This window comes from Kouleothrix sp. 19917 (assembly GCF_057073505.1).
On the sequence record NZ_CP097099.1, the window covers coordinates 4,151,104 to 4,208,774 of the forward strand.

A 57,671-nucleotide genomic window follows, 5' to 3' on the forward strand; every position below is an offset into this window, starting at 1 on the left:
AAATCAAGCTGGTCGGTTTCAATCGACAGCACCGGGCACAGCTCGAAGCGGCGCAGCCATTCTTCGTAGCGGCGGTTGAGCTGTTCGAGGTAGGCGGCGGGGATGGCCTGCTCGTAGGGCCGCGAGCGGCCGTTGATGCGCGCCAGCAGCGTTGGCACGCTGGCGTGAAGGTAGACCAGCAGCGTCGGCGGGGTGATGCTGCGCGTCAGCGATTGAAACAGCCGCCGGTAGGTGCGGAAATCGCGGTGCGAGAAGATGCCCTGCTCCAGCAGGCCCTTCACAAACACCTCGTAATCTTCGTAAATGCTGCGATCCTGGCACACCGCAATGGGAGTGTCGGCAATTTCGAGGTGCTGCTCGTAGCGCTGCGAAAGAAACCAGATCTGCGAGTGAAAGCCCCAGCGCTCGCGGTCGGCGTAGTAGTCGTCGAGGTAGGGGTGATCGGCCACCAGCTCGTAGCAGGGCTGCCAGCCAAATTCTTCTGCCAGAATGCCCACCAGGGTGCTTTTGCCAACGCCAATGTTGCCCGCGATTGTGACGTGCTGGCGGCGGGCCGGGCGCGAATGTTCCACGAAAATTTCTCCCTTCCGAATAGGCAGCGCGCCGCGCCGCCCGGTGATCTGCGCAGGAGACAGGGGTCAGGAGTCAGGAGTCAGGAGTCAGCATTCGCAGACGCATTCCTTTTCCCAACCCCTATCTCCCATTCCCATTATCCCGCAATGTGCTGCGCCTGGCCGGTTTCGGCGGCGGCGATGGTGGCGAACATGAGCCGCAGGCTGCCCAGGTTATCGCGGCCACTGGCGGGCGGCTCGGCTCCGTCGCGGATGGCGGCGGCAAAGGCCGCCAGCGAACCCGCGCGATCCCAGCACGGCATGGCCGGCAGCTTCAGGCCACGGGCGCGCTTGCCACGCCGCCGAATCGTCACCGCGTCGGCGTCGGTCGAGTCGTCGTTGCGGCCGGTCCAGGCAATCACGCCCTCGGCGCACTCGATCTCCCACGCGCCGCCCCAGATGGTGGGCGTGCCAGTGCTCACCCAGCTGCCCTGGTAATCCACCACCGCGCCGCCGTCGAACACAATTGTGGCCGAAGCGGCGGCCGGCTCGACGAAATGGCTCCACGATGGGTTCCAGGCGTGGCAGCTCACGGTGGCCGGCTCCTGGTTCAGCACAAAGCGCATCATGTCGAAGTGGTGGATCGACATGTCCATCAGCAGCGGGTGCGCCAGCGTGTAGTGGCGATGGTTGCCGGGCGGCTGCGTGTTCGCGTACTTGCGAAACTGGATGTGCACCGCGCCCACTGGCCCAAGCGCCTCCGCGCGAACCAGCGCGGCAACGGCCTGCACGGCAGGGTAGAAGCGGTAGTTCTGGCTGACCATCAGCACACGGCCCTGCGCCGCCGCAAAGTCTACCAATTCCTGCGCCTCGGCCACCGAAGGCGCGAAGGGTTTTTCGACCAGCACATGCTTGCCGGCTGCCAGCGCGGCGCGCGCCACCGGCACATGGCCCGGCAGCGCCGTCGTCACCAGCACGGCCTCGGCGTCGGTGGCGGCCAGCGCCGCGTCGAGCGTGGGGAAGCACAGCTTGGGCGCAACGCCGTTGTTCTGCTGAAGCGCCTCGAGCATGGCCGGCTGGACATCAACATACGCCACCGGCGTGGCCACATCGGGGTTGCGCGCCATCATACGCGCCCAATCGCGGCCCCAGCCGCCCATTCCCACCTGAATAAGTCGCACGGTGTTTCTCCTGCTCTTCGACGGTGCAGCGGCGGATGATAGCGCAACATGCGCCTGGCTGCAACGTCGGCAGTTTGCCAGAGAAACGCAAAAAAGCCTGCGGAATAGCGTTTATGTTAACCCATGCGATATTTTGCATGGCAAAATTCATGGGCGAGAGTCATCGTGCTGTCATCTACCATGGCTATTCGGATGTGACTTTTAGTGCTAGACTGCCTGTCCTTTTCTCTGGAATCTGGTGGCGCCCTGCCCGCTCAACGCAGCCGCCAGCGACCCGGAATGGCTATATTCAGGGGTGTGTGTATGAAGCATCGTCTTTGCCAGCGGCTGGCGCTCATGCCGCGCGTTCGGGCCGTCGCATGGCCTTTGTGGGCGATCCTGGCTCTCCTCGTCGGCGCGCTGGCGTGCGCACTTGTTCTGCCTGCTATGGCCACCCAGCTGCTTCTCGCCAATCTGGCGCTGGCAAGCCTGCTCATTCTGGCAAGTTTTACCCTGATGTCAGGCAAATTGTCGGCAGCACCCGCGCCGGCCTACGCCACAATGCATATGCGTGAACTGGGCGCACTCACATCGTCCACCGGGCAAGAGCCACCTGCCGCCGCGATCACACTCGATGCCCAGCGCATTGCCGAGCTGGTGGCGGTGAGCGGCGACCCCGCGCAGCTGCCCGAGCTGGCTGGGCGCGGCGGCGCGCTGCTGAACGCATCCCTGGTGCTGATCGCCAGCTACGACGCAGCCACCGCCGAGCTGCAGATTCGCGCGGCGCACGGCCCGCAGGCCAGCGAATGGGTTGGCCAGCGCCTGCTCTGGCCCGGCCTGGAAGCAATCGGCGCGCCGCTGCTCAGCGCAGACGCCCAATCCGAGCCGCAATTCGCGCCGGCCCACGCGCTGCTGGCAAGCACCGGGGCTTCTGCCGCCGCGCTTGTGCCACTGCGCACGCCCGAGGGCCTGGTTGGCGCGCTGCTGGTGGCCGGCCCGCCCAGCGTGGTAGACGCGGCGGCGCAGCCCGCCACCGAGGTGCTGGCCGGGCTGGCGCGCATCAGCCTGGTGCAAACCCTGCTGCACGACGAAGCCAGCCGCGCCGCCCGCACGCGCGCCGCCATCCTCGACACAATCAGCCACGAGTTTCGCACGCCAATCACGGTGATTCTGGGCTTCACCGAGCTGTATGAAGAAGGGGTGCTGGGGCCAGTTGCCAGCGAAGAGCAGCACGAAGCGTTGGGTGCCATCCACCGCAATACCTACCGGCTGCTGCGCCTGGTGGATGGCATGCTCGACCTGGCGCGAATCGAAACCGGCGAGATCGAATTGCACTGCGGCGCGGTACGATCCGCGCCCTGCCTGCAAGAAGCGCTGCTGCCCTTTGAAGAGCTCATCACCAGCGGGCAACTCCTGGCCGATGTGTCCAGCACCGCGCTGCCCGCCGTCTGGGCCGACCCGCAGTGGCTGCGGCGCGCTGTGGCCGGCATGCTGATCTTTGGCCTGGAAATGGCACCAGCGCAGGTGCTGCGCTTCGCCGCCTACCCCACCGCCGACACGCTGACCCTGACGCTGGATCTGCCAGGAGTTGCGCTTGGCGCAACCACGCAGGCCGGCCTGTTCACGCTCGCGCAGCCCGGCGACGAGATCTGGCGTGGCAGCGCGCTGGCGCGGCTCGGGCTGGAACTGAGCCGCCGCACGCTGGAGCTGCTGGGCGGCAGCCTGTGCATCGATCAGGTTGTGGGCGGCGCGCGCCTGGTGGCCGAGCTGCGCACCGCAGAATAATGACGCAGGGGTCAGAAGTCAGAAGTCAGGAGTCAGAAGTTTTAGCTTCCTGACTCCTGACTTCTGACTCTTGGCTTCTTTTCTCCCTACTGCGCCCACGAGGGCCAGCGGTCGTCGGCGCTGCCGCCCGTGAGCGGGGCCTGCCCGCTGCCGTCGGCATTCATGATGAAAATGTCGTAGTCGCCGTCGCGATTGCTGGCAAAAGCGATCTGGCTGCCATTGGCATTCCAGGTCGGCGCTTCATCCTCGGCAGCGTTGCTCGTTAGCCGCCGCACCGCCCCGCCATTCGTGTCCATGGTGTAAATTTCCGCATTGCCATCGCGATACGACGTGAAGGCTATCGCCCGCCCGCCCGGCGCAACGCGTGGGAAGCGATTATCTGCCGCAGGGTCGGTCAGCTCGCGCACGTTCACCAGAGCGGCGCGCAGGCTGGTGCTGCCGTCGTCGGCATAGCGCAGGTCGCCGCGCATCAGGGTGGCGTGGCTGCCGCTGCACTGCCGCTCCCAGAACAGCGTGCGACCGTCAGGGCTCCAGCCGGGGTGCGCGCTCACGCAGCGGTCGTCCGTCAGGCGCGTGGCGGCCGTGCCGCCAACCGGCGCAAGAAACAGCTCGGCCACGCTAAAACGGTCGGAGATGAACGCCAGCTTCGTGCCGTCGGGCGCAAGGCTTGGGCTGGTGTCGTTGCCCGGCTGGGCGGCAATATCCGGCGGCGCGTTGATCGACGGCTCGGGGTAGGCAAGCTCCATTGGCTGGCAGGTATTCAGCCCCTCCCCGTTCGAGCCCGAACTCAGTATCGGCAGCTGGTACATTTTGCGAACCTGCCCGCCAATCACCGGCGAGTCGTACAGCAGGCACTGGCGCGTCGGCTCGAAGCTGCGGCGGAACGAGTAGGCGGTGCTGTTCGTGCCGGGGATTGTCGCCGGGTGGATGGGGTTGCCGGTCAGCTGGATGTTGCCGCCCGGCTGGTAGGCGAACAGCTCGTAATACTGGCGGTTCGAGAAATTCGAGCTGAAGATCAGCGGCGGCTGCGGGTCGCTGGCGGCCCAGGGCTGGCCGAGGTTTGGGTAGCGCCACTGGAAGTAGTGCTGGCCGACATTGCCCATTTCCACCTGAAAGCCAGCCGGGTTGTCGGGCACGTAGGTCAGCACGCGCCGCTCGAACAGCTGCACCAGCACGTCTTTCTCAGCCCCGCCGATTTTGGCGCGCACCCAGTAGGCGTCGCTGATTGGCAGGCCCATGGCGAACAGCCAGTCGGCCAGCGGGCGCGTGCGCGCCACCCCGCCCTCCAGCACCGTCCCCGACTGATTCATGAAGTTCCAGAAGATCTGCGGAATGTTGTGCCCGGTGTTGCTGTTGTACTGCGCAATCGCCGTCTCGGGGTGCGCGCCGGCCAGGTCTTGCCGGAAGGCAATGTTTGCCGCGCTGTCGAGCGAGGCGCTGACGGGCTGGCCCAGGCGGCTGGCGTCGCGGTAGCCGTTGTTGTCGTAGGTGGCGATATTCGCGAAGGCGGCGTAGGTCGGGCCGTTCGGGTTGTCGGCAGCGGGGTTGCCAGCCACCGGCACGGCTGCGGGCGGGCGCGTTTCGAAATCGGCGGGGTCGTTGCCCTTCTTCAGGTGGCCCGACACCAGCTCGACCACCAGCAGGCCGTTGGTTGCGCCGCCCTGCACGCTGCGCTCGTTCGGGTTGTTGATCTCCATGCGCGCTTTGTCGAAATACTGCACGGTGCGCAGGCCGTTCACGCCCTCGCGGTAGAACTCGGCGTAGTCGAACCAGGGCTGCGGGCCCCAGTACCAGCTGCGCCCGCCGCGCACGCTCGCGTCGTCGGTGCGCGCCCACACGCTGCGAAACGCGGCATCGGCAAACTCGCCGCGCCGCCCGTCGAACGGCGCAGCATGGGCAGACTGCGCCGCCAGCGTGAGCGCGGCCAGGGCGGCGGCAGCGCGCGCCCCAAAGCCAGGTAGTCTCATAGCATCTCCTTTCAATCCCAATGCTACTGAGACGATTGTATGCCTGTGTTTGCTTCAGCAGAATGGCCGTATGCTGAACGTATGGTGAAGAAGCGCCTAACGTATTGCTGCGTACTATCAGCTTGCGCTCAGTTTAGGGTTCATAAAAGAATACGCTGGCCAGCCGCACCCTTCGATACAGCCTTACGGCTTACTCAGGATGCGGCGCTGAGGCAGTGATTTCTTTATGAACTCTTATAGTTCGGGAAAAAGCACCGCCATCACCGCGTCGGTGTCGGTCAGATCGGGCAGCACAGCGTCAGGCGCGTGCGTGCGCAGGTCGTCGACGCTGAACGGGCCGGTGGCGACGGCCAGCGTGCGCGCGCCGGCCACGCGCCCGCAATCGATGTCGTTGGGCGTGTCGCCAACCACTACGACATTGCCGCCCGTGAACGTGTGACCATAGCGCTGGGCGGCGCGCTGCACCGCAAACGGCACCAGCTCGGCGCGGCGGTGATGGTCGCTGCCATATGCGCCCACGCTCAGGTCGAGTTTGTCTGAGAGGCCCATCAGGTCAAGCTTGATCTTCGCGATTGGCTGCAAGTTGCCGGTGAGCACCGACTGCACCGCGCCGGTTGCGGCCACGCGCTCCAGCGCCTCGAGCACGCCCGGCAGCACCCGGCAGCGCGCCAGAAATTCGTCGCGGCGCGTGCTTAGCTCGTCGATATATGCCTCGGTGAAACGATCAACCGATGCATTTACCGCGTCGTCGCCCAGGTCGGCAAAGGTTTCGAGCAGGATCTGGCGGTCGGTTTTGCCGGCGTAGGAATGGCGCTGCTCGGTCGATTCGCGGCCATACACGCGGCCCATTGCGGCGCGCATGGCCTCGCCGGCCACGCCGCCGCTATACAGCAGCGTGCCGTCAATATCCCAGAGAATGAGTTTCTGCATGATCGTTTCTCCCTGTCATGGTGGCAAGGCCCGCATTATAGCGCAGGAGTCAGGGGCCAGGAGTCAGGAGTCAGCAGGTTTTTGCTCCCTAACGTTCCTCTCTCCCATCAATTCAGCATACACCGCGCAGGATAAAATGGTTGCACAGAAGCTTCGTCGTGAACTCAGCCGAACTGCCGCTGAGTATGGAACTCAAACTCAGTGTTCTCGGTGTACTCTGTGGCTAATCCTTCTGCACTTCGCTACAAAAAAAGTTCGGGGGCGGCAGTGCCACCCCCGAACGTTCGCGCATTTACGGCTCTGTCACGCCCTATTTTGGAACTTGCGGCGGCGCGGGCTTGTCAACATCAGGCAGGTCAACGACATCGCGCACTGGGTAGACCAACCGATCGACCACGTTGCCCAGGCGCTTGAACTGCGGGGCCAGCTCGGTGTCGGCCATCGCAATATCGACTGGCACATCCAGCCGAATGGGAATCGTGACATTATCGAGTGGAATATCCATCTTCAGCGCAATATTCAGCGGCGTGCCGGCCGGCAGCACCAGGCTGATATTCTGCGCGCGCAGGCGGTTGCCCGCCCCCAGGTCGATATCCGCACCGGCCAGGTTCAGCGGCACATCGCTCGTGAGCGTCACCTGCGTCTGCTGATCGACTGGCACGACCACGCCCTTGCCCTTCAGCGGCAATTGCTGGTCGAGCGGGATGGTGGTTTTGATATGCGCGGCCTGCAGCTGCTGCACCACATCACGCAGCTCGGCGACATTGCCGCGCGCAAAGCCCTGCGCGTTCAGCAGTGTATTGCCCAGCTCGGGCTGCCACTTCCACACAAAAAAGAGCCCGCCGACGATCACGCCGATCAGGATCAAATTGATCAGGAATGACGTCAGAATCATCGCCTTCCACAGGAGCGGCAGCTGCACAAACAGCGGCCTTGTGTCGCGCGGGCCGTCGGCGCTGCGCGAAAGCCAGCCAGTTGATACGCGGCGCGCTTCTGAGTTCGCCATGCCGGTCTCCTTTTTCTGCAATGCGCTTGTGTGGTACACCGAGATGCGTACGCGGGCAGTATATACCACGCCTGCTCGTAATGCAAGACACTCTTTATTGCGAAATGGCTTCAGAAAGACCGGCGCGGCTTTGGGTTGTCAGGCGAGTGCAGCTATGCGCCACCAAAATAGCGCAGCGCGAGCCGCAGGCGATCTTCCACGGCGGGCGGGGCGTCGGCGGGCAGGGCGGCGATGGCGGCATTCGCTTCGGCGGCGCTGAAGCCCAGGCTCACCAGCATTTCGGCCAGCTCGGCGTTGGCGGCCATGACCGCCGGGGTTGCGCCCACAATCGGCGCGCCGCCCTTGACTTCGAGCTTGCCGCGCAGCTCCAGCACCAGGCGCTCGGCGGTTTTCTTGCCAATGCCGGGCACGCGCGAAAGGCGGGCGGTGTCGCCGCCGGCAATCGCAGCACGCAGCTCGTCGGAAGAGGAGGAGGAAAGCAAGCTCAGCGCGACTTTTGGGCCAATGCCGCTGACGCCCAAAAGCGTCTCGAACAGGTGGCGCTGGTCGGTGGATGCGAAACCATAGAGGGCCAGCAGGTCTTCGCGGATGTGCAGGTATGTGTAGAAGCGCACCTCGCTGCCGATCTCGCCCAGGCTGCCCAGCACATTGCGCGGCGCAAAGATCTGAAAGCCCACGCCGCCCGTCTCAACGACGGCGTGATCCACGCTCACAAACAGCAGCGTGCCGCGAATTGATGCGATCATTGGGAAATCTCCGCTGGGCGGGCTGGAAGAATGCGGGGATTATAGCATAAAGGACAAGGGATTTACGATTGCCGATTTGCGATTGACGATTGCGGCAAATGACAAGTGGCAGGCATTCTATTCAACCACAAAGAACGCAAAGGGCGCAAAGGTTTTCGAGTTGCAGGTTGCCGGCTGCAAGATACAGCCAGCTGCCGACCGAATATTTCACCACGGAGGCACAGAGGGTTACGGGTCTGCAGGTTGAAAGTTGGAACGTTGCAGGTTCGCAGGTTGCAAGCCTAATCCCCAGCCCCAGACCCTCTTTTGAGCTGCAAGTTCAGCAAAACTCAACATTCAACATTCAGCACTCAAAACTACTTGCTCACCCTGTCACCCCGCGACGGGCGCGGCGTGCGGCGCGTCTTCGGCAATCACGCCGTCGCGCACGTGAATGACGCGGCGGGCGTGCGCGGCGATGTCGGGCTCGTGCGTCACCAGAATGATCGTCATGCCCTGCTCGCGGTTCAGGCGCTCGAAGATGCCCATAATTTCTTCGCCGGTCGTGGTGTCAAGCGCGCCGGTCGGCTCGTCGGCCATGATAATGCGCGGGTTGGTCACCAGCGCGCGGGCGATTGCGACGCGCTGCTGCTGGCCGCCAGAAAGCTCGTTGGGCTTGTGGTGCAGACGTTCGCCCATGCCCACCGCCTCCAGCGCGGCGCGCGCGCGTGCGGCGCGGTCGCGGCCATCGCCGTAGAGCAGCGGCATCTCAACATTGCGCAGGGCGTCGGTGCGCTGCAGCAGCATGTACTGCTGGAACACAAAGCCGACCTTGCGATTGCGAATCGCGGCGAGCTGGTCGTCGTTCAGGCTGCCAACATCCACATCGTCGAGCAGGTAGGTGCCGCTGGACGGCTGATCGAGGCAGCCCATGATATTCATCAGGGTGCTCTTGCCGCTGCCCGACGGCCCCATAATCGCCACCATCTCGCCTTCCTCAATCGTCAGCGACACGCCGCGCAGGGCGTGTACTTCGACATCGCCCATTTTGTAGACTTTCGCGACGTTTTGAATATCGATCAGCGGCATATTTTCTCCCATAGCACGACACCAGAGTAAAATAATCCACAGATTACGCAGATGCAGCAGATTGTGATTTAAGCGTTCTTCATCTGCGTAATCTGCGTAATCTGTGGATATCCTCGATTTTCGAGCTTCTCACATCATAGAAATGTGCTACCGCAGTGCGTTGAGCACCAGATACGCCACGACCGCTATCACGCCCAGCGTCAGCACCAGGCGGATAGTACCCTTGATGATGCGAAACACAAGCACAATCAGTAGAAGGCCGATAATTATTATAACCAGCGGCTGCTGGCTCAACCCAGCGAATGACATAGCGTCTCTCTCCTTGTTGTATGGCGCTGCCCAAGTATAGCATGGGCCTCACTCATAGCGCAGCGCCTCGATCGGGCGCAGACGCGCCGCCCGCCGCGCCGGGTAGATGCCAAAGAACAGGCCCACCGCCATCGAAAAGCCCAGCGCCAGCAGCATCGCTCCGGGCGTCACCACCGGCGTGATTAAGCCGGTGAGGCCCACCGCAAACGAGATACTGACGCCGATCAGCAGGCCAACGATGCCACCCATCAGGCTCACCACCAGCGCCTCGATTAGGAACTGCTGCAGAATATCGCGGCGGCGCGCGCCCACCGCCTTGCGCAGGCCAATTTCCTTGGTGCGCTCGGTGACGCTCACCAGCATAATATTCATCACGCCAATGCCGCCCACCAGCAGCGAGATGCCGGCAATCGAGCCAAGAAAGGCCGTCAGCACCGAGGTGATCTGGTTTAGCGACGACAGCACGTCGGCCTGATTGAAGACGGTGAAATCATCTTCCGTGCCGTCGGCTTTGAGCCGGTGGCGCTGACGCAGCACGCGCGCGATCTGGTCGGAAACTGCCGTCATCTGGTCGGCGGTATCGACTTGCAGGCTGATATTCGAGATGCGCGGGCTGGCGTTGTCGGCGCTGCGCGCGCCAAACAGCTTTTGCTGGGCCACGCCAATTGGCACAAACAGCTGGTCGTCGATCGAGCCGAAGCCGCCGCCGCCCTTGGATTCGAGCACGCCAATGATCTGGAAGGTTTGGCCCTTGATACGCAGTGTGCGCCCAACCGGGTTCGCCAGCCCAAACAGGTCTTCCGCGACATTGCTGCCGATCACCGTCACCGAGCGCTGGCCGCGCACCTGCGCGTCGCTAATAAAGTCGCCGCGCGTAAGCGTGAGGTTGCGCACCGTGAAGTAGCTGGGCGTAATGCCTACCACATTCGACTGGGTGTTGTTCGCGCCAGCCACAATCTGCGCCGAGCCCTGGAACGAGGGCGCAATTGCCACCACGCCGCGCAGCACACCGGGCTTCATCATTGCATCGGCGTCGGCCAGGGTCAGCGATTGGGCGGGCGCGCCCGGCCCGGGGCCGCGCTGCCGACCGGGAAAGACCGTCAGGATGTTGCTGCCAATGCTGGCGATCTGGCTGGTGATCGCGGCCTGCGCGCCATTACCAATTGCAAGCAGTGCCACGACTGAGGCCACGCCAATAATGATGCCAAGCATGGTCAGCACCGTGCGCAGCTTGTTGGCGCGCAGGCTGGTCAGCGCGATGCGCAGGCTTTCCCACAGGCTGCTGCCCGACACAAGCCGAAAGCCGCGCCGTGGGGCGGCCACTGCCGGAATATGTTCAGCTTTTTGCATGAAATTCTCCAACGTTTGCCGGGCGAACGATCACAGCGACAGCATCTAGCCGCCCGGCCCAAATCCGCCGGTACGCTGGCGCGGCCCGGGCAGAATGACCTCGTCGCCTTCATTCAAGCCCGAAATCACTTCGGTGTCGCTGTCGCCAATCAGGCCGATCTTCACCGGCACGAGCGCCGTGTCGTTGCCACGCTTGACCTGCACCTGCGGGCCGCTGTCGGTTTCGCGCACCGCGCCGCTCGGCACCAGAATGACGTTCGCACGCTTGTCGATGATGATCGACACGGCCGCGCTCAGGCCCACGCGCAGCAGCTGCTCGGTGGGCTTAAGCGTCACCCGCGTCAGGTAGGTCGTGACATTCTGCTCGGTGGTGCCGGTCGGCGCGATATAGTCGAGCGTGCCTTCCAGCCGCTGGCCGGGCAGCGCATCCAGCTCGACCTCGGCGGCCTGGCCGACTTTGAGCTTGCCCAGGTCGGCCTCGCTGATGCTCACATCCACATGAAAGGCCGAGTCATCCACCAGTGAAATTGCGGCGCTGGCACCACTGCCGGCCGTGTCGCCGGGCTTGATAGTCACCGTGGCGATTGTGCCGGCGAAGGGCGCGCTCAGCTCGGCGTGCTGGCGGCTCAGGCGCGCTTTGGCCAGGCTGGCAGCGGCTTGCGCCACGTTCGCTTCAGCCTGGGCGAGGTTCGCCTCAGTGGGCGGCGCTTTCAGCGCGTCGAGCGCGGCCTGGCGCTGCTCAAGCGTCGATTGCGCAATCGCGGCGTCGTTTTTGGTGCCGCCCAGCAGCTGCGTGAGCTGCGCGCGCGCCTGGGCCACTTTTGCCTCGGCGGCGGCGAGCTTTTGCGGCGTGGGGCTGGTCAGCGCGTCGAGCTGGCGCTGGGCATCGGCCACCTGCGCCTCGGCCAGCGGAATGTCGGCGACTTCTTTCTGGCGGGCATTGTCGAAAGCCACCTGCGCCTGGCGCACGGCTTCTTCCGCGCTATGAAGCGATGCCTCGGCCTGCACAAAGGTATCGTAATACTGGCGGCGCTGGGCGTCGTTCAGGGTGTTCGCCACGGCCTTGCCCTGCGCGTTGGTGCGCGTGGGTTGCACCGGGTCGTTGCCGGTGTCCTGCACATACTGCCAGTTTTGCAGCGCGCTGGAATAGCGCGATTGCGCTTGCGTCAGCGCATCGACGGCCTTGCTCAGGTCGCCCTCGGCGCGCGTTTTGGCGGCCGAGTCGTTGTCGCGCGTGCTTTGCAGGCTGGATTGCGCCTGCGTCAGCCGAAGCTGCGCCGCGCTCAGGTCGGCGGCGGTGGGGTTTTTCAGCGCGGCCAGATCGGCCTGGGCGGCTCGGAGCTGCGCCTGCGCGCTGGCAACGTCGGTACCACGCGCATTGCCTTTCAGCGCCTGATCGAGCTGCACCTGGGCGGCCGCAAGCTGTGCCTCAGCGCTGCGCAGGTCGGTATCTTTCGGGCCGTCGTTCAGGCTTTGCAGCGATGCCTGCGCGCTTTTCAGGTTAGCTTCGGCCTGCAGCACCTGCTGATCGAGGTCGCTGGTTTCCAGCACCGCCAGCCGCGCGCCCTGCTGCACGGTGTCGCCTTCTTTCACCAGCACCTGCGCAACCGTGCCGGCGGTGCCAAAGCTCAGGTCGATATCCTGCGCCGGTTTGATCTGGCCGCTGCCACTCACGCTCTGGGTCAAGTCGCCGCGCTGCACCGTCGCCGTAGTCGTGGTGGTGGTGGTCGTGCCACCGCACGCTGCGAGCGCCAGCGCAGCTACCAGCAGCGCCGCCCAAAATCGATGACGCATGGTGTCCTTCTTCTATATTCCTCGGCTGGCAGGCACCAGCCAAACGTGCATCACGGCTGAAGTTTCGCGGGTTGCATCTATTATACTCATGTAGCGAGGAAAAATGTTGCACAAACGTGTATGCGCAGCAGCTCTCGCATAACGCGCATGTCTCACTACAAAAGGGAATATCGCCATTCGCAGAGCCGCCGCCAAACTTGACAGAAGCGCGGCTTCCCGCTATGCTGTGGCCGCATCCAAATCCACAAAGGCGTGCTTCCGCCTTGCTGTTTTCCATCAATCATCGCTCGAGGTATGTGCCATGCACCAAGAAACCTGGTCACCATTAGCGGAACCCGCGCTTGGTTCCGACGAGCGCCTGAGCTTCACCACGGCCGGCGACGCAACCGCTCCTTTTGTTCACTGGTTTGCCACGCAGCTTCAGGCTGTGCTGGCCCAGCAGGGGCACCAGCTCCGCTCTGGCGAGGGCGAAGCCAGCGCGGCCGACAGCCCGGTGCGGCTGGTGCTTAATCTGTGCGACATCGACCGCCCGCGCCCGGTGCACCGGCGCGGGCAGGGCACCTTTGTCGCCACCATCGTCGAAGGGCCCAACAATGAGCGCCAGGTGATGAAGGCGGCCTACCCCGTACTGGTGCGCTCGCTGTCGAATATGGTGGTGTTCAACACGCGCATCGATGGCGTGCTCGAAAGCCATTTTATCACCATTGAGCAGGGCCACTATGTGGTGCGCGACACTGGCGACGAAGAAATGTTTTTTGAACAGATCTACGAGCGCATCCAGCCGCTGGCATGCAGCCACCTCGTGATCAACAACGATTATGTGCCCGATCTGCCCGAGTCGCTGTGGAACGGCGACGAGCAGACGCGCCAGATTAGCTGGGCCGGCACGCAGCTCGACGCAATGGGCCTGCTGCCCGCCGCCTTCCCGATCCACGAGTTCCTGAACGAGCGCGATCTGCGCCATGTCAAGCGGCTGTATGGCATCGGCGGCCTGAGCTACGGCAACCTGAGCGCGCGCGCCGCGCACGACGCGTCGAAATTCTGGATGTCGGCGTCGGGCGTGGATAAGAGCAAGCTCGAAACGATTGGGCGCGATATTCTGCTGGTGACGGGCTACGAGCCCGAGACGCTGACGATGCGCCTGAGCGTGCCGCCCGCGATCGAGCCGCGCCGCGTCTCGGTCGATGCGATCGAGCACTTTATGATCTATCGCGAGCACCCGAGCGTTGGCGCAATTGTGCACATCCACGCCTGGTGGCGCGACCCGATCCCTTCCACGCAGGTGAACTACCCGTGCGGCACCTACGAGCTGGCCAGCGAAGTGGCCGAGCTGGTGCGCCAGGCGCCCGATCCGTCGCGCGCGGTGATTGGCCTGAAAAATCATGGCCTGACGATCACCGGCCACTCGATCCGGGAAATTTTCGCGCGCATCGCGGGCATGATCGTCCCGCAGGTGCCGATGTCGTAGAAGCAGGAGACAGGAGTCAGAATTGTTGTTTCTGATGCCTGTCTTCTGATTCTTGAATACTATGGAGAATGCTATGGGCGCACTCGACGGCAAGGTCGCGATTGTGACGGGCGGAACCGGCGGGCTGGGTGCGGCTGTCGTTGCGGCGCTGATCGGGGCGGGCGCGGCAGTGTTCGTGCCGCATCGCAAAGCCGGCGACCTCGACGCGCTGCGCGGGTCGCTTGGCCTTGGCGCAGATGCGCCGCTCAGCGGGGATGTGCTCGACCTGGCCGACGAAGCGGCAGTGGCGCGGGCGTATGCTGGCGCGGCCGAGCAGCTTGGCGGCATCGACATTCTGGTGAACGTGGCGGGCGGCTTTGGCGGCGGCAAGCCCGTGCACGAAACCGCCTGGTCGCTGTGGCAGCAGCAGCTCGACACCAACCTCAAAACCGCGGTGCTTTCGTGCGCTGCCGCCGTGCCGCACATGCTGGCGCGTGGTGGCGGCGCGATCATCAACGTTGGCACGCGCACTGCCACGCAGCCGGGCAAGAACCTGGCCGCCTACGCTGCTTCCAAACGCGCCGTGGTGCAGCTCACCGAGGCGCTGGCCGCCGAGCTGCGCGACCAGAATATCACAGCCAACCTTGTGCTGCCCAGCACGATCGACACCCCGAGCAACCGCAAAAACGACCCAACCGCTGGCGACGGGCGCTGGGTCAAGCCCGAAGCAATTGCCGATGTGATCGTGTTTCTGGCCGGCCCGGCCGCGCGCATCATCAGCGGCGCGAGCATCCCGGTGTACGGGCGCGCCTAGCCACACGCAGCTCCACGCTTGAGCGGCGGCACCCGGGTTCGGGCTGCCGCCGCTCGGTTTCTTGGTACACATCTTGTACACAGCCCTGGAAGAACGCTCTTTCGCTGGGAAGAGCCATAGCGCAAAGACGCGGAGGTCGTATGATCATCTTCGGCATCGACATTGGCGGGTCGGGCATTAAAGGGGCGCCGGTTGACATCACGCAGGGCGAGCTGATCAGCCCCTACCATCGCATTCCCACGCCACAGCCCTCGTCGCCGGATGCGGTGGCGCAGGTGGTTGGCGAACTGGTGCGCCATTTCGACTGGCACGGGCCGGTTGGCTGCACCTTCCCGGCGATCATCAAGAATGGCGTGGCCTACAGCGCGGCCAATGTCGATCAAGCCTGGATCGGCACCAACGCCGACGAGCTGTTCGAGAAGGCGACCAATTGCCCGGCGGTGGTGCTGAACGACGCCGACGCGGCTGGCCTGGCCGAGGTGGAATATGGCGCGGGGCGCGGCGTGAAGGGCGTGGTGATGCTGCTGACCATTGGCACGGGCATTGGCAGCGCGCTATTTGTGGACGGCAAGCTGGTGCCCAACACCGAGCTCGGGCATATGGACATTCGCGGCAAGGAAGCCGAGCACCGCGCCTCGGATCGCACGCGCTCGAAGAAGAAACTCAACTGGAAACAGTGGGCCGGCCGCTTCGACGAAGTGTTGCAGCGCATGGACGCGCTCTTCTCGCCAAACCTGTTTATTATTGGCGGCGGCATCAGCAAGAAGCACGCGAAGTTCCTGCCCTTGCTCACCGTGCGCACGCCGGTTGTGCCCGCCCAGCTGCTGAACGAGGCTGGCATTATTGGCGCGGCGCTGGCGGCCCGCACGCTGGCCGACGAGCCGGTGGCAGTGTAAAGCCTTTTCCTTCGATCCGTCAGAGGGGCACGAATGAAGATCTGCATCGTCGGGGCGGGCGCGATTGGCGGCTACGTGGGCGCGCGGCTGGCCCTGGCCGGCGAGCACGTGACACTGATTGCGCGTGGCGCGCATCTCGCCGCCATTCAGGCGCACGGCCTGCGCCTCGACCATGCCGACGGCAGCAGTGAAATAGCCCACCCCGCGCTTGCCACCAGCGACATGGCCGCCGCCGGCCCGCACGACCTCGTGATCGCGGCGGTGAAGGCGCAAAGCCTGCCCGCGCTCGCGACCGCCATGCGCGCGCTTTACCACGACGGCACGGTTGTGCTGCCGATGCAGAATGGCATTCCGTGGTGGTATTTCCAGCGCCACGGCGGTCCCTACGACGGTCGGATGGTCGAGTCGGTCGATCCGGGCGGCGCGCTGCTGGCGAACATCGAAACCGAGCGCGTGATTGGCTGCGTGGTTTACCCCGCCGCCGAGCTGGCCGGGCCGGGCGTGGTGCGTCATATCGAGGGTAACCGCTTTTCGCTGGGCGAGCTCGATGGCGCAAAGACGGCGCGCTTGGAACAGATTGCGCAGATGTTCAACCGCGCCGGGCTGAAAGCGCCCATTCGCAATCGCATCCGCAACGAGATCTGGGTAAAGCTGTGGGGCAACTTGGCCTTCAACCCGATCAGCGCGCTCACTCGCGCCACGCTTGAGCAGATTGGCGCGCACCCGGCGGTGCGCGCGCTGGCGGCGGCGGCAATGGCCGAGGCGCAAACTGTAGCCGAGCGACTGGGCGTCGAGTTCGGCATCAGCATCGAGCAGCGCATTGCCGGGGCGGTGGACGTTGGCGCGCACCGAACCTCGATGCTGCAAGATATCGAGGCTGGCCGCCGCACCGAGATCGACGCGCTGGTGGGCGCAGTGGCCGAGCTGGGGCGGCTGGTGGGCGTGCCAACGCCGCATATCAACGCGCTCTACGCCTGCGTCACGCTGCTCGAGCAGCAGGCCGCCGCTACCACGGGTTAGCGTATCGCCACCAAGTTCGCCTTGCATGTCGCCCCGCAGCATAGTACAATGGCGGTGCATGAAACCATGAGCGGCTGGCGAGGGCAACCCGCAGCCGCCGCGAGAGAAAGGCGAACGTATGGCACACAGCGTTTGCATCAATCGTGGGTACTGCGTGCGGGTAATCGCTCCTTCTCGCTAGTCGCTTCAGGCCCTCGGTCGCATTTGCGCGGCTGGGGGCTTCGTGCATTCAGCAGGCAACGGCGCCGCTGCAACCTCACAGTATCGGCTGGCTCCCCGCCGGCCGGTTGGGAAGGAAAGCACCATGGAGTTGATCGTCAAGAGCCGCACTGGCAAAGTCTCGGATCGCCACCAGACCTACATCAAGGAGAAGCTGGGCAAGCTCGAACGCTACCTCGACACTATCAGCAAAGTGACGGTGGAGGTAGCTGAAGAGCAGCGCCGCACCGATAATAACACCCACCGCGCCCAGGTGACGCTGGTGGGCGATCACGGCATTCTGCTGCGCGCCGAGCAGCGCGCCTCCGACCTCACAACCGCCATCGACGTTGTTTCCGACAACCTCCAGCGCCAGATCCAGCGCTACAAGGACAAGCACTGGCGGCGCGGCAAGCTGCGCCGTCAGGGCGGCGAGATCATCGAGGCGCAGCCCGAAACCAATGGTGTGGCCGAAGACACCCGCAACCCGCGGATTGTGCGCACCAAGGAGTTTCAGGTCAAGCCCATGTTCAGCGACGAGGCGGTTGAGCAGATGGAGCTGCTGGGCCACGATTTCTTTGTGTTTCGCGATGCCAGCTCAAGCGAGATCAACGTGCTGTACCGCCGCGAGGACGGCAACTACGGCCTGATCGTGCCAAGCGAGTCGAATGGCTAAGTGCGCCTTCAGCGCAGGGGTTGGGGGTTAGGGGTTAGGGTTTGCGATGCGCACCGATGCCTTTCACTACCCTAAAACCTCAATAAACAGGCCGAAAGACGAAGGGCGAACACGTTCGTCCTTCGTCTTTCGTATTTCGCCAAAAAAACATTCTGCTTTTCGCAGTACAATACTGTGCCATTTTGCCTGCGGCAGCATTCATGTTGTGTGCATTTTCCGCGCTACGACATGGTTTCAGGCAGACCAAGCCAGCTTTACAGTCTTTCCCTGCCTGCTGACAGACAAACTCCCTAGTGGTATGGTTGAAGGGCCAACCACAACCAATCACTAGGGAGAACCCAATGGGTCGCACACATCCTAGCACGCCCGAGATGCGTGCACAATCCGCAGCGCTGCTGCTGGCACATCAAGGCGAGTATGGTATCGTGACACGCCTCAGCCGCATACATCACGTCTCGCGCCCGACCTTGTATGCTTGGCGCGAGCACGCCCGACGCGCCATCACGGCTGCCTTTTTCGCCGCCGTCTGCTCACGCGCCTGCCCGCTCCAGCGCTCGCCACATTCTGACGCTGTGGATCGCGCATGCCTCTCAGCGTGGCATTCAAGCCGCGACCCAGGAATTGCTCGGACAGGGCCTCAGTTTGCCCACCATCGTCGCAGTCCTGCACCAGGCTCAGCAGCGCGCTCTGACCTGGATGCACACGCACCTTCCTTCTTCCACTCGCGCCTTGGCGCTCGACGAAATCTTTCCCGCTCACGGTCGAGCCGCCTATCTGAACGTGGTCGATGTGCACAGCGGCGCAGTTTGGGCCTCTGAAGGACCGCTGGCGGTCGATACCGAGAGTTGGACCTTGCTGTTGTGGAGCTTGCAGGAGCGTGGCCTGCGATGGGAGCGGGTTGTGATGGACGATGGCGCACCCATGCACAGTGCCTGCCAGCACGTCACGCCCGATGTGCTGGTGCAACTCGACCACTGGCATCTGTTCCAAGCCTGCTCGCTGGTGCAGGCTCGCCTGCAGCGCCGCCTGAGCCAGATGCACGCGCGTACAGCGGCAGTTGAGCGCCAAGCTGCCTGCCTCGAGCTTGGGACACGTCAGCGCGGTCGGCCGACCAAGCGCACGCTTGAGAGCCACAGCCAGGAATTGGCGGCAGCGACCGATGGTGTCGCTGCGCTGGCCTATTTGACCGACGAGTTGCATCGATTGCTGGCGGTGGTGGTGGTCGGGCGCAAGCGGTTGCTGAGCTTGGCCGAGCGGCAAGACGAACTGGACGCGCTGCTGAGCTTGTTGGACGAATTGGCAGAAAGCAGCGCGGGAGAGCAGCAGGCCGAACTGGGGCGCCTGGCGCGCCGCATTCGGAGGCAAATGCCAAAGCTGCTGAGTTTTGGTGCCCAGGTGCAGCAGGTGCAGCAGGAGCTGAGTGGAGTGCTGGCAGCCGAGCGGCAAGCGCTGCTGGGATGGGCTTGGCTGAGGCGGAAGGAATTGGCGTGGACCGATGCGGAGGTGATAGCGGCGGTGCCAGTGGACTGGCGTGCGGCGGCGCGAGTGCTGCTGACAGCCTGGCAGGAGGCGGTGCAGGTTTCGAGCGCGGTGGAGCGGTGGCATAGCATCCTGCGCCCACATCTGGCGGTGCGGCGAAGGCTGACAAACGGTATGCTGGCGTTGCTGGCAGTTTGGCACAACCATCGTGTGTTTACTCGTGGGAAGCATAAAGGTCAGAGCCCGCTGCATCTGAGCGGGATGCGCGATGCGCCGACTGACTGGCTGGTGGCATTAGGCTATCCACCAGCCAGCACGGAGCATTCACCAGCGCATCTGATGCCTGAGTGGACGCTGGCCGCCTAATCACAAACTGTAAAGTACCTACAAACCATGTCTACGCGCGGAAAATGCACACAAAATAAAGTTTGAGCACTCTGTTCCGCACGCATTGCGGAACAGAGTGCTCAAAAAAGAAATTGTATGGCCCGCCCATTCACCCCAATCGAAATAGCCGAGGGCGCGCTGCTGGCCGACATGGCCGTGCTGGCGCAGCTTGTGGCGGTCTACCTGCCGATCTTCGATATTCTGGCGCGGCTGGGGATTGCGATTATTTTCGCGGTGCTGGTGCTGCGGCGCGGCTTGCGCGTGGGCATCCTGAGCGCAATAGTGGCGGGCTTTATCATTACCGCGCTCACCGGGCTGACCTACGCTGTGCCGCTGGTGCTGACATGCGGGGCCGGGCTGTTTCTTGGCACGACCATGCGCCTGCGCCTGCCGCACGTCCCGCTCATCCTGCTGGGCATGACCGGCGGCGGGCTGGTGTTTGTGCTGCTGATTGTGCTGTTCACGCTGGCAGCCGGCCTGCCGCTTAGCTCTTTCGCCACCCAGCTGCGCAACAGCTACAATGGCGCAATGGCGCTGGCGAGCTGGCTGGCCGGCCTGCTTGGGATGGCAGGCTGGTGGGGCAGCCGCGCGCGCCCCGCGCTCGACCCGCTGGCGCAGTGGATGCTGGCGCGCTGGTGGCTGCTGTTCCCGCTGGCCGTCTGGCTCGGGCTTGCGCCAATCGTGACGCTGATGTACAGCACGACGAATCTGGCGGTGCGCCTGCTGGGCTACGACGTGCGCGCGTTCCCCGGCCGGCGTGCCGAGCGCGCAATTGCCTGGGTGGCGCGCCTGCCGCTGCACCTGCGCCGCCCGGCGCGGCACCGTTCTTGATGCATGAGTCTGGCGGAAGTTCTGGTATCATAGCGCGGCGCAGCGCCGCAACAATTTATTAACAGCTACCGTCCAATCGCCAGAATGTGAAGATACCCTGGCCGCCGATGTCGGCGGCCGAAAGCGAGGTTTGTTATGCAGCCACGACTGATGCGCAGCCGCACTGAAGTCATCGTCGCAGGCGTCTGTGGTGGCCTGGCCGAATATTTTGCGATCGACCCGGTGATTGTGCGCCTGATCTTCGTGCTGGTGACGCTCACCAGCGGGCTGGGCTTGGTAATCTACCCGATTCTCTGGATTGTGATGCCAAAAGCGGGCGCAGCCCCGGCGGGCACACTGTTCCCGCACGACGCCGAAGAATGGCGGCGGCGCGCCCAAACATTTGGCGAAGAAGCATCACAGGTGGGCCAGCAGTTCAGCCGCGAGGTGCGCGAGGTACTGCGCCAGGGGCAGGCAAGCTCCAGCCAGGGGCGCACGGCCGCGCCGCCGCGCTATGGCGATGTGCCGCCGCCCGAGGCCTACCGCTACGATCCGCTGACCGGCCAGCCGATCAACCCGGCCGACCCGGCGGCGACCGGCAAGACCGTGAACCTGCGGATCGACCCGACCGAGGCCAACCTGGCGGTGCCGCCAGCCGTGCCGGGCGCGTATGGGCCGGTGCCGCAGCGCAAGCGCGGGCGCACCATGGGCTTTGTTCTGCTCGGCATTGGCATCCTGATCCTGGCGAATATTTTCAATATCGACCAGTTCATCTTTCCGCTGCTGCTGATCGGCGCTGGCTTTATGCTGCTGCGCAAGCGCTAGGCGGAACCTGACGGAATCAAACAGCGCGGCTGCGTTCGCAGCCGCGCTGTTTGATTCTTATGCTGTGCTACTGGCCCTTTGCCGCCGCCAGCGCCGCTGCAATCTGGCGGTCGGTTTCGTCGTAGGCGCCCTCGCCTATGCGGTTGTAGATGATCTGCCCGCGATGATCGACGAGGTAGAAGTGCGGCCAGTAGTGGTTGCCGTAGGCCCGCCAGATCGTGTAGTCGTTGTCCTGCACCACCGGCCAGCTGATCTCCTGCTCCTTGACGGCGGCCTGCACATTTTCCAGCTTGTATTCGGATTGGAATTCGGGCGTGTGGACGCCGACGATGACCAGCCCCTGATCTTTGTACTTCTGCCACCACTGCTTGATGTAGGGCAGCGTGTTCGCGCAGTTGTAGCATCCGTAGGTCCAAAAATCGACCAGCACGACCTTGCCCTGCTTGTTCAGGTCGGCCAGCGCCAGCGGCTCGGAGTTTATCCACGTGCCGCCGCCATCAAAGCCGGGCGCGACCGGGCCTTCGGGCAGTGCGGGTGCAGCCGTCGGCTCAGGCATCGCCGCAGGTTCGGCCATTGCTGCTGTTGGCGCAGCCGCCGCGCCGGCCACGGTGGGCGCGGGCGCAGCCGCCTCTGGCGCGGGCACATCCGAGGCCACTGGCGCGCGCCGAAACACCGAAACGGCCAGCACAACCCCCACCACAATTACCACCAGCGCCAGGGCCGGCACTATCCGCTGAAGCATCTTCTCCCCCCTTCTGGATTTACGATTTATGATTGACGATTTACGATTAGGGTGCCAACGATTCGATCATTCACCGCAATGATTTGATTATTCACCGCAGAGAGCGCAAAGAACGCGAAGTTTTCGAGAAAATCGCAGGCCTGACGAATGACGACCGACGAACGCCAAGCTGCGGCATCCTGAGTGGCCGCAGGCCATATCGAAGGGTGCCGCCTGCGTGCTACCAACCTGCAACCTGCAACTCGCAAACTCAACACTCAGCATTCAGCACTCAAAACTTGCTCCCCTACTCTACCCCGCTCGGCTTATCCAATTCTTACGAAAGACTTACGCGATGTGAACGGGCCGTTATTCGCGGTTGCGCATTCTTCACGCCCGGTCGGCGGCGGCTCGCTATACTGCCGGTAGCGCCCATTTCTGCAAAAGGAGCACCCATATGCACGATCTTATTGTCGTTGGCGGGGGCGCAGCCGCGATGTCGGCGGCTGTGTATGCCTTTGGGAAGCAGCTCGACGCTGTGATGGTTTATGAAAAAATTGGTGGCAAGGCTGGCACCCGGCAGCATCTCCAGGGCCAGGCGAGCGAAGAGTATGTCGCCGGGGCCGAGGCGGCGCGCGCGCTGGAGCGGCAGCTTGCCACCAGCGCGGGCCAGCTGATCTGCGACCGCGTCACTGCGATTCACAAGCACAACGGCGTGTTTTCGGTTGCGACCGAGCAGCACGGCACGCTGGAAGGCTTGGCGGTGCTGATTGCCACCGGTGCCAGCCCGGTGCGGCTCGATGCACCCGGCGCGGCCGAGCTGCTGAACCAGGGCCTGGGCTACTCAGCGACAACGCACGCGCACATGGTGGCAGGCAAGCCCGTGGCCGTGGTTGGCGCGACGGTGCGTGCCCTGCGTGGCGCGGCCGAGCTGGCCCGCAATGCTGCGCATGTCTATGTGGTCGTGCCGGGCGAGGGCGAGCTTGAAACGCCGCTTGGCCGCGCGCTGCGCCAGCGCCCGAATGTCGAGGTGCTGGAAGGTTTCCAAGTGAAAGCGGTAGTTGGGCCGTTCAACGTCGCGGCGCTGGTGGTCGAGCGCGGCGCAGATCACCGGCGGCTGCGCGTGAATGCCGCGTTTGTCGATTTGGGGCTGCGCCCGAACAGCGCGCTGGTGCAGCAGATCGCGCAGACCGACGCCGAGGGTTTCGTCTGGGTCGATGAGTGCTATGCGACGACGCTGCCGGGCCTGTTTGCGGCTGGCGATGTTACCACGTCGTTTGGCGAGCAGATCCTGATCGCGATTGGCGATGGCGCGCGGGCGGCACTCAGCGCCTACGATTACATCCTGGCGAACACGCAAATGCTTGCCCACGCCTCAATCAAGTAGACAGAAATCCACAGATTACACAGATGACGCAGATTAGGTTTCTATATCTGCGTCATCTGCGTAATCTGTGGATGATTTCGCTATTTCCCTGCAATGCGCAGGAGCTGCCCGTCGGCGCGGCCATAGACCTCGGGGAAGTATTGCTCGTGCGCGGTGGTGGGAATGACGCGGAACTCGCCGGCCTGGGTAGCGCGCATGGTGTAGCTGTACAGGTAGGCGCCACGTGGCAGGTAGTCGGCGAACAGCGCTACCTTTTCGTCGCGCAGCTCGCTGCGGCTGTACCAGCGCCACCAGCCCCACCACGGGTCGATGATTGGCGCGCTTGCCGCAACGCCCGGGGCTGCTACGCCCACATCCGACGCGGGCGCGATTGGCCCTTCTGGCAGGGTGGGGCGCTGCAAATCGGGTGGTGGCGCGAGCACGCTGGTGGTGGCGAGCGTGGTGTCGACGGCTTCCGCGCCAGCGGGCAGCGGGTCTTCGACCTGCAGGTAGTACAGGTTGTTGGGCGCGATGATCTCCAGCTCGACGCGGATAACGTCGCCCACCTTCACCTCGCTCACCGTTGGGCATTTCGGGCCATCGGTGCAGCTTGCGAGCGTGTAGCGCCGCCGCACACTCATGCCCCGGTCGAGCGCCTGAATCTGCTCGACTGGCAGGAATGCGCGCAGGTGCGCAGTGTAGTAGAGCCGGCCCCCTCCCGCGCCGCGCCCAATCGTCAGGCGGTTGCTGGCGTCTTGCAGCAGCTCGGCCACGCGCACCCGCAGGATGATTGGCGTCTGCGCGTCGGCAGGGGCGATGTGCCCACTGGATTGCGCGGCGTTGTTGAGCCACACGCCATAATCGTAGTTGGGCGCAAGCTCGCCGGTCGCGGCCATCCACTCGGTCAGCGCCATCAGCGACCAGGCGGTTTCCTGCGTGCTTTCCCACACGCCGTCCTTGCGCGCCACCATCAGCCAGCGCACGACATTGGGGTTGAGCTGGTTTTGCGCATCAAGGCGCGTCAGCGCCAGCAGCACAATCGCGGTGGTGCGCGTGTCGCTGTTCATGCTCCACCAGTCGCGCTCGTTTTCTTCCCAGTGCGCGCCGGTTGCGCTCATAATCGCGCTGCTGTTGAAATCGGCCAGCAGCGTTTTGATGCGCGCGTCGCTGGCGGCCACCCCGGCGCGATTGAGCGCCAGCGCCAGGAAGCCACGCCCGTAGACGCCCAGCTTGGTGCGGTTGCCGTACAGGTCGTCGAGGCGGGCGCTGTCGGCGCGGCCAGCGTCGGCCAGCACAAACAACATCCACGCCTGACGATTCGCGTCGGCGCTGGCGAGCTGGTCGGGGCGCTGGCCGGTGGGCAGCAGCTGCGTGGCGAGGTAGTCGAGGCCGCGGGCGAGCATGTCGGCGGGAACATCGAAGCCGGCTTCTTTGGCGCGCTGCAGCCCAAACACCACATATGCAGTGACGTGCGGGTTGCTGGCAACCGTGCGCCCATCGGCGGCGGGCGCCCACCAGCCCCAGCCGCCGTCGGGAAGCTGCTGGCCTGCTAATTTCACCAGCGCTGTTTTTACCAGATCCGGCAGCGTTGCTTCTAAGTCGGCGTTCGTGATGTTGAGCTGCTTGAGGGCGCGCAGGGTCAGGATGTTCGGCAGGAAGCTCGAAACCAGCGCCTCGGTGCTTTCGAACTCGGGGTTGTCGAGCGCCTTCAGGCCGTCGCGCAGGCCCGCCGCCAGCGACGGGTCGAGCCGCACGGTCAGCTCGCCGCTGCGCGGGTCGATGTTCGGCGGCAGGCCAATCGCCTCGGTGCGCGCGCCATCGCCGTCGAGCTGCCCGCCCGTACCAACGATTTCGGGCGCGCTGTAGCGGTAGACCGGCAGCGAGCCACCCGGACCAGTGCCCAGGCGCGGGCGGGCGGCGTCGGCGTATGCGCCCGACACGGCGCTGAACACCAGATCGGCGGAAGTGACATCCTGCACCTCGGCGCGCCAGCTGGCCTGCACCTCGCCATTGGCGGGAATTGTGAGGGTTTGCGTCAGCTCGCCGGTGACGGTAATGCCGTGCGCCGTCAGACCAACCGCCGTGGTGAGCGGGCTGGCGGTGTTGTTGCTGACGTTCGCGGCCAGCTCGACGGTGTCGCCCACGGTCAGGAAGCGCGGCGCGACCGGGCGCACCAGCAGCGGCTTGGTGACCACGAGGTTGGCGGTGCCTTCGCCCACGCGCGTATCGGCGGTGAGCGCCACGCCACGCAGCGTCCAGGTGGTCAGGTTGTCGGGCAGGGCGATGTCGACGCTGGCGCTGCCGCTCGCGTCGGTGCTGATGCGCGCGTTCCAGTAGGCCGTGTCGGCAAACTGCTCACGCACGGTCGGCGCAGCGCCCTGCTGCTCGTTCTTGGCGTCCGAGCGCTGGGCAGCGGGCGCTTCGGCGGCCAGGGGCGCGCCGCCTGCGGCTGGCATAGCGGTAGCGGCGGGCTGGGCCGTGCCACCGGCTGTGTCGGCGGCGGTGTTGGGCAGGGAGTTGGGCGGGGCTTGCTGCCGCTCGCGCTGCTGGCGTTCGAGGTCTTTTTCAAACTGCTGCAGGAAGCGGTCGCCCGAGATGCTCAGCCCGCTCGCCGTGTTGATCGCCAGCGGGCGGCGGCTGTAGAAGGCCGCGCCGATCGCGTCGGGCGTGCGCGGCATGAGGCTCAGCACGGCCTGATCGACAAGATCGAGCGAGAGTTCGGCGGCAACCGGCTGGCCCTGCGTGTCGGCCACCTTGACGGTGTAGCGCACGGTTTCGCCGGGCTGGGCGGGCGCGTGGTCGGGCGTTGCGGTCACGCGCAGGGTTTGCGGGTCGGGCGCGACCGCCAGCGGCAGCACGCCAACCTTGTAGTCGGCGGGGCGGCCGGGCGCGTCGGGCGGGCTGAACAGCGTGACGCTGACATACACGTTCGGCACGTGCGCGGCGGTGATCGGCAGGCGGAACACCGCGCTGTTGCCGTCCATCTTGCGCACTTCGTGGCTCAAAATCCCGCCGCGCTCGACCGTGATCAGCGCCCAGTGCGGCTGCGTGAAGGGCGAGGGGATCAGCACCTCGGCGGTTTCGCCGGGGCGGTAGCTGGTTTTGTCGGAAACAAGCGAAATCTGGTCGTTGTTGTCGCGCCGCCAGGGCGCGTAGCCATCGCCCGCCACCCACAGGAAGATCGACGACTCGACGGTTCGGCCGCCGCTGTCGCGCCCGCGCGCCACCACGCGGTACGAGCCGGCCTCGGGCGGCGTGAAGCTCGCCACGGCCTCGCCCTTCGCGTCGGTGGTGAGCTGCTGGCTGCCGGCTGATGTGCGTGTTTCACGCCATTCCCACTGCCCGCCACCATTCGCATCGACAACGAACTGGTTGTCCCACGTATAGCGCACCAGCTCGACCTCAATCGGCTGGTTGGGCTGGCGCTGCCCGGCGGTGTCGCTCGCCACAAGGTCAATCGACTGCGCCTCGCCGGCCTGCGCGACGTAGGCGCGCGGTGCCAGGCCGAGATAGAGGCTGCCACGGTGCGAAACAACCGTCGCGCGCCCGCTGATCACCTGATTATCGCGCCCGGTTGCGGTGGCCTCAATCGTGAGCTGCACGCTGTCGGTGATTGGCACGCCCTGCGCGTCTTTCAGGTCGGCGGGGATGGTGATCAGCAGGTTGCCCTGCGCGTCGGTGGTGCCGCTGCCGCTCAGGATGGGCTGCGGCGGCGCGGCTGGCCGCCACCAGCATTCCCAGCAGCGCCACGGGTCGTCGGTGTCGCCAAACTGGTAGCGGCCACCCCACGGCGGGCTGAAGCGGTAGCTGTCGGCCAGCACGTTCCACTGCACCGGCGCATTCGCCACCGGCCCGCCAAAGAAATAGCGCACCTCGGCGGTGGCGGCCAGCGGCGTGCCACGCACCACCTCGTCGGGCGCGCCTACATTCACCGCGAACTCGGGCGCGCGGTAGGCCGCCACAGTGAACGGGAAACCCATTGTCTGCTCGCCCACCGTGACGTTGATGCTGTACCCACCCAGCGCCGCGCCCGCGGCCAGCGTCAGGCTGCCATCGAAGGTGCCATTCGGGCCGAGCGCGAGCTGCTGCTGGTAGATCTGCTCGCCGTTGGTGTTGTTAATTGTGACATTGGCGCTCGCGCCCTGTGGCAGCGTAAAGCTCGCGTCGCGCTCGGCGCGCACCACGCCCTTGAAATGGACCTCCTGGCCGGGCCGGTAGATTGGCCGGTCGGTGTAGACGTGCATTGCCAGCGTGGGCAGCTGGTACGCGCCTTCCAGGCCAAAATCCCACGGCGCAATGCCACGCGACCAGTTCGCCGAGGCGGCGGCAAAGGGCTGCCGCGCAATCGCCAGCACCTGCAAGCCTTCGTTGCGGTTGTGCTGCAAACGCGCCGCGCCATCGGCGTCGGTGGTGGCGCGGCCAAGCGTGCCGCCCTGCCCGTCGTACAGCTCGAATTCCAGCCCATTCACTGGCGCGCCGCTGGCCAGATCGTTGGCCCACAGCAGCACCTCGTTCGGGCTGCTTTTCAGCGTCACATTCACGCCCGAAACGACCATGATGTGCTGCTGCGGCGGCCCGCCCGGCTGGTCGAGCGTGAGCAGGTAGACGCCCGGATCGAGCGCGGCGTTGTTTTCCAGCAGGTTGACCATGCTGAGCGTGGGCTTGTCGAGCGGGGTGTTGAGCGGCACCTGCCACTGGCGGACGAGCGTGTTGACGGGCAGCGGCTGCGACGGATCGCGATACGGGTTGAGCAGGTCGTCGGGCGCAAGGCGATACAGCGCCAGCGCGGCCTGGCTGACATTCACCGAGCTAATGCCCACGCGCGCCACGCCGCCAGCGCGGTAGGTGGCAATATAATCGGGCATGACGATCTGCATGGATGGCGGCAGCGGCGCGGTGCGGAAGCGAATGTCGCGGCCCTGGCCGATGCGGTTGCCATACGGGTCGGCAATGTTCGGGCCGATGCGCGCCGCGTAATCGCTTGAGGGCTTCGCGCCAAAGCTGATGTGGAAGGCATAGCCCGCCCCGGCCGGCGCGCTGGTGTCGCCGGGATAGATGGTTGAGCCGTAGGTGTAGACCTGCGTGGGCGAGATCGGCGGCGTCATCTGGAGGTTGGGCATCACGCTGTCGGGGTCGATTGGCGTGTTGAAGAACAACGTCAGGTCAGTATAGGGCTGGGCGGCCGTGTCGCCGTCGGCCGGCAGCGTGCCAAGCAGCACCGGCAGCGGCACAGTGTGGAAGCTGGTGCGGAACTCGCTCGCCAGCCCGTTGCCGCCAGCCGCGCTGCCCAGCCCGGCATCCAGCACCACCTGATAGTCGCTATCAAAGGCCAAACGCGCGCTGGGCGTGAACAGAATCGTGTCGCGGATGACCTGCAGCGCACCCGGCACATCGCCGCCCACGGCGCGCAGGTGAAATGCGCCCTGCGCGCTGGCCGGGTCGATTGGCTGGTTGAGCTGCACGCTGATGCTGCGCTCGATCCCCACCAGGCGCTCGCCATCCTGCGGCGACACGCTCAGCACCTGCGGGCGCGCGGTGCCGAAGCTCCATTGATAATTCGCCTGCAATGGGCTGCCATCCACGCCCTGCAGGCCGGCCGCAATCTGCGCGGTGTAGGTTGTTCCGCCGGCCAGCGGCGCGTCGGGATGAAATACGTAGACGGCAGTGTTCAGCCACTCGCCGCGCCCGGCCAGCGCGGGCGTGAAGCTCAGCGGCTGCGGCAGAGTACTCTGCTGCTCGGCCACCAGCAGCGGCACCACCGGGCGGTTGAACAGCACCGTAATCGTTGCGTCGGGCTGCACATCGGTCGCGCCGTCGGCGGGAATGACCTGGCCAACTTCCAGAAAGCCAGCGGTGCTGAAGCGGAACTGGAAGGGCTCGCGCAGCGGCGCGCCGTCGGCGGCTTTCGCGCCCTGCCCAAGCGCCACGTCGAACAGGCGCGCGCGCGGCAGCGGCTGGCTGGGGCGGAAGCGCAGTGTGCGCGCGTCGGCCCACTCGATTGCGCCGGCCACGGCGGGCGCGACCTTGAACGCCGCTTCGACGGCGGGCTTGTCCATCGCCCGATCGAACACCAGCTCGATCGCGCCGCCGGGCTGAAGTTCTTCGCCGCGCGCGGGCGTGCGCTGCACCACCAGTGGCGCAACGGTGCCTTCAGGAACAGGAGTGTAGGGCAGGCGCTCGGGCGGCGGCGCGGGCGAAGCCGAGGGTGTCGGCAGCACCACCACCGGCGGCGTTGTGCGGCCCCGCAGCGCAAACAGCAGCCCACCCACCAACGCCAGCCCCACCACGGCAGCGACCACCCGAACAGCGCGACGATTCATAAGCCCGCTCCTGGCTCGCTAGTGCGTCATTGCGTCCTGCGCACGTTTTAGTACTCTGGAAAATACGTTATTTCATACAACGGGCAAGCTTCCAGGAAGCTCCTCTGAGTATCAGGTTCAGAGAAAACTGGCTTCAGCTTCCTGGAAGCTGAGTACAGGGAAAGGTATTTTCCAGCGTTTTTAGCCACATTGAATATTAGCAATCATAGCGTATGTATGAGGATGACGCACCATGCGGCCCATAAGTTCCGGCCCGGCGCAACAAAAAAGGGCGGCACCTGCCACCCCCAGACCTCATCTTTGCGCGAATGATCAACGAAGCCGGAAATATTGGCAAGCCCGCTGACAAAACTACGCACTACGTACTACGAAGCCAAGATCGTAGTGCGTAGTGCGTAGTGAAGAAAACTTGATCGCTCAGCGGCTTTGGTATTAAATCTCTACCCCCAGCTTCGCCAGCGCATCGACCGCAATTGCGCCAGCATTCATCGCCTCGACACGGTGGCGCAGGTAGTCGAGGTCGAGCTTCTGGCGGCGGATGATGCCGGCCGAGTCGGCAAGGTCGTGTTTGCCCTGCTCGGCGCCGCGCCCCAGCACGACTTTATGGGCCAGCACATCTTCCGGAGCAAGCACCGCCACCTGCGAGCCAAGCAGCGGGATGCGCCGCAGGTGCGACAAGACCAGATCGTCCAGCACAAATGGGTGGACGCGCGCAGGGCGGCGGATGGTCAGATCGTCGAAGACCTTGATGCCGCGCCACAGAATGCGCTGGCCGTCGAACTGCACGGCTTTCTGCTGCTGCTGCAACAGCTTGACGACATCGCCAAGCTCGCCGGTGGCCACCAGAATATCGACATCCTGAATTGGTCGCCGGTCGCCATACAGGTGGGCGGCACAGCCCGCGCACACGGCCCAGCGCTTCTGGTTGGCGTCCAGCAGGCGTTGCACGACGCCCAGGTTCCCGGCGATCAGCGACATAATTGGCTCCAATGCAAACAAAACGTTTCTAATGAAACGTATCATAGCATAGGAGCGCGGGCAAACAAGGCGGCAAATGGTCCTGTTGCGGGGTGGGACACTACTACACTGCTACGTGCTGGGGTGGTTGCGAAGCCAGTCGTCCTTGTGGAGCTGCATCTCGTAGAATTCGACATACAGGCCGTGCTGCCCGCGCCGGAAGAAACGCTGCAAGGGCGCATATGCAGGTGCGTCAAGGATGCGCTGGTTGAAACGGCTGTCGGCAATGCGCCAGTCGCCGCCAACGAAACTGAAACCCAGGCGCTCGTACGAGCGCACTGCGCGCTGGTTGGGCGCGGCCACGTCGAGCACCATGATCTGAAATCCCAGCTCGGTGAAGTAGTAGGTGAGGAACAGCGCCAGCGCCTCGGTGCCGAGGCCGCGGCCAATATAGGGCGCGCCAAAGGTGATGCCCAGCCGCGCCTGCGATTTGCGCGTGTCGATGTCGCGCAGGGAGATCCGGCCAATCAGGTGGCCAGTGCGTTCTTCCACTGCCCAGGTGCGGCGCATTGCCGAGCTTTCGAAAAACGACCAGACATCGCCCGACAGGCCGACCTGGCGCGGCAGGTTCCAGAGCGGCTCAAGTGGATCGTTATAGGAAGGCCAGTCGTCGGCCAGCTCGTCGTCGTGGAACGTCCAGGAACGGAGCGAAAGCCGCTCACTGCGGAGCACCATCGGGCCTCCAGGCATACATGCTGCCATCGAACGGAAATACGCGGCCCGCAATCATCTCGCGCACCTCGGCGCTGCTGCGCAGGCATTCCGCGATCAGCTCGGTTGGGTAGCCAAAGCGCACCTGATGGAGCGCGAATTCGTCTTCGTCGTCAAGAATGACCTCACCCGTCTGCGCCCGCCAGATCACATCCAGGTCGAGGTCGATGAAGTGCAGCGTGCCATCGGGCCAGCTGGCTGGCGAGGCAATATTCACATAGTGCGAGCGCGGCCGCCAGTCGCTGTACCAGTTGATATGCACGTTATACGAGCGATCAGCCCAGTAGAGCTGCAAGCTATGGTGGGTAGCAAGCATCGCGCCACGGTAGCTCTCGATGCGCGTTCCCGGCATCACATACAGCACAATGTGGCCGGGTTCTTCGCGCACCAGTTGGGCGTTGTAGCGATAGTGCAGGCTGCGATCATATTTTGTGGAATGCAGCGCGATCGTTTTCATTGATCGAGTTCAAGTGTTGCCAGATCGCCCACGTCGCCCACCACCAGGCGCACCAGCTCGGGCAGCGCCTCGCGCAGCGGCATGTCGATGACATGATCGGCCATCAGCGTGTAGATCGAGTTTTCAGCGTCGATCGCCAGCACCAGCGCGCCAACGCGCTTGGCGGTAAATGGGAACGAGGCCACCGGCTCGATCGCGCCCACATCGCCGGCGCAAATAAACACCTCACACTGCTCGACGGCGGCGCGCGCGCTGCGCAGCTCCCACTCGGGCAGGCCCTCGCCAAACATCACCACGCCGGGGCGCAGCATGCTGCCACAGTGCGGGCAGCGCGGCGGCGATTCGCCCACGTCTTCCCAGCCCGAAATGATATGCCCGGCCTCGTAGCAGCGGCTGCGGCGCAAACACCCATTCAGCTCGATCAGGTCGCGCGAGCCGGCCCGCCAGTGCAGGCCATCTATCGTCTGCGTGATCAGCGAGAACACCGGGTAGTGCTGCTCAAGATCGACCAGCGCGTAGTGCGCCGGGCTGGGCTCGGCGGCCTCGGCGGTGTGGCGGCGATGCTCGTACCACTCCCAGACCATGCGCGGGTTGCGCATGTAGGCCTGCACGGTCGCCAGCTCGCTGACGTCGTACTGCGCCCACTCGCCGGTGTGCGCTTCGCGAAACGAAGGAACATTGCTGGCGGCCGCCATCCCGCCGCCGGTGATCACCACCACACGCGTGGCCTGTTTCAGGCGCTGGACCACCGCTTCGGGAAGGTTGAGCGGCATGCGTCACTCCTTTATTCTGACTAAAAGCAAACCAAGCAGAACCAAGAACCAAGAACCCGCCAGCGTAGCAGCAAATTCTCTGTTTACACATCTCTTGGTATGGGACTCTATGCTCTCTTAAGCGAGCTATTCCGTGCCTTCGCGGCGGAGCGGCACGCCCAACGCATCGCACAGGGCCGGCAGCACCACGCCCGCCGGGCCAATGATCTGTTCATCGAACAGGGCCGCGTCGCCGGGCGCGATATTGATGGCGACGACATATGCGCCACCCTCGCGCGCCAGCAGCGGCAGGCCAGCAGCCGGGTACACCAGCCCCGATGTGCCAACCGAAAGAAAGACCTCGGCGCGCTCAGCGGCGGCGCGGGCGGCCTGCAACGCGGCGGGCGGCAAGGCCTCGCCAAACCAGACCACCCCGGGCCGCAGCGGGCTGCCGCAGCGCGGGCACCGTGGCGGGACTTCGTCCGTGGCGTCCCAATGCGCCACCGGCACCATTTCTTCCGAGCACAGTGTTTGGGCCAGGTTGCCGTGTAATTCTACCACGTTCTGGCTGCCGGCTGTGCGGTGCAGGTTGTCGACGTTCTGCGTGGCAAGCGTGAAATCGGGGTAGCGCGCCTCAAGTGCCGCCAGCGCGATGTGGCCGGGGTTTGGGCGGGCAGCGGCCACCAGCCCGCGCCGGAATTCGTACCATTCCCACACCAGGCGCGGGTTGGCGCGAAATGCCTCGGGCGTGGCCAGCTCGTGCGGATTGTAGCGCGCCCACAGGCCGGTTTGCGCGTCGCGAAAGGTTGGCACGCCGCTTTCCGCCGAAACGCCCGCGCCCGTCAGCACCGCCACCCGCGACGCATCCACCAGCCGTCGCAGCAGGGCCGGGCTAAAGGCATCCATCGCGCTACTCCGGCTTGAGGTACAGGCTCGACACCCAGCCCTCGACCACCTGCCCGTTGAGGTCGGCGCGCACCTGCAGCCACGGCGTGCTGTCCACCGTGCTTGGCCCGCCGATCTCGCGCACATGCGTGCCGCTCGGCAGGAAGGTGATGATGTCGGCCTGAATGCCGGGCGCGCTGCGCAGGTTCAAACCCTCGGTGCCGTCGATGTTCACCACCCACACGCGCCCGCCGCCGCTGATCACGCCAGTGAGCCAGCCGGGCAGCTCCACGCCCAGGTCGGGCAAGTTCACGCCCAGGCTCGGCAGGTCGATCTGCGGGCGCGGCAGCTCGATGTTCGCCAGCCGGTCGACCACGACGGTGATGCCATAGTACGCGCCACAGGCAAACACAAACAGCATCAGCAGCAGCACCACCATACCGATGATCGAGCGACTCGCGCCGGCGCGAGCGCGCACTGGCGGGGCGGGTTCTTCATAGGGCTGAGCAACCGGCGCTGCGGCAGGTGCTGCGGCAGCGCGCGCCGGGGCTGGCGCAGGCGCGGGGCGCTGGGGCTGGGCGCGCCACTGCCCCGTTGTGCGGTTGATCCGCTCGCGCACACCCATTGGCGCGACGGGTGGGCGCTCCAGGCGCTGCGTATCACCGCTCAGCGCGCGCCGCAGGTCGTCAAGCGCGCGGCCAAGCGCGGCGGCGTCGGGCAGGCGCTGCTCGGGCAGGCGGGCAGTGGCGCGCTTGAGCAGGCCATCCAGCGCGGGCGCGAACAAGAGCGGGCGGATCTCGGCCAGCGGCGGGATGCGCAGGTTCAGGTGCATCTGCGCCACGGCGCGCGGGTCGTCGCCGCTGGCCAGGCGCTTGCCGGTGAGCATTTCGACCAGCAGGAGGCCCAGCGCGTAGACGGTGGCGGCGTGCGTGATCGGGCCGCCGGCCACGCGCTCGGGCGCGCGGTAGGCCGCCAGGTCGAGCGCCTGCTCGGCGGCGGGCGTGCGCCAGTTTTCCAGCAGCTCGACATGGCCGTCGGCCACCAGCACCACGTTGTTGCTCGAAATCGGCGGGTGCGGCACGCCGGCCGCCTGGCACACCGCCACCGCGCCAACCAGCTGGCGGAAGTAGAGCAGCGCTTCTTCCAGCGCCATCGCCCCGATCTCGCGCAGCGTGCGGCCGGCCACAAACTCGGTGATCATATAGGGCCGGCCCGCGATCTCGCCGCTGTCGAACACTTCCAGCAGCGACTGATGCGAGCGGCGCGCGCTGTTGTGCGCTTCCTGCACAAAACGCTGGCGCAGCGCTTCCTGGTCGCTCAGCTCGCGGCGCAGCATATGCACCAGCACTTGCCGCTGCAAGCGCTCGTCGTAGGCGCGATACACCACCGCGAGGCGGCCAGTGCCCAGCAGCTCCTCGATGCGGTAGCGCCCGTGCAGCAGCGGTATGGATGGCGGGTTAGCCTGTGTCATAGTCGATTTACGATTGCAGATTTACGATTTACGATTATTTCCGGCCCATTCCAATCTGGTCGTTCAGACGAAGGGCGAGGGACGAATGACCAGACTGGCTTCGTCGTTCGTCATTCGTCGTTCGTCATTCGTCGTTCGTTTTTAGTCATAATCTACTGTTTGCGCGCGATTGTTAGCTCATAATGGCCGGGTTGCCAGGTGCGAAATTCCAGCACCTCAACGCCCACGCAGGCCAGCGTGCGCCGCATGTGCCGTCGCGTCAGCCCTTTGAGGGGCAGCGTGCGCGCCCAGGCGTCGGGATATTTGCTCACCAGCAGCGTGCCGCCCGGCCGCAGCGTGCGCGCCATTTCGGCCAGGGCGCGGCGCGGGCGCGGGAAGAACTCAAGCGCCTCCAGCGACACCACCATGTCAAAGCTGGCGTCGGGCCAGGGCAGCGCGCCGGCATCGCCCAGGCGCAGTTCCACCCGCGCGCTCAAGCCAGCCGCCGCGATCTTCGCCCGCGCGCGCACCAGCATGGCCGGCGCAATATCAATCCCGCAGACTGTGCCACCGAACCACGGTTCCCTGCCCAGCAGCAGCGGCACGCGGCCAGTGCCAGTGGCCACATCCAGCACGCGCGCCGCGGCTATTCCTGCCAGCGCACCCTGAAGCAGCGGAACGAGCGTGATCGCATCGCTGGCGACCACCGGCTGGCGCACGTCGTCGTAAAAACTGGCCCCGCGCTGGTAGATAAAGCGCACCGCACCGCGGCCCAGGTAGGTGCCTTCGCCCACAATGATCAGCCAGTAGAGCAGCAGGGCCAGCGCCAGCACAGCCGCGCCAAACCCGAGCCACCAGCTCATCAAAGCTCCCTTCTTGCCACCAGTGTGCGCATTGCGAGGCATTATAGCACATTGCCACGCGCCGCTTCCCCTGTTCGGGCCGACCTGCGTGTCGGCAAGGCCTTGTCTACGTTGGAATAGAAAACGAGATCGATCCACAGATTGCGCAGATTACGCAGATATGAGGTTTCCAATCTGCGCAATCTGCGTAATCTGTGGATGAATTTTTTGGCCTTTAACCTGGCCCTTGCGACCTACCATACACTGTTCGGGCCGACCTGCGTGCATCTTGTTCGGGCCGACCTGCGTGCATCTTGTTCGGGCCGACCTGCGTGCTTTTGTTCGGGCCGACCTGCGTGCCGGGCCCCCCCACGCGAGCATTTGCGTTCTGTGCTATCCTAATAATACCGGCCAGGTGGCGACGGAAAGCGAACGCAATGCACCATTCAATCGAAGTGCAAGCCAACGATGCCGGCTTGATTCAACTTTCCCGCTTTGTTGATGAGGCCGAGCGCGAGCTTGCGCTCCAGTCCGAGCAGGAATACCTGCTGCGCCTTGCCATCGAAGAAATCGCCACAAACCTGATTAAATACGGCTACGGCGCGGGCGAAAACGGCCCGGTGCGCGTGACATGCCTGCTGGAAGCGGGCGTGCTGCGCATGGAAATTTGCGACCGCAGCGCCCCCTTCGACCCGCGCACCGCCCCGCCGCCCGACCTTTCTTCCGATCTTGCGCACCGGCGCGTGGGCGGGCTGGGCCTGTTTCTGGTGCGCGAGCTGGCCGACGAGCTGAGCTACCGGCACGACGCCGCGACGGGCTGGAATGCGCTGACGATTGTGAAGCGGGCGGAGCATCACCGTGTTTGAGCGTATGCGCGGCCTGGCGCTGTTCCAGGGCATGGCCGACGAGCGGCTGGCGCAGCTGGCCGCCCGCGTGACCGAGCAGCAGCTTGCGGCTGGCGAGCTGCTGTTCGCGCAGGGCGACGTTGCTGAAACATGTTATGTCGTGCTCGGCGGCGAGCTGGATGTGGTAGCGCACCTGGGCGATTTCGAGCTGCAGCTTGAGATCTGCCGGCCCGGCCAGATCATCGGCGAAATGGCGCTGATCGACGGCAGCCCGCGCTCGGCAACCGCGCGCGCCCGCGCCGCAACCCACGTGGCCGTGCTCGACAAAGGCGCGTTTGTGGCCCTGCTGCACAGCAACCCCGCGCTCACGCTCGACCTGCTGCGCAGCACGACTACGCGCCTGCGCCGCACCAGCCAGAACATGATCGACGACATGGCCGCCAAGCACGCCGAGCTGGCGCGCGCCTACGACGAGCTTCAGGCCGCGCAGGCCGAGCGCATTCGCCTGAGCCGGATCGAGGAAGAGCTGGCAGTTGCGCGCCGCATCCAGAAGCTTTTTCTGCCCCGCCAGCTGCCGCAGCCGGCTGGCTGGCAGCTCGCGGCCTACAATCGCGGCGCGCATGAGGTCGGCGGCGATTTCTTCGACTGCATCCCGCTGCCGGGCGGCGACCTCGGGCTGGTAGTAGCCGACGCCTGCGGAAAGGGCGTGCCGGCCGCGCTGTTTGTGGCGCTGACGCGCAGCCTGGTGCGCGCGGCCTCGCTTGCGCCGGCAGCATTTCAGCATGGCGGCAGCGCGCAGGCCGCACCGCTGGCCGACACGATTGGCCTGACCAACGACTATATCGCCACCGAGCACGGCGCCAGCCATATGTTCATCACGCTGTTCTACGGGCAGCTCAACACCCACAGCGGCGCATTGCGCTATGTCAACGCCGGCCACAACTCGCCCATGCTGTTTGGGCCGGGTGGCGTGCTGCGCAGCGAACTCGAAAGCAGCTCCTTGCCGCTGGGCATTGTGCCGCAGCAGCACTACGAGATGCGCGACACCACGATCGCGCGCGGCGACATGCTTCTGTGCTTTAGCGACGGCATCACCGAGGCGATGGACGCCAGCGGCACGCTGTTCGACGATCAGCGCCTGCTGGATGCCGTGCGCGCCCATGCGGATCTGCCCGCCGCCGCGCTGGTCGAGCGGCTGGTCGAGGTGGTTGACGCCTTTGTGGGCGGCGCGCCCCAATCTGACGACATGACCCTGCTGCTGATCAAGCGCGAGCCATAGGCACAGCAGGCGAACGCCCGTGTTATAATAGCGCCGCGCCAGCACGAAGAAGCGGCGCAGTTCAGCCACTGCATCAAGAACACTATGCCAACACGTATCGGCGAAGTCATCGAATCAACTACCACCAGCTTCACCGCCGGTGCCTACGAACTGCTGGCCGCGCCGCCGTTTGGCGCGCTGGTGCGCGCACAGGCGCGCTCGGAGGGCATGGCCGTAATTGGCCTGGTGTACGAAATTCGCACGGGCAGCAAAGAGCCGGGCGGGCGCGCGCTGGTGCGCGGGCGCACCTACAGCGGGCGCGAGCTGTACGACGCCGAGATCTACCAGGAGCACCCCGACCTGGCCGAGGTGCTGCAAACCGAGTTTTCGGCCATTACCGTGGGCTTTGTGGAAGGCGGGCGCACCTACCAGTACCTGCCGCCGCAGCCGCCGCCGGTGCACTACAGCGTCTACGAGTGCGATTCCGCCGAGCTGGCGGCCTTCACCGAAACCACCGATTTCTTCCGCACAATTCTGTTCGCCTACCAGATCCCCAGCGACGAGCTGCTGGCCGCCGTGATCCGCGCCGCCGCCCGCGCCCGCCCGCCCGGCGACGCCGAGCGCGCCTACCTGGTGTATGCCGGCCGCGAAGTCGCCTCGCTGCTGAAAGACGACTACGACCGGCTTACGGCGATCCTGCGCCGCATCCGGCCGTAACGCTGACAGCGCAGGGGTTAGGGGATGGGAGATGGGAGCTTCGGCAGGGAACTTGTGCAAAGCCTGAGCGATATTTGAATATACGCACTACGCATTACGCACTATGACGCAGCACAAGCTCCTGCCGACTGCCAACTGCCCGCTGCCTGCTGCTTTCTGCCTGCTGCCTAACTGGTATAAATGAACGCCGCAATTCTTCTGCCCCTGCTGATGATTCTGATCTGCACTGCCACACTGTATGGCTGCTATGTCGCATTCGACCGCTTGCAGACGCGGATTGAGCAGACGCATGGTCGCGCGCGCTGGCTGCCGATTCTGCTGGCCGCCGGCATTGGCCTGGTCGCGCTGCTGACCTTCTGGTGCTGCTTTACCTTTAGCGTCGGCCTAATGCAGGCGCTGGGTCTCAACCTCTAGCCGCGACCGCCGGACGACCGAGTTGCTCACCACAGAGGCGCAGAGGCACGGAGAGCTAAGTTGAAGGTTTATAGGTTGCAAGTTTGAAGGTTGCAGACCCAATCCCAAAACCCCAGACCCTAAACCCTCGTGTGGTTGCAGGTTGCTCGTCATTCCTCCTGCCTCCTGCCAACTGCCCCCTGCCCCCTGCCAACTGCCCCCTGCCCCCTGCCCCCTGCCCCCTGCCCCCTGCCAACTGCCAACTGCCTCCTGCCTCCTGCCCCCTGCCCCCTGCCCCCCTGCCCCCTGCCTCCTGCCCCCTGCCAACTGCCAACTGCCCGCTCCTTCGCGCCTTTTGCGTTCTTTGCGGTGAATATTCCCGCCGCTTCCACCCCACGCCCTGCCGTTTCGTGGTACGATCGCGCCCATGCACAACGCTTCGCTGAAGAACCTGTGGGCGCGCGCGTGGCGCTGGCTCAGCATGGATGGGCGGCTACGACCGGCCCAGCCGCTGGCGCTGCTGCTCGGCCCGCTTGCCCTGGCGCTGGCGCTCGTCGCGCCCTACCAGGGCCTGTTTGTGCTGGCCTACGGCTGGCTGCTGCTGGCGCTGACGATGTACTGCTGGGTGCGCGTGCTGGGGCCGCGGGTGGCGCTGCGCCGGCAGCTGCTGGCCGAGTGGGCGCAGGTGGGCGACGAGCTGGCCGAGGCGTGGCTGGTTGAAAATCGCGCGCCGCTGCCGCTGCTCTGGCTCGAGCTCGACGACGCCTCGACCTTGCCGGGCTACACTGGCCGGCGCGTGGTGGCCGCCGCTGCCGGGGCCACGCAGCAGTGGCAGACCACGGCGAACTGCACGCAGCGCGGGGTCTACACGCTTGGCCCGCTCACCGCAACGCTGGGCGACCCATTCGGGCTGTTCCGCTACTCGTGGCGCGACACGCATGCCCGCCAGATTGTGATCTACCCGCCGCTGGTACGCCTGCCGCCGCTGCTGGTGCCGCAAGGGCGGCGCGGTGGCCTGGCCCACGCCGACCTGCTTCAGCTCAATGTCACGCCCAGCGTTGGCGGCCTGCGCGAGTACGCGCCCGGCGACCCGCCCAGCCGCATCCACTGGCCCACAGTAGCGCGCACCGACAAGCTGATGATCAAGGAGTTCGATCAGGAGCGCGCCGGGGCGTTCTGGATCGCGCTCGACCTGCATGCGCCTGCCTACGCCGCCGCCGACGCCGCGCCCCGGCCCAGCGCAGCCACGCACGCGCCGCGCGGCGACGACGCAGTGTACGACGTGCGCAACCGCCTGGGCGCATTCCAGCGCAGCGTCGTCGAGGCCAGCCTGACGCTGGCACCGGCTGCGTCGGCGCTGGAGCTGGCGGTGGTGCTGGCCTGCTCGCTGGCGGCGCAGGCGCTGGCCGAGGGCCGGGCTGTGGGCTTGCTGGCCGACGACGGGCAGCGCCGGCTGGTGATGCCGGGCCTGGGGCCGCGCCAGCTCTGGCGCATCCTGGGCGCGCTGGTCGATGCCCGCGCCACGGGTGCATTACCGCTGGCCGAGCTGCTGCGCCAGGGGCATGCCGCCCGCGCCAGCGAAACAGCCGGCGCGGCGCTGGCGGTGATCACCCCGGCGCTGGATGGCGCGTGGCTGCCCGCGCTGGCAAGCTGGCAGGGGCACCATAGTGGCGGCGCGCTGGCCTTGCTGCTCACGCCCGCCGCAACGCAGGCCGCGCCGCTCGCCGCGCGTCTGGCCGCCAGTGGCGTCGCCTCGCACAGCTTCGAGCTGGGCGTGCCGCTGCCGCTGCTCAACCCGCCCAAGCCGCGCAGCAGCGCGCGCATGTCGCCGCTGGGCAAGGTGGTGCGGGAGTAGATGCGCGTGGGAAGGGTTGCGGGTTGCTGCCAGGGCGTATGCGATACGCCCGTTCGCAGGGTGCTGCCAGGGCGTATGCGATACGCCCGTTCGCAGGGTGCTGCCAGGGCGTATGCGATACGCCCGTTCGCAGGGTGCTGCCAGGGCGTATGCGATACGCCCGTTCGCAGGGTGCTGCCAGGGCGTATGCGATACGCTCGTTCGCAGGGTGCTGCCAGGGCGTATGCGCTACGCCCGTTCGCAGGGTGCTGCTGGGGGCGAATGCGATACGCCCGTTCGCAGGGTGCTGCCAGGGCGTATGCGATACGCCCGTTCGCAGGGTGCTGCCGGGCCGTATGCGATACGCCCGTTCGCAGGGTGCTGCCAGGGCGTATGCGATGCGTCCGTTCGCAGGGTGCTGCCAGGGCGTATGCGATACGCCCGTGCGCAGGGTGCTGCCAGGGCGTATGCGATACGCCCGTTCGCAGGGTGCTTCTGGGGGCGAATGCGATGCGCCCGTTCGTTCGTCCTTCGTCCTCGGTCCTTCGTCGGCAGCTACGGCAGCGGGTGCCACAGCAGCGCCAGCCCAATCGCCAGCGCGGCCAGCAGCGCGCCCGCAGCGGTGAAGAACACGCTCAGCTCGGTCAATTCGGTGCGCATGATCAGCGAGGTTGGCAGATCCTGCAGCACAGTTTGCAGCTCGTTCGCGCTTTCGGCGGAATAATACTCGCCGCCAGTCATGTCGGCTATTTCGCGCAGGGTGTCTTCGTCGATGCCGCGTCGGAAGCCGCCAAAGTTCCCGCCACCACCGCCACCACCTCCGCCCTGCAGGTCGCGCCCCGGCCCGCCAAATGGGATACCGCCATTCTCGGTGCCAAAGCCAATCGTATACACCTTCAAGCCACGGTCGAGCGCCTGCTGCGCGGCTTCCAGCGGCGGCGGGCCAGTGGTGCTTACGCCATCGGTCAGCACCACCACAATGGCGGGGGCATACGCGCCTTTCGGCACTGGCGCGGGCGGCGGGCCAACCGAGTCGTCGCGCACAGTGGGCGGAACGGACGGATCGATCTGCGAGATCACGTCGATCGCTTCAAGCAGGCCGCTGCCGACAGCCGTGCCGCGCCCGGTGGTCAGGCTTGTGATCGCCAGCTCCAGCGATTCCTGGTCGGTGGTCGGTGGCTGGATCATTTCGGCAAAGCCGGCAAAGGCCACGATCCCAATCTGCGTCGTGGTTGTCTGGCTTTGCACAAACGAGAGCGCGGCGGCCTCGGCGGCCTCCAGGCGGCTGGGCGCGATGTCGGTGGCGCGCATGCTGCGCGACACATCGATCGCAAGGATCACGGTTGTCTTGCCGGCCGGCACGCTCACAACCGCCACAGGCCGCGCCAGCGCCACCAGCAGCGCCGTGAGCGCCAGCACAAACAGCGCAAAGGGCACGTGCCGCCGCCAGCGCGAGCTTTTGGGCAGGGCGTCGCGCAGCAGCGAGAGGCTTGAGAAGCGCACCGCCACGCGCTTGCGCCGCCGCAGCATCCAGACGTAGCCGGCGATCAGCAGCGGAATGATGCCCAGCAGAAACAGAAATCCGGGCCAAAGCCATGCCATCGCGAACCTCCAGAATGTGGAGCCGAGAGCCGAGAACCACGGAACTGCAGAACCACAGAACCACAGAACCACGGAACCGCAGAACCGCGTCCTGAGTAGCGCGTATCGAAGGGCGAGAACCGCAGAACCTGCAACTTGCAACCTGTAAACCTGCAACTGCAACAGAACCACGGAACCGCAGAACCGAGAACCGCAGAACCACAGAACCACGGAACCGCAGAACCGCAGAACCGAGAACCGCGTCCTGAGTAGCGCGCAGCGCGTATCGAAGGGCGAGAACCGCAGAACCTGCAACTTGCAACCTGTAAACCTGCAACTGCAACAGAACCACGGAACCGCAGAACCGAGAACCGCAGAACCGCGTCCTGAGTAGCGCGCAGCGCGTATCGAAGGGCGAGAACCGCAGAACCTGCAACTTGCAACCTGTAAACCTGCAACTGCAACAGAACCACGGAACCGCAGAACCACAGAACCACAGAACCACGGAACCGCAGAATCGCAGAACCTGCAACTTGCAACCTGTAAACCTGCAACTGCAACAGAACTACGCACTACGCACTACGCACCACGCACCACGCACCACGCACTACGCACCACGCACTACGCACTACGCACTACGCACTACTCTACGGCACGCGGCCAAACCACAGCATCGAAAGCAGCCCGCCGGCAAGCAGCAGCACAACACCAGCCGCCGCAAACAGTGCCGTGATCTCGATCTTCTCGGGCCGTACCACCAGCTGCAAGTCGATATCGTCGTACACCGCGCGCAGGTCGTCCTGTTGCTGGGCGTTGTAATAGTTCCCGGCAGTCGTTTCGGCGATCTGCTGGAGCAGCGCCGCGTCGAGCTGGGTGTGCACGGTGAAGCCGTTCACATGCAGGTCGGTGCCAGCGGGATTGCCCAGCCCAACCGCGTAGATACGCACGCCCCGGTCGGCAGCGGCCAGCGCGACTTCCAGCGGATCGGGGTTGGCGTTGTTCTCGCCATCCGTCAGCAGCACAATCGCGGTCGATTTTTCCGAACCGGCCGGCACCGGCGCGGGCGTTGGTGTGGTTTCGAGCGTGCTGTACAGGCGCTGCGCCGGCTTCTTGGTAGCATCGAGCACGTTGAGCGAGGTCGCCATGCCCTGGCCGAGCGACGTTCCGCGCTGTGGGGCCAGCCGGTCGATTGCCGCCAGAATAGCAGCCTGATCGGTGGAAGGCGCCTGCACCGCAAAGCCGCTGTCGCTGAACGCCACCACGCCAATGCGCACGGTTGTGGGCTGGTGCTGCACAAACTCGCGCGCGGCGGCTTTGGCTGCTTCCATGCGCGTAGGCGTCATGTCTTCGGCGGCCATGCTGCCCGACACATCGAAGGCCAAGATGACAGTACCTTCGATGCGTGGCAGAGAAATTGGCGCTTCGGGGCGGGCCAGCGCAGCCAGCAGGATCGTCAGGCCGAGCAGAAATAGCGTGGGCGGGATGGCGCGCCGTCGCCCGCCGCGCTGGCTGGCGGCCTGAGCCAGCCCCAGCGCGCCAAAGCTGCTGATTGCGCGCTCGCGGCGGCGCAGCAGGCGCCGGTAGAACAGCGCGGCCAGCGGGGCGAGCGCGATAAGAATGAGCATTGCGGGCCAGATAAACGACATAGGCCGGTCCATTTCCAGTGCGCCAGGCACCGCTTTCTACCGGGTCAAGGAGCCATCAGACAGGCGCATCCTGTTAAGCCCGAAGGGCTGTATCGAAGGGTGCGCATTTCCTGGTTTATGCGGTTTGCAGACCAATTGACCACGCACCGAGCGGCGAGAAACGCCTTCCAGCGTGGAAAACGCAACTGCCCACTGCATACTGCCGACTGCAAACTGTTCTAAAACTTGCGCCGCCGCCGCAGCGCCGCGAAGCGCACAATCGCGTGCACCAAATCTTCTTCGGTCGAAAGGGCCAGTGCATCCGCGCCGGCACGCTTGAAGCTGGTTTGCAGCACGGCTTCACGCTGCTGCGCCGCCTCGGCGTAGCGCTGGCGGAAGCGCTTGTCGTGCGTGTCGACGTAGAGCTGCTCGCCGGTTTCGGCATCTTCCAGAATGATCGGGCCGACATCGGGCAGCTCGCGCTCGCGTGGATCCCACAGGCGAATACTCACCACGTCGTGCTTCTGGCCGAGCAGGCGCAGCGGGCGCTCCCAGCCCTGCTCGCTAATGAAATCGGAGATCACAAACACCAGCGAGCGCCGCCGGATGGTGCGCAGCCCGGCTTCCAGCAGCGGCGCAAGGCTGGTAAAGGGCGCGCGCGGCAGCTGCGGCTGCCTGATCATATCGTTCACCAGGCGCAGCACCTGCTGGCGGCCCGTGCGCGCCGGGATGGTTTGCGCAACCTGGCTGCCATAGAAGATCGCGCCAACGCGATTGCCCTGGCGCGTCAGCAGGCGCGCAAGCGTCGCGGTGAAATCGACCAGCATGCTGCGCTTGTGGCTGTGCAGCGGGCCAAAGTCCATCGAGGGGCTCATGTCGAGCAGGAACCACGCGCTGATCTCGCGATCTTCGACGTACTCGCGCACATAGGGCGTGTCCATGCGCGCAGTCACATTCCAGTCGATGTAGCGAATGTCATCGGCTGGCTGGTATTCGCGCAGGTCGGCAAAATCGATGCCGTGGCCGCGAAAGAGTGTGCGATAGTCGCCCTGCAGCAGCCCGTCGAGCCGGCGAATCACCTGCCAGTCGAGCCGCTGGAGGATGCGCTCAGGCGAGGGTGCGGAAGCGGGCGCGCTCATGCAGGGGTACCTCCGGCACTGGAATGCGATCCAGAATCTTGTGCAGCACATCGTCGGCGCTGACGTTGTCGGAAAGCGCTTCGTAGGAAAGCACCAGGCGGTGGCGGATCACGTCGAACGCGAGGTCGCGCACGTCTTGCGGCAGGGCGTAGCCGCGCCCGCGCACAAAGGCCAGCGCGCGCGCCGCCAGAATGAGGTTGATCGAGGCGCGCGGGCTTGCGCCAAACATCAGGTAGTGCGCCACTTCTTTCGCGCCATGCTCCTGCGGCGCGCGCGTGGCGGCAACCATGCGCACGGCATACTCGATCAGCGCCGGGTCGACATACACGGCGGCAGTTTCTTTTTGCAGCGCCACAAGCTGGTCGGTGCTGAGCACGCGCTGCACCGCCTGAAGCACGCCGGTCATGCGCTCCACAATCACGAATTCTTCGGTGGTGGAAGGGTAGCCCACCAGCACCTTGAGCATGAAGCGGTCGACCTGCGCCTCGGGCAGCGGGTAGGTGCCTTCGGTCTCGATTGGGTTTTGCGTGGCCAGCACCAGGAAGGGATTCGGCACCTGGAAGGTTTCGCGCCCGATCGTCACCTGGCGCTCCTGCATCACTTCGAGCAGCGCGCTCTGCACCTTGGCCGGCGCGCGGTTGATCTCGTCGGCCAGCAGCAGGTTGGTGAAGACGGGGCCAAGCGCGGTGTTGAACTCGCCGCTTTTCTGGTTGTAAATGCGCGTGCCAACCAGGTCGGCCGGCACCAGATCGGGCGTGAACTGGATGCGCTTGAACTCGCCGCCGATCGCTTCCGCCAGCGTTTTGATCGCCATGGTTTTCGCCAGGCCGGGCACGCCTTCTACCAGGATGTGCCCGCGCGCCAGCAGCGCCACAATCAGCCGCTCCAGCAGGTTGTCCTGCCCGACGATCACCTTTTTGACCTCGTACAGCAGCTGTTCCATCATCCGGCGGCTTTCGGGGTTGGTGCGTTGCTCCATCAGTCATCCCTTCTGTGTAGGGCTAGTGTTGAGTTTGCAGGTTGGCAGCCGGGGCGTATGCGATACGCCCGTTCGCAGGTTGCAGCCGGGGCGTATGCGATACGCCTGTTCGCAGGTTGCAGGTTGCAAGTTTGAATGTTGCAGGTTGCAAGTTTGAATGTTGCAGGTTGCAAGTTTGAATGTTGCAGGTTACAGGTTGCAGGTTGCAGGTTGCAGGTTGCAAGTTTGAATGTTGCAGGTTGCAAGTTTGAATGTTGCAGGTTACAGGTTGCAGGTTGCAGGTTGCAGGTTACGGGTTTGAATGTTGCAGGTTTCAATGTTGCAGGTTCAATCCCAAAACCCCAGACCCTAAACCCTCGGGCGGTCGCCACCGCCAACCTGCAACCTTCCAACTTTCTAACTTTCCAACCGTTAGTACGGTGGCGCGCCGGCCGCCCCGCCCGCCACGTCGATCGGCACCGCGAAGCCAATGCCAATAAACACATCCTGGTCGGTTGGGTTGACAATGCCGGCCACAATGCCGATGACCTGCCCGTAGCGGTTGAGCAGCGGCCCGCCCGAGTTGCCGGGGTTGATCGCAGCGTCGACCTGAATCAGGCCACGCAGGGGTTCGCCGCCGTTGGGTGGGCGAAACGCGCGGTCGAAGCCCGAGATGACACCCGCGCTCATCGAGCCGTACAGGCCGAGCGGGTGGCCGACCGCGTAGGCTTCGTCGCCGACGTGCATGGCGTTGGGGTTGCCCAGCGTGGCCGGCACGAGCTGCGCGGGCGGTTTGGTGGCGCGCAGCACGGCAATATCGTGCTCGGGCTGCTCGGCCATCACAATCGCGCCCGACTCGGTGCCATCGGGGAAGGTGAGCTTGATCGCGTCGGCGTCGGCAATGACATGCAGGCTGGTCAGAATGTCGCCCTGGTCGCTCACGACTACGCCGCTGCCAAAGCCGTTGCTGGTGCCATCCGCGCCGGTTTCGATCAGCACCAGCGACGGGCGGATGACCTGGTAGACCAGCGCGGAGTAGGCCGGCGCGGGCGTGGCCGAGGCCATGGTGTTCATGATGTCGGTGTGGACGTCCTGGGCGGAGAGCGGCGCGGGCGGGGGCAGTAGCACACGGTACACCAGCAGCGCCACGAAGGCAGCAACAACGCCGCCGAGGAAAGGCACGGCACGACGCGCCTGAGTGCGCGCGCGGCCGAGGCGCTCGCGAAAGGATGCGCGTGGTGCGGGTGGTTCACTCATAGCGTTCCCCATGCTACGGAACGGCTAGCGACAGCGGAGGGCGAGTGGTGCGAGAATGGAACAGCCCTCGTGGAGATTGGGCGGTATTATAGACCACCACTCCCCGGCGTGCATGGCTTTTGGTGGCAATTTTCATTAGAGGGTGATGAATGCCGCGCCAACGCAGCGGCGCCGCCAGTTTCTGGCGGCGCCGTGTATGACCTTGCGTAAGACGATGCAAGCGGAAAAGTGGGGATTTCAGAAGCGAATGGGGCGGGCCGGGGCAAGTGCCGAAGTTCGTTTTGGCGCGCTGGCCTCTTACGCAGGGCGGGCTGTGTGTGGCTGGCGCGGCAGTGTGGGCTGCCGCGCCGGCGTTTGTCTGTGTTCTGCCAGGAGTATAGCAAGCTATTTTTAAGAAACGATGAGGATGTGCTATAGAAAGTATGAGCGTTGTGTGAAACTACTGAAATCCAAGCACCGGGTGCGGCTGGTAGGGCGCTTCCAGCACGGCCAGCTCGTCGTCGCTGAGCTTGAGCTCAAGCGCGGCCACGGCATCGTCGAGGTGCTGCATCTTGCTTGCGCCAATGATCGGCGCGGTTACGCCCGGTTTGTGCGCCACCCAGGCCAGCGCCACCTGCGCGCGCGGCACGCCCCGCGCCGCCGCCACCGCCGCCACCTGCTCGACAACCTGGCGGTCGGCGGTTTCCGTCACGGCGTACAATCGTTTCGCCACTTCGTCGGTTTCCAGCCGCGCGCTGCCTGCGTCCCAGTCGCGGGTGAGCTTGCCGCGCGCCATGGGCGACCAGGGGATGACGGCGATGTTCTGGCTGCGGCAGAAGGGCAGCATCTCGCGCTCTTCCTCGCGGTACAGCAGGTTGTAGTAATCCTGCATCGAGACAAAGCGCGTCCAGCCGTGCTTGTCGGCGGTGAACAGGGCCTGCGCGAACTGCCACGCATACATGCTCGACGCGCCGATGTAGCGGGCTTTGCCAGCCTTCACAATGTCGTGCAGCGCCTCAAGCGTTTCTTCCAGCGGCGTCTCGTAGTCCCAGCGATGAATCTGGTAGAGGTCCACATAGTCGGTGCCGAGGCGCTGCAAGCTCGCGTCGATGGCGGCGAACAATGCCTTGCGCGAGAGCCCGCCCTGGTTCGGGCGCCCGCCCCACGGGAAGAAGCCCTTGGTCGCAATCACAACCTCGTCGCGCCGGGCAAAATCGCGCAGCGCCCGCCCGACGATCTCTTCGCTGGTGCCGTCGGAGTAGCTGTTGGCGGTGTCGAAGAAGGTGATGCCCAGCTCGAGCGCGCGCTTGATGAACGGGCGGCTCTGCTCTTCGTCGAGCGTCCACGGGTGGGTGCCGCGCTCGGGCACGCCATAGGTCATGCAGCCCAGGCACAGCTTCGAGACTTTCAGGCCGGTTCCGCCGAAACGAACGTATTCCATGGTGCACCTCCGTCTATTGGTTTCGGCGGCATGATAGCAAACATATGTGTGTTTGTTTTTCGGGGCGCTTCGACCCTACTTCTTCTTTTCGCGGTGCTTCGCTCCCGTATTCCGCATCCTGAGTAGCGGCGCAGTCGCGTATCGAAGGGTGCGGGGCGCTTCGCCCCCGAACCCCGCTCTCTTGCCTCGGCGGAGGCTTGTTTGGCTTTTTGTCGGGGCGCTTCGCCCCCGTGCCCCGATCTTTTGCCTCGACGGAGGCTTGTTTGGCTTTTTGTCGGGGCGCTTCGCCCTCGTGCCCCGCTCTCTTGCCTCGGCGGAGGCTTGTTTGGCTTTTTGTCGGGGCGCTTCGCTCCCGTGTTCCCGATGTGGATGTTTGGAGATCATATCGGGGGCTACGCGCCCCCGAACCCCGCGGCAAGAGGCTGCCGCCAGCCTCCTGCACCTCGCCGTCGGGGCCTTGCCCCGAACCCCAAAAAGAGCGTGATTGGCTGGCAAAATGGCGTACAGTCATGCCTCCGTGGTGCTCGCCGCCGGCATCATACGATTCAAGAAGTGCCAGTTTGAAACACTTCCAAAATTGGAATTCTTTGCTCTTTCGCTGCCGGATTTTTGGCACAACGGAGGCATGACCGCGCAGCTTTTCAATAGCTACCCACATTCATTTCGGGTCCAGGGGCGAAGCTCCTGGCCGGGGTGCTGGGGCGGGAGCCCTAGCGGCCTTGCGGCCTGAGCAAGCTGCGCTTAGGGCTGGTACTGCTTGGATACAAAAGCGCCTTGCGGCCCGAGCAGCAGGTGCTCGAATTGTCATGCCTTGCGGCAGAACTAGAAGCAAGTACCAATTCATTTGGCAGATGCCAGCGGCAGGCACAACGGAGGCATGACCGCGCAGCTTTGCAATAGCTACCCACATTCATTTCGGGTCCAGGGGCGAAGCTCCTGGCCGGGGTGCTGGGGCGGGAAGCCCCAGCGGCCTTGCGGCCTGAGCAAGCTGGTTTGAAGGTGGCACTGCTTGGATACAAAAGCGCCTTGCGGCCCGAGCAGCATGTGCTCGAATTGTCATGCCTTGCGGCAGAACTGCAAACCAGTACACGATTGATCGTCAGATGCCAGCGGCAGGCACAACGGAGGCATGAGCAATTGTCGTTGAACCTGGTATGGCTTCCCTTTCGGGTCCAGGGGCGAAGCTCCTGGCCGGGGTGCTGGGGCGGGAAGCCCCAGCGGCCTTGCGGCCTGAGCAAGCTGCGCTTAGGGCTAGTACTGCCTTGAAAATACAAACCCCAGCGGCCTTGCGGCCCGAGCAGCATGTGCTGAAATGAGGAACAGGGGCGGAGGGGCGGACACACAGGTCCGCCCAGACAGGTCCGCCCAGACAAGTCCGCCCAGACAGGTCCGCCCAGACGAGCGAAGCCCCTAATCGAAGCGCAGCGCCTCGATCGGGTCGAGGCGGGCAGCGCTGCGCGCAGGCGCAATGCCAAAGCCCAGCCCCACCGCCACCGCAAAGCCCACCGCCATCAGCGCCGAGCTTGCGCTGGGCACCGCGCTGATCAGCCCGCTGATATTCACGCCAAACGCAATCAGCAGGCCCGCCGTCAGGCCGATCAGCGCGCCCACCAGGCTGATCGTCAGCGCCTCGAGCATAAACTGCTTGAGGATATCGGCCTCGCGCGCGCCCAGCGCCTTGCGCAGACCGATCTCGCGGGTGCGCTCGCGCACCGACACCAGCATGATATTCATAATGCCAATGCCACCCACCAGCAGGGAGATCGCCGCGATTGCGCCCAGGAACAGCGTCAGCGTGCGGGTCGTCGAGGTCAGACTGTCGAGCTGATCCTGCTGATTGATCACGCTGAAGTCGTCGGCGCTGCCATCTTCCGCCAGGTTGTGCTGCGTGCGCAGGGTCTGCTGAATTTCGCCCAGCGCCGCGTCAACGCTCTCGGAATCTTTTGCCTGAATGGCAATGCTCGACACCAGCGCGGAGCCGCCGCTGATCGCGCGCCCGCCGAACAAGGTGCGCTGCGCCGTGCTCAGCGGCACAATCACGCCGTCGTCGGTCGAGCCGAAGCCGCTGCCGCCCTTCGAGGCCAGCACGCCCACAACCGTGAACTTCAGGCCGCTGATGCGGATCGACTGGCCGACCGCGTCGCCGTCGGGGAAGAGCGTGGTGGCGACATTCGCGCCCAGCACCACCACGCTGGCGCGGCTGCTTTCGTTTTCGTCGGTGATGAAGTCGCCCGTGGCGACGCTGGCGTTATGCACTTCCAGGTAGCTGGGCGTCGCGCCGACGATCTGGGCGCTGGTGTTCAGGCTGCCCGCCACAAGCTGGCCGTTGCCATTGTACTCGGGCGAAACCAGGCTGGCATCGGGAACATTATTCACGTCGGCCAGCGCCTCGGCATCGGCGGTGGTGAGCGTCTGGCTGCTGCCAACGCCGCCGCCAACGCCGCCAGAGTTGCTCGCGCCCGAGCGCACGGTCAGCAGATTTGCGCCATTCGCGGTGATGGTGGACGTGATCGAGGCCTGCGAGCCCTGGCCGATTGCCATCAGGGCGACAACTGCCGCCACGCCGATGATGATGCCGAGAGCAGTGAGCAGCGAGCGCAGTTTGTTCGCCACCAGGCTGCGCAGGGCGATGCGCGCGGTTTCGCCGGTGCTGATGCCACCCGACTCAAGATCGACCAACTGTTCGTCCTGCGAGGCGCTGGCGTCGCCGGCCGCGCCAAAAATATTCTCAACTGTGCTCATGATGTTCTCCGCATTGCAAAGGCCGGCGCGCGATTGGTGATCGAGGGCCGCCGCGTGATTCGAAGGGCTGGCGCGCTGTGGGGCACGCCTGGGGCAGCGGGCGTGTCGTGCGGCGTATTCTGCACATCGCTGTCGAGCAGGCCGTCGCGCACGGTCAGCACGCGGCGCGCGTGCGCTGCGATGTCGGGCTCGTGCGTCACCAGCACCACGGTGATGCCCTGGTCATTCAGCTCTTTGAACAGCGCCATGATCTCGATGCTCGATTTCGAATCGAGGTTGCCGGTTGGCTCGTCGGCCAGCAAGAGCGCCGGGCGGGTGACCAGCGCGCGGGCAATCGCGACGCGCTGCTGCTGGCCGCCGGAAAGCTGCTTGGGCCGGTGATCGAGCCGCTCGCCCAGGCCCACCAGCTCCAGCACTTCCTGCGCGCGCGCTTCGCGCTCTTCGGCGCTTACGCCGCCGAGGTAGATCAGCGGCAGCGCGACATTTTCCAGCGCAGTCTGGCGCGGCAGCAGGTTGAACTGCTGGAACACAAAGCCGATTTTGCGGTTGCGCACCGCCGCCAGCAGGTCGCGGTCGATCTGGTCGACCGGCAGACCGTCGAGGATGTACTGGCCGCTTTCGGGCGTGTCGAGGCAGCCGAGCAGGTTCATCAGGGTGGATTTGCCCGAGCCCGACGGGCCCATAATCGCCACAAACTCGCCGCGCGCAATATCAAAGCTCACGCCGCGCAGCGCAGGCACGGTGATGTCGCCCATCTGGTAGGTTTTGCGCAGGTCGCGCACCTGGATCATTGTCTGCATGGTCTTTCTCCTCCGTTGTTGACCTGCTGCTAGGGTAGCAAGAACTTATTCAAAGATTGTTAGGGAGCGATGTGTTCGGTATGTAGAAACGACAAAGCGCGCGTGGCATGCACGCGCGCTTCGCTTTGGATGGACTATAGCGATTTGCAGAACGATTGAACATTCAGGTGCTGGAGATAAACGCATTGTAAAGCGGAAAAATCACTGCCTCCTGCATCCTGCCGACTGCAAACTGCTATAGATTATTGTCCGGGCGGCGGTCCACTCGGCCCACCAGTCAGGCCGCCCAGGTTGGTCGAACGGGTGGACGTCGTCGAGCTGCTTGTGGTGGTCGTCGTACCGCCAATCACCAGCACGTCGCCGGCCTTCAGCGCCGCCACACCATTCCCGCCGCTGCTGACGATCTGGGTTTTGCCGTTGCTCACCAGTCCGGTGGTCACCGGCACGCTGATGGTGGTGTTGCCCTGCTGCAGCGTCACGGTCTTGCTTTCGCCGCTGGTCGTGATTGCGCGGGTTGGCACTTGCAGCGCGCCCGCAGCCTGCTCGACCTGGATGTCCGCCGTCGTGCTCATGCCCACCTTCACCGCTGCGTCGCCGGGGTTGAACTCAATCTGCACGGCGTAGGTCACCACATTTTGCGATGTCGTGGCCACCGGCGCGATTGAGGTGACTTTGCCCTGCAAGGTCGTGTCGGTCAGGGCGTCGAAGCTCAGCGTGACGGGCTGGCCCACCTGCACTTTGGCGGCGTCGCTTTCGCTCAGGCTCACTTCCACGTGCATCGTACTCTGGTCGACAACCGTCACTGCGCTGGTGCCGGAGCTGATTGTGCTGCCCTCGACGACATTCACTGCCGAGACCACGCCATCGAACGGAGCAGTGAGCGTGGCCGCAGCCAGGTTGCGCTCGGCCGTGTCGGCAGTAACTTGCGCCTGGAGCACGCTGGCCTCTGCTGAGGTCAGGTCGGCGTCGGTGGCGGGCGCGGTCAGGCTGTCGAGGTTCGATTGCGCCTGCGTCACGCTCGCCTGCGACTGGGCGATAGCGGCGGCGGTGCCACCCTGCGTCAGGTTGGTCAGGTTAGCCTGCGCCTGTGTCACGGTCGCCTGCGCCTGGATCAGATCGCTCTGGCTGGGGTTCTTCAGCACGTTCAGGTCGGCCTGCGCGCTGGCAAGCGTTTGCTCGGCCTGCTGCACCGACGTCACCTCGCTCTGGCGGGCGCTGTCGTAGGACAGTTGCGCCTGCTGCACGCTGTTCTGCGCGCTGTCAAGCGATGCCTGCGCCTGCACAAACGCGTCGTAGTACTGCTGGCGCTGGGCGTCGTTCAGGGTGTTCGCCACCGCCTTGCCCTGCGAATTGGTCTTGGTGGGCGTAACCGGGTCGTTGCCAGTGGATTGCACATACTGCCAGTTCTGCAGCGCCACCGAGTACTTCGACTGGGCCTGCGTGAGCGAGTTTACCGCATTCTGAAGCTGTATCTCCGCGCTGGTTTTGGCCTGTGAGGCGCTGTTGCGCGTGCTTTCCAGGCTGGTTTGCGCCTGGTCAACTTTCGACTGGGCGGCCTGCAGGCTGGCTGCGTCGGGGTTCTTCAGCGCGTCGAGCTTGGCCTGCGCGCTGGCGAGTGAGGCCTTGGCGCTGGCGATGTCGGCGGCAGTGGCGGTGCCACTTTTGGTCTGCTGAAGCTGCGCCTCGGCGCTGGTGAGCGAGGCCTGCGCGCTGGCGATGTCGGCGGCGGTGGCGCTGCCGTCTTGCACCTTGGCGTAGCTGGCCTGCGCGGCCTTGAGGTTGGCCTGCGCCTGCTGAAGTGCAAGCTTCAGGGTTGTGGTATCGATGGTGGCTAGCTGCTGCCCGGCGGTCACCTGCTGGCCGATGGCGACATCGACCGAGGTGACGGTGCCGGCCTGCTGAAACGGCACTTCAACGGTGCGGGCCGCTGCGACGGTGCCGCTGCCGCTGACCGTCACGGCCAGATCGCCCTGGGTGACCTGCCCGGTGCTGGTGGTGGTGGTGCTGCTCTGCTGCGACGAGCGCCACCAGAGCGCGCCGCCGGCCAGAAGCGCAACCAGCACCGGCGCGATTAGCCAGCGAACCCAGCGCCGCTTGGGGCGCTGTGCGCCCGCAGGAGTGCGCGTGCGTGGAAATGGAACTGATGTTTGCATAACCTTCTCCATCGTTACTGTCGTGCCAGATGGCGCGTGTTTCGTTTGATGGAGCTATGGTAGCAAACAGGTGTTTAGAGATTGTGAGGAAGCGATTGAGAAAGTTTGTGGATGCTGCAGTTGCGGCAAGCAACGCAAAGGGCCGGCAGACGCGCTGCCGGCCCCGAGGAATCGCCTGTGCCGTCTATGCGCTTATGGCAAGCGCAGCCGTGCTGGCGTCGGCGTGTTGCGCAACCTGAAGCGGTTTGACCAGGATGCCATCGAACAAGCCGCGCTGAATACCTTCGTGAATTGTCGGGGTTGCCAGGGCGGTCAGCACGATCACCGGCAGGCGTGGGCGCGCGCCCTTGATCGCCTGGCCGAGATCATAGGCATTCATGTCGCTCAGCCACTCGTCGGTGATGATCAGGTCAATGTCCAGGCGCGCCATGCTATCCAGCACATCAACACCCGAGGTGTGGATCAGGCACGTCGTGGCCTTGAGGTATTGATTGAGGAATTTACTAACGAGAAGACCAATGGTGTGGGTGGCTGCCGCAATTACAATCGTGCGGCGTTGAGTTTCACGGGCCATCGTGGGCTGTTCCTGCTCTGCTGGCGGCGCATTCAGGCGCAATTGCCACCACGATCGTGCGCGGAAAGTGGTAAAGAAAATATACAGCGCGGGTATTACCAAAAACGGCTGGCGCGGCGGCTAGCGTGTGGGCAGTTCATCGCTTTCTGCTGCGTAGGCGCGCTCGATCGTGCCGCCGGGCGCGAAGTTCGATTGCGTGTAAAGCAGTGCCTGCGCGCGGTCGGCCCCGCCAGCGCCGCTGGTGAGCAGATCGCCGCAGTAGATCGCCAGATCCTGCACGATTCGGTCGTAGCGGTAGTAGGCCAGCGCGCGCGTGTCGATTGGCGCGGGGCCGTAGCCTTCGTAGAAATATTCCGCTTCTTCGGCGGGCGTGTGGCCGCGAAAACCCAGCCCGCCACCAACAAACATCAGGTCGCGCTCTTTGGGCGCACCGATCAGCGTGTCCCAGTCGATGATATAGAGCTCGCCGTCCGGCGTGATATGCACATTGCCGGCATGCAGGTCGGCGTGGCACAGCACGGGCGCGGGCGGGCTGGCGCGCAGGGCCTGGGCGTGGCGCTCGGCCCGCTCAACCAGATCCTGCACCACAGCGCGGCGCGGGCGCAGAAAGGCCAGCAGCGCGGCGGCTACGTCGTCGGGCGGGACGATGGTAGCGAGCTGATCGAGCAAGGCGGTCAGGCGGTCGCGGGCGGCGGCGGGGTACGTTTCCACCGGAATGCGCGCCACGAGCGCGGGCGGCAATTCGGCGGTATGGATGCGCCGGAGTGTCGCGCCAAGCGTGCGCCAGTGCTGCGCGGTGAAGTCGCGCCTGTAGGCGTTTTCGCCCGCCACAAAAGGGTAGACGATCACGGCGAACGCGCCCAGGCGGGTGTGTGCCACGCCGCTGCGCGCCGCAATTGGCGCGAGCAGGTGCTCGATGCCCTGCGCGGCGAGGGCTTGCGGCACCGCCACAACAATGTCGTCAAACACGCCGCTGCGCAGCTTCACGAAATAAGCCCGCCCGTCGACGGCTTCGGCGCGAAAAATCGCGGTGTCGGGGTCGGCGCCAAGCGGCAGAAACGCGATCTCCGCGATGTTCAAGCCGTATTCGCCGCGCACAGCAGCCGCGAGTGTTGCAATTGGCAGGTTGGGCGGTTCAAGCATTGGTTACTCGGCTTGCTGGGCGCGGGCCGCCGCGTCTGCCGCCATTTCTGGCGTGATGCTCAGCAATTGCTCCTTGATCTTAGGCACGTCGGGCGGGCTCATGCTCAGCTCGTCGATACCCAGGCCCGCAAAGGCAGCGGCGGCGGCGGGAGATCCGGCCAGGTCGCCGCACACGCCAATCGGGATGCCGGCGCGGTGCGCGGCCTCGGCGGCCATAGCAATCAGGCGAAACACCGCTGGCGAGTCGTGCGGGTAGCGCCGCGCCAGGTCGGGCTGGCCGCGGTCGGCAGCCATGGCATATTGCGTCAGGTCGTTTGTGCCAATGCTGAAAAAGGCGGCTTCACGCGCCAGCGCATCGGCGGTGACGGCGGCGGCGGGCGTTTCAATCATGATGCCCACGCGCACGTCGGCGCGGTGCGGCACGCCCTCGGCGGCGAGCGCGGCGGCGGCGTGTTGAAGCTGCGCACGGCCCCAGCGCAGGTCGTCGAGCGTGGCAACCATCGGCAGCATCACCCACAGATCGCCATGCACGGCCGCGCGCAGCAGCGCCCGCAACTGGGTGGTGAACAGGTCGGGCCGCTGCATGCACAGCCGGAGCGAGCGGATGCCGAGAAAGGGGTTGGCTTCGTGCGGCATGTCGATGTAGGGCACGGGTTTGTCGCCGCCAATGTCAATCGTGCGAATGACCACCGGGCGCGTGCCCAGGGCTTCCAGCACGGCGCGGTAGGCGGCGTACTGCTCGTCTTCGGTGGGGGCGGCGCTGCGCTGAAAGAACAAAAACTCGGTGCGGAACAGGCCAATGCCCTCGGCGCCATTGTCGGCGGCGGCCTGCGCTTCGTCGGGGCTGCCGATGTTGGCCCACACGCCCAGCGCGCGCCCGTCGGCCAGGCGGCCGGGCTGGTCGCGGAAGGCCAGGCGGCGCTGCTCGTCGGCGGCGCGCTCGCCGCTGGCGCGAGCCTGGTAGGCGGCGAGGGTATCGGCGTCGGGCGCGGCGATCAGCAGGGCGCTGCCGCCATCGAGAATGATCACAGTGTCGTCGGCAATGTCGAGCGCGCCCGCGCCCAGCCCGACCACTGCCGGGATGCCGAGCGCCTTGGCCAGAATCGCGGTGTGCCCGGTTGGCCCGCCATACGCGGTGGCGAAACCGGCAACCGTGCCGCTGCGCAGACCGGCGGTTTCAGCCGGCGTCAGGTCGGGCGCGACGATGATCGCGCCGGGCGGCAGGTCGCCCAGGCCGCCCGTGTCGCCACGCAGCGCGCCAAGCAGGGCGTGGCCGAGCGCATCCATATCGGCGGCGCGCTCGCGCATGTACGGGTCGTCGAGCGCTTCCATGGCGGCGCGCATCTGCCCGGTGGTGGCGCTGATCGCGTCTTCCAGCGGCGTGCCTTCTTCCTGCACCATCCGCCCAACTTCCTCGGTCAGAAACGGGTCGTCGAGCAGCAGCGCCTGGGCCTCGAAAATGCCCGCCTCGTCGGGGCGGCCTTCGGCGCGCA

At 65.1% G+C, this 57,671-nt stretch carries 46 protein-coding genes (2 of these 46 only partly in view); 15 read left to right on the plus strand and 31 right to left on the minus strand.

What is annotated here, in order from left to right; genetic code table 11:
- Together M1P90_RS16980 and M1P90_RS16985 are read right to left on the minus strand one after the other, a co-directional pair.
- Positions 1-572 carry the 5' portion of a deoxynucleoside kinase gene (locus M1P90_RS16980; RefSeq protein WP_483704323.1) on the minus strand. Its footprint begins 94 nt before the window's first position, so only the first 572 of its 666 coding nucleotides appear in the window; its start codon is at positions 570-572; its stop codon lies off the left edge, out of view.
- Between the two features lie 137 nt (positions 573-709).
- Positions 710-1,732, minus strand: a complete 1,023-nt coding sequence (locus M1P90_RS16985; protein ID WP_483704325.1) for a Gfo/Idh/MocA family protein — start codon at positions 1,730-1,732, stop codon at positions 710-712.
- Between the two features lie 303 nt (positions 1,733-2,035).
- Here M1P90_RS16985 and M1P90_RS16990 point away from each other — a divergent pair, with 303 nt between their 5' ends.
- Positions 2,036-3,496, plus strand: a complete 1,461-nt coding sequence (locus M1P90_RS16990; RefSeq protein WP_483704327.1) for a sensor histidine kinase — start codon at positions 2,036-2,038, stop codon at positions 3,494-3,496.
- Between the two features lie 86 nt (positions 3,497-3,582).
- Here M1P90_RS16990 and M1P90_RS16995 read toward each other — a convergent pair whose 3' ends face one another.
- From M1P90_RS16995 to M1P90_RS17030, 8 genes are all read right to left on the minus strand, one after another.
- Entirely contained in the window at positions 3,583-5,463 is a 1,881-nt protein-coding gene (locus M1P90_RS16995; RefSeq protein WP_483704329.1) for a hypothetical protein, read from the minus strand.
- A 234-nt stretch (positions 5,464-5,697) separates the two neighbouring features.
- Positions 5,698-6,393, minus strand: a complete 696-nt coding sequence (locus tag M1P90_RS17000; RefSeq protein WP_483704331.1) for an HAD family hydrolase — start codon at positions 6,391-6,393, stop codon at positions 5,698-5,700.
- Positions 6,394-6,703: 310 nt separating this feature from the next.
- Entirely contained in the window at positions 6,704-7,399 is a 696-nt protein-coding gene (locus tag M1P90_RS17005) for a hypothetical protein (protein WP_483704333.1), read from the minus strand.
- A gap of 152 nt (positions 7,400-7,551) precedes the next feature.
- Complete coding sequence (gene ruvA, locus M1P90_RS17010) at positions 7,552-8,145, minus strand: Holliday junction branch migration protein RuvA (protein ID WP_483704335.1); 594 nt, start codon at positions 8,143-8,145, stop codon at positions 7,552-7,554.
- 372 nt (positions 8,146-8,517) lie between these two features.
- Positions 8,518-9,213, minus strand: a complete 696-nt coding sequence (locus M1P90_RS17015) for an ABC transporter ATP-binding protein (RefSeq protein WP_483704337.1) — start codon at positions 9,211-9,213, stop codon at positions 8,518-8,520.
- A gap of 147 nt (positions 9,214-9,360) precedes the next feature.
- Positions 9,361-9,522, minus strand: coding sequence for a hypothetical protein (locus M1P90_RS17020; RefSeq protein ID WP_483704339.1), 162 nt, complete (start codon positions 9,520-9,522; stop codon positions 9,361-9,363).
- Between the two features lie 48 nt (positions 9,523-9,570).
- The gene (locus M1P90_RS17025) at positions 9,571-10,872 is read right to left on the minus strand and encodes an ABC transporter permease (protein ID WP_483704341.1); all 1,302 of its coding nucleotides are present in this window, start codon (positions 10,870-10,872) and stop codon (positions 9,571-9,573) included.
- A gap of 45 nt (positions 10,873-10,917) precedes the next feature.
- The gene (locus tag M1P90_RS17030) at positions 10,918-12,666 is read right to left on the minus strand and encodes an efflux RND transporter periplasmic adaptor subunit (protein ID WP_483704343.1); all 1,749 of its coding nucleotides are present in this window, start codon (positions 12,664-12,666) and stop codon (positions 10,918-10,920) included.
- A 301-nt stretch (positions 12,667-12,967) separates the two neighbouring features.
- Here M1P90_RS17030 and M1P90_RS17035 point away from each other — a divergent pair, with 301 nt between their 5' ends.
- From M1P90_RS17035 to M1P90_RS17070, 8 genes are all read left to right on the plus strand, one after another.
- Positions 12,968-14,134, plus strand: coding sequence for a class II aldolase/adducin family protein (locus M1P90_RS17035; protein WP_483704345.1), 1,167 nt, complete (start codon positions 12,968-12,970; stop codon positions 14,132-14,134).
- Between the two features lie 73 nt (positions 14,135-14,207).
- Positions 14,208-14,927 carry an SDR family NAD(P)-dependent oxidoreductase gene (locus M1P90_RS17040; RefSeq protein WP_483704347.1) on the plus strand — a complete coding sequence of 240 codons (720 nt, stop codon included), beginning with the start codon at positions 14,208-14,210 and terminating at the stop codon, positions 14,925-14,927.
- Between the two features lie 140 nt (positions 14,928-15,067).
- Entirely contained in the window at positions 15,068-15,823 is a 756-nt protein-coding gene (ppgK, locus tag M1P90_RS17045; protein WP_483704349.1) for a polyphosphate--glucose phosphotransferase, read from the plus strand.
- Positions 15,824-15,856: 33 nt separating this feature from the next.
- The gene (locus M1P90_RS17050; RefSeq protein ID WP_483704351.1) at positions 15,857-16,843 is read left to right on the plus strand and encodes a 2-dehydropantoate 2-reductase; all 987 of its coding nucleotides are present in this window, start codon (positions 15,857-15,859) and stop codon (positions 16,841-16,843) included.
- A gap of 304 nt (positions 16,844-17,147) precedes the next feature.
- Positions 17,148-17,717, plus strand: a complete 570-nt coding sequence (hpf, locus tag M1P90_RS17055) for a ribosome hibernation-promoting factor, HPF/YfiA family (RefSeq protein WP_483704353.1) — start codon at positions 17,148-17,150, stop codon at positions 17,715-17,717.
- Between the two features lie 471 nt (positions 17,718-18,188).
- A complete protein-coding gene (locus M1P90_RS17060) occupies positions 18,189-19,562 on the plus strand; it encodes a hypothetical protein (protein ID WP_483698218.1) in 1,374 nt (457 codons plus the stop codon).
- Between the two features lie 117 nt (positions 19,563-19,679).
- A complete protein-coding gene (locus M1P90_RS17065; protein WP_483704355.1) occupies positions 19,680-20,414 on the plus strand; it encodes a DUF2232 domain-containing protein in 735 nt (244 codons plus the stop codon).
- Positions 20,415-20,549: 135 nt separating this feature from the next.
- Positions 20,550-21,218, plus strand: a complete 669-nt coding sequence (locus M1P90_RS17070; RefSeq protein ID WP_483704357.1) for a PspC domain-containing protein — start codon at positions 20,550-20,552, stop codon at positions 21,216-21,218.
- Between the two features lie 67 nt (positions 21,219-21,285).
- Here M1P90_RS17070 and M1P90_RS17075 read toward each other — a convergent pair whose 3' ends face one another.
- Positions 21,286-21,960 (minus strand): redoxin domain-containing protein, encoded by a 675-nt coding sequence (locus M1P90_RS17075; RefSeq protein WP_483704359.1) that lies wholly within the window; start codon positions 21,958-21,960, stop codon positions 21,286-21,288.
- 436 nt (positions 21,961-22,396) lie between these two features.
- Between M1P90_RS17075 and M1P90_RS17080 the strand changes: the two genes are divergently transcribed.
- Positions 22,397-23,326, plus strand: a complete 930-nt coding sequence (locus tag M1P90_RS17080; protein ID WP_483704361.1) for an NAD(P)/FAD-dependent oxidoreductase — start codon at positions 22,397-22,399, stop codon at positions 23,324-23,326.
- Positions 23,327-23,406: 80 nt separating this feature from the next.
- Here M1P90_RS17080 and M1P90_RS17085 read toward each other — a convergent pair whose 3' ends face one another.
- From M1P90_RS17085 to M1P90_RS17120, 8 genes are all read right to left on the minus strand, one after another.
- Positions 23,407-29,625 carry an Ig-like domain-containing protein gene (locus M1P90_RS17085; protein WP_483704363.1) on the minus strand — a complete coding sequence of 2,073 codons (6,219 nt, stop codon included), beginning with the start codon at positions 29,623-29,625 and terminating at the stop codon, positions 23,407-23,409.
- 432 nt (positions 29,626-30,057) lie between these two features.
- Positions 30,058-30,603 (minus strand): nucleotidyltransferase family protein, encoded by a 546-nt coding sequence (locus M1P90_RS17090; RefSeq protein WP_483704365.1) that lies wholly within the window; start codon positions 30,601-30,603, stop codon positions 30,058-30,060.
- A 111-nt stretch (positions 30,604-30,714) separates the two neighbouring features.
- Positions 30,715-31,317, minus strand: coding sequence for a GNAT family N-acetyltransferase (locus tag M1P90_RS17095; protein ID WP_483704367.1), 603 nt, complete (start codon positions 31,315-31,317; stop codon positions 30,715-30,717).
- The gene (locus tag M1P90_RS17100) at positions 31,301-31,810 is read right to left on the minus strand and encodes a DUF402 domain-containing protein (protein ID WP_483704369.1); all 510 of its coding nucleotides are present in this window, start codon (positions 31,808-31,810) and stop codon (positions 31,301-31,303) included. Before M1P90_RS17100 ends, M1P90_RS17095 begins: the two co-directional genes overlap by 17 nt.
- Entirely contained in the window at positions 31,807-32,583 is a 777-nt protein-coding gene (locus tag M1P90_RS17105) for an SIR2 family NAD-dependent protein deacylase (RefSeq protein ID WP_483704371.1), read from the minus strand. Before M1P90_RS17105 ends, M1P90_RS17100 begins: the two co-directional genes overlap by 4 nt.
- A 126-nt stretch (positions 32,584-32,709) precedes the next feature.
- Positions 32,710-33,468: an SIR2 family NAD-dependent protein deacylase gene (locus tag M1P90_RS17110; protein ID WP_483704373.1), complete on the minus strand. Its 759-nt coding sequence runs from the start codon at positions 33,466-33,468 to the stop codon at positions 32,710-32,712.
- Positions 33,469-33,472: 4 nt separating this feature from the next.
- A complete protein-coding gene (locus M1P90_RS17115; RefSeq protein WP_483704375.1) occupies positions 33,473-34,918 on the minus strand; it encodes a serine/threonine protein kinase in 1,446 nt (481 codons plus the stop codon).
- A 152-nt stretch (positions 34,919-35,070) separates the two neighbouring features.
- Positions 35,071-35,760, minus strand: coding sequence for a class I SAM-dependent methyltransferase (locus tag M1P90_RS17120; protein ID WP_483704376.1), 690 nt, complete (start codon positions 35,758-35,760; stop codon positions 35,071-35,073).
- A gap of 416 nt (positions 35,761-36,176) precedes the next feature.
- Here M1P90_RS17120 and M1P90_RS17125 point away from each other — a divergent pair, with 416 nt between their 5' ends.
- The 5 genes from M1P90_RS17125 to M1P90_RS17145 all read left to right on the plus strand — a co-directional run bounded on the left by M1P90_RS17125 (position 36,177) and on the right by M1P90_RS17145 (position 40,807).
- On the plus strand, positions 36,177-36,605 hold the full coding sequence (locus M1P90_RS17125) for an ATP-binding protein (RefSeq protein ID WP_483704378.1): 429 nt from the start codon (positions 36,177-36,179) through the stop codon (positions 36,603-36,605).
- A complete protein-coding gene (locus tag M1P90_RS17130; protein WP_483704380.1) occupies positions 36,598-37,863 on the plus strand; it encodes a PP2C family protein-serine/threonine phosphatase in 1,266 nt (421 codons plus the stop codon). Before M1P90_RS17125 ends, M1P90_RS17130 begins: the two co-directional genes overlap by 8 nt.
- A gap of 84 nt (positions 37,864-37,947) precedes the next feature.
- On the plus strand, positions 37,948-38,559 hold the full coding sequence (locus tag M1P90_RS17135) for an HAS-barrel domain-containing protein (RefSeq protein ID WP_483704382.1): 612 nt from the start codon (positions 37,948-37,950) through the stop codon (positions 38,557-38,559).
- Positions 38,560-38,739: 180 nt separating this feature from the next.
- Positions 38,740-38,973 (plus strand): hypothetical protein, encoded by a 234-nt coding sequence (locus M1P90_RS17140; protein ID WP_483704384.1) that lies wholly within the window; start codon positions 38,740-38,742, stop codon positions 38,971-38,973.
- Positions 38,974-39,379: 406 nt separating this feature from the next.
- Positions 39,380-40,807: a DUF58 domain-containing protein gene (locus M1P90_RS17145; protein ID WP_483704386.1), complete on the plus strand. Its 1,428-nt coding sequence runs from the start codon at positions 39,380-39,382 to the stop codon at positions 40,805-40,807.
- A gap of 534 nt (positions 40,808-41,341) precedes the next feature.
- On the opposite strand, the gene M1P90_RS17150 is transcribed toward M1P90_RS17145, so the two are convergent.
- The 12 genes from M1P90_RS17150 to ptsP form a co-directional block, all read right to left on the minus strand.
- A complete protein-coding gene (locus tag M1P90_RS17150; protein ID WP_483704388.1) occupies positions 41,342-42,388 on the minus strand; it encodes a VWA domain-containing protein in 1,047 nt (348 codons plus the stop codon).
- 626 nt (positions 42,389-43,014) lie between these two features.
- A complete protein-coding gene (locus M1P90_RS17155) occupies positions 43,015-44,013 on the minus strand; it encodes a vWA domain-containing protein (protein ID WP_483704390.1) in 999 nt (332 codons plus the stop codon).
- 218 nt (positions 44,014-44,231) lie between these two features.
- A complete protein-coding gene (locus M1P90_RS17160) occupies positions 44,232-45,131 on the minus strand; it encodes a DUF58 domain-containing protein (protein WP_483704391.1) in 900 nt (299 codons plus the stop codon).
- Positions 45,100-46,110 carry an AAA family ATPase gene (locus M1P90_RS17165; RefSeq protein ID WP_483704393.1) on the minus strand — a complete coding sequence of 337 codons (1,011 nt, stop codon included), beginning with the start codon at positions 46,108-46,110 and terminating at the stop codon, positions 45,100-45,102. The genes M1P90_RS17160 and M1P90_RS17165 overlap by 32 nt, the downstream gene beginning before the upstream one ends.
- Before the next feature lie 411 nt (positions 46,111-46,521).
- Positions 46,522-47,346, minus strand: a complete 825-nt coding sequence (locus M1P90_RS17170; RefSeq protein ID WP_483704395.1) for a S1C family serine protease — start codon at positions 47,344-47,346, stop codon at positions 46,522-46,524.
- Positions 47,347-47,785: 439 nt separating this feature from the next.
- The gene (locus tag M1P90_RS17175) at positions 47,786-48,766 is read right to left on the minus strand and encodes an aldo/keto reductase (protein ID WP_483704397.1); all 981 of its coding nucleotides are present in this window, start codon (positions 48,764-48,766) and stop codon (positions 47,786-47,788) included.
- 1,410 nt (positions 48,767-50,176) lie between these two features.
- On the minus strand, positions 50,177-51,508 hold the full coding sequence (locus tag M1P90_RS17180; RefSeq protein WP_483704399.1) for an ABC transporter permease: 1,332 nt from the start codon (positions 51,506-51,508) through the stop codon (positions 50,177-50,179).
- Positions 51,505-52,308: an ABC transporter ATP-binding protein gene (locus tag M1P90_RS17185; RefSeq protein WP_483704401.1), complete on the minus strand. Its 804-nt coding sequence runs from the start codon at positions 52,306-52,308 to the stop codon at positions 51,505-51,507. The genes M1P90_RS17180 and M1P90_RS17185 overlap by 4 nt, the downstream gene beginning before the upstream one ends.
- Before the next feature lie 242 nt (positions 52,309-52,550).
- Positions 52,551-54,461, minus strand: coding sequence for an efflux RND transporter periplasmic adaptor subunit (locus M1P90_RS17190; RefSeq protein ID WP_483704403.1), 1,911 nt, complete (start codon positions 54,459-54,461; stop codon positions 52,551-52,553).
- A 184-nt stretch (positions 54,462-54,645) separates the two neighbouring features.
- Positions 54,646-55,035 carry a response regulator gene (locus M1P90_RS17195; protein WP_483704405.1) on the minus strand — a complete coding sequence of 130 codons (390 nt, stop codon included), beginning with the start codon at positions 55,033-55,035 and terminating at the stop codon, positions 54,646-54,648.
- A gap of 120 nt (positions 55,036-55,155) precedes the next feature.
- Positions 55,156-56,178, minus strand: a complete 1,023-nt coding sequence (locus M1P90_RS17200; protein ID WP_483704407.1) for a phosphotransferase — start codon at positions 56,176-56,178, stop codon at positions 55,156-55,158.
- Positions 56,179-56,181: 3 nt separating this feature from the next.
- Positions 56,182-57,671 carry the 3' portion of a phosphoenolpyruvate--protein phosphotransferase gene (ptsP, locus tag M1P90_RS17205; RefSeq protein ID WP_483704409.1) on the minus strand. Its footprint extends 181 nt past the window's final position, so the window shows 1,490 of its 1,671 coding nt (coding positions 182-1,671); its start codon lies beyond the right edge, outside the window; it ends in the stop codon at positions 56,182-56,184.

Excerpts from the sequence above, each read along its gene's own strand:
- M1P90_RS16990 (WP_483704327.1), top strand. The coding sequence starts at position 2,036 with ATGAAGCATCGTCTTTGCCAGCGGCTGGCGCTCATGCCGCGCGTTCGG.
- M1P90_RS16995 (WP_483704329.1), bottom strand. The coding sequence starts at position 5,463 with ATGAGACTACCTGGCTTTGGGGCGCGCGCTGCCGCCGCCCTGGCCGCG.
- M1P90_RS17000 (WP_483704331.1), bottom strand. The coding sequence starts at position 6,393 with ATGCAGAAACTCATTCTCTGGGATATTGACGGCACGCTGCTGTATAGC.
- M1P90_RS17005 (WP_483704333.1), bottom strand. The coding sequence starts at position 7,399 with ATGGCGAACTCAGAAGCGCGCCGCGTATCAACTGGCTGGCTTTCGCGC.
- ruvA (WP_483704335.1), bottom strand. The coding sequence starts at position 8,145 with ATGATCGCATCAATTCGCGGCACGCTGCTGTTTGTGAGCGTGGATCAC.
- M1P90_RS17015 (WP_483704337.1), bottom strand. The coding sequence starts at position 9,213 with ATGCCGCTGATCGATATTCAAAACGTCGCGAAAGTCTACAAAATGGGC.
- M1P90_RS17020 (WP_483704339.1), bottom strand. The coding sequence starts at position 9,522 with ATGTCATTCGCTGGGTTGAGCCAGCAGCCGCTGGTTATAATAATTATC.
- M1P90_RS17025 (WP_483704341.1), bottom strand. The coding sequence starts at position 10,872 with ATGCAAAAAGCTGAACATATTCCGGCAGTGGCCGCCCCACGGCGCGGC.
- M1P90_RS17030 (WP_483704343.1), bottom strand. The coding sequence starts at position 12,666 with ATGCGTCATCGATTTTGGGCGGCGCTGCTGGTAGCTGCGCTGGCGCTC.
- M1P90_RS17035 (WP_483704345.1), top strand. The coding sequence starts at position 12,968 with ATGCACCAAGAAACCTGGTCACCATTAGCGGAACCCGCGCTTGGTTCC.
- M1P90_RS17040 (WP_483704347.1), top strand. The coding sequence starts at position 14,208 with ATGGGCGCACTCGACGGCAAGGTCGCGATTGTGACGGGCGGAACCGGC.
- ppgK (WP_483704349.1), top strand. The coding sequence starts at position 15,068 with ATGATCATCTTCGGCATCGACATTGGCGGGTCGGGCATTAAAGGGGCG.
- M1P90_RS17050 (WP_483704351.1), top strand. The coding sequence starts at position 15,857 with ATGAAGATCTGCATCGTCGGGGCGGGCGCGATTGGCGGCTACGTGGGC.
- hpf (WP_483704353.1), top strand. The coding sequence starts at position 17,148 with ATGGAGTTGATCGTCAAGAGCCGCACTGGCAAAGTCTCGGATCGCCAC.
- M1P90_RS17060 (WP_483698218.1), top strand. The coding sequence starts at position 18,189 with ATGCTTGGCGCGAGCACGCCCGACGCGCCATCACGGCTGCCTTTTTCG.
- M1P90_RS17065 (WP_483704355.1), top strand. The coding sequence starts at position 19,680 with ATGGCCCGCCCATTCACCCCAATCGAAATAGCCGAGGGCGCGCTGCTG.
- M1P90_RS17070 (WP_483704357.1), top strand. The coding sequence starts at position 20,550 with ATGCAGCCACGACTGATGCGCAGCCGCACTGAAGTCATCGTCGCAGGC.
- M1P90_RS17075 (WP_483704359.1), bottom strand. The coding sequence starts at position 21,960 with ATGCTTCAGCGGATAGTGCCGGCCCTGGCGCTGGTGGTAATTGTGGTG.
- M1P90_RS17080 (WP_483704361.1), top strand. The coding sequence starts at position 22,397 with ATGCACGATCTTATTGTCGTTGGCGGGGGCGCAGCCGCGATGTCGGCG.
- M1P90_RS17085 (WP_483704363.1), bottom strand. The coding sequence starts at position 29,625 with ATGAATCGTCGCGCTGTTCGGGTGGTCGCTGCCGTGGTGGGGCTGGCG.
- M1P90_RS17090 (WP_483704365.1), bottom strand. The coding sequence starts at position 30,603 with ATGTCGCTGATCGCCGGGAACCTGGGCGTCGTGCAACGCCTGCTGGAC.
- M1P90_RS17095 (WP_483704367.1), bottom strand. The coding sequence starts at position 31,317 with ATGGTGCTCCGCAGTGAGCGGCTTTCGCTCCGTTCCTGGACGTTCCAC.
- M1P90_RS17100 (WP_483704369.1), bottom strand. The coding sequence starts at position 31,810 with ATGAAAACGATCGCGCTGCATTCCACAAAATATGATCGCAGCCTGCAC.
- M1P90_RS17105 (WP_483704371.1), bottom strand. The coding sequence starts at position 32,583 with ATGCCGCTCAACCTTCCCGAAGCGGTGGTCCAGCGCCTGAAACAGGCC.
- M1P90_RS17110 (WP_483704373.1), bottom strand. The coding sequence starts at position 33,468 with ATGGATGCCTTTAGCCCGGCCCTGCTGCGACGGCTGGTGGATGCGTCG.
- M1P90_RS17115 (WP_483704375.1), bottom strand. The coding sequence starts at position 34,918 with ATGACACAGGCTAACCCGCCATCCATACCGCTGCTGCACGGGCGCTAC.
- M1P90_RS17120 (WP_483704376.1), bottom strand. The coding sequence starts at position 35,760 with ATGAGCTGGTGGCTCGGGTTTGGCGCGGCTGTGCTGGCGCTGGCCCTG.
- M1P90_RS17125 (WP_483704378.1), top strand. The coding sequence starts at position 36,177 with ATGCACCATTCAATCGAAGTGCAAGCCAACGATGCCGGCTTGATTCAA.
- M1P90_RS17135 (WP_483704382.1), top strand. The coding sequence starts at position 37,948 with ATGCCAACACGTATCGGCGAAGTCATCGAATCAACTACCACCAGCTTC.
- M1P90_RS17140 (WP_483704384.1), top strand. The coding sequence starts at position 38,740 with ATGAACGCCGCAATTCTTCTGCCCCTGCTGATGATTCTGATCTGCACT.
- M1P90_RS17145 (WP_483704386.1), top strand. The coding sequence starts at position 39,380 with ATGCACAACGCTTCGCTGAAGAACCTGTGGGCGCGCGCGTGGCGCTGG.
- M1P90_RS17150 (WP_483704388.1), bottom strand. The coding sequence starts at position 42,388 with ATGGCATGGCTTTGGCCCGGATTTCTGTTTCTGCTGGGCATCATTCCG.
- M1P90_RS17155 (WP_483704390.1), bottom strand. The coding sequence starts at position 44,013 with ATGTCGTTTATCTGGCCCGCAATGCTCATTCTTATCGCGCTCGCCCCG.
- M1P90_RS17160 (WP_483704391.1), bottom strand. The coding sequence starts at position 45,131 with ATGAGCGCGCCCGCTTCCGCACCCTCGCCTGAGCGCATCCTCCAGCGG.
- M1P90_RS17165 (WP_483704393.1), bottom strand. The coding sequence starts at position 46,110 with ATGGAGCAACGCACCAACCCCGAAAGCCGCCGGATGATGGAACAGCTG.
- M1P90_RS17170 (WP_483704395.1), bottom strand. The coding sequence starts at position 47,346 with ATGAGTGAACCACCCGCACCACGCGCATCCTTTCGCGAGCGCCTCGGC.
- M1P90_RS17175 (WP_483704397.1), bottom strand. The coding sequence starts at position 48,766 with ATGGAATACGTTCGTTTCGGCGGAACCGGCCTGAAAGTCTCGAAGCTG.
- M1P90_RS17180 (WP_483704399.1), bottom strand. The coding sequence starts at position 51,508 with ATGAGCACAGTTGAGAATATTTTTGGCGCGGCCGGCGACGCCAGCGCC.
- M1P90_RS17185 (WP_483704401.1), bottom strand. The coding sequence starts at position 52,308 with ATGCAGACAATGATCCAGGTGCGCGACCTGCGCAAAACCTACCAGATG.
- M1P90_RS17190 (WP_483704403.1), bottom strand. The coding sequence starts at position 54,461 with ATGCAAACATCAGTTCCATTTCCACGCACGCGCACTCCTGCGGGCGCA.
- M1P90_RS17195 (WP_483704405.1), bottom strand. The coding sequence starts at position 55,035 with ATGGCCCGTGAAACTCAACGCCGCACGATTGTAATTGCGGCAGCCACC.
- M1P90_RS17200 (WP_483704407.1), bottom strand. The coding sequence starts at position 56,178 with ATGCTTGAACCGCCCAACCTGCCAATTGCAACACTCGCGGCTGCTGTG.